The organism is methane-oxidizing endosymbiont of Gigantopelta aegis (genome assembly GCF_016097405.1).
Classification (GTDB): domain Bacteria; phylum Pseudomonadota; class Gammaproteobacteria; order Methylococcales; family Methylomonadaceae; genus Methylomarinum.
In genome coordinates, this window is record NZ_JAEHGD010000001.1 from 1,593,272 (window position 1) to 1,649,809 (window position 56,538).

Below are 56,538 nucleotides of genomic sequence, written 5' to 3' on the forward strand. Positions count from 1 at the left end.
CCTTGATCTGGTCTCTCGCCGAATTATCAATGAAATCAATGGTATTTCCCGAGTCACTTATGATATTTCAGGTAAACCTCCGGCCACCATTGAATGGGAATAACAGCCGAAGATGAAGCCTGGATGCGATATGCCATTCGACTGGCCGAACGCGCTGAACAACGTGGAGAAGTGCCGGTTGGTGCAGTTTTAGTAAATGCGGCGGGTGAGTGTGTGGCAGAAGGCTGGAACAGTCCCATTTTGCATCATGATCCCAGTTGTCATGCTGAGATAATGGCAATCCGGCAAGGAGGCAAAACGTTAGAAAATTACCGTTTAATCGACACCACGCTGTATGTTACATTAGAGCCGTGTGTGATGTGCATGGGGGCCATTATTCATGCGCGAATTCAACGGCTGGTATTTGGTGCTTTTGATCCTAAACGCGGCGCGGTATGTCATGCCTTGCAGTTGGCTGATGCTTCCTTTTTAAATCATAAGGTTGTTTGGCAGGGCGGGGTGCTGCAAGAGGCTTGCAGTGAATTGTTGACGGATTTTTTTAGATCTAAACGGCGGCAGAGAACACAATCATAAAACTGGGCTTGTCACGTCCAGTGCCTTGTTCGGGGGGAGTTCAATTTCTTTTTCTTTTTCAATCATGACGTTTTTCTGAATTTGATCGTCTTTGGTCAACCAAATCAGTAGATCATAATAACTGCGGATATTTTCGACATAACGTACCGGTTCTCTCCCGCGCGCATAACCATGTTTGGTTTTTTTGTACCACTTGGGTTTGCTGAGTAAGGGGAGTATTTTTTTGACATCAAGCCATTTGTCCGGATTCTTGCCCATTTTCTGAGCCAAAATTCTGGCGTCCTCTAAATGACCAAAACCAATATTATAGGATGCCAGCGCGAACCAGATGCGATCGGGTTCAGGAATTCGGCTGGGGATTTTTTGTAAGCGTTGTTTAAAGTAGCGGGCGCCACCGTCAATACTTTGAGCCGGGTCAAGCCGGTTTTTTATTCCCAGTTGCCTGGCTGTGGCTTGGGTAAGCATCATCAGTCCCTTGACACCGGTGGGTGAGACAGCTTTAGGATTCCAGTGCGACTCTTGGTAACTGATTGCGGCCAAAAAGCGCCAATCCAGCTGATATTTTTTTGCCGTAGCCTTAAAAAGTGCTTCGTATTTTGGCAAGCGTTCTTTTACATGTTTGCGAAAGGTGCAATTCCCAACATAATTTAGGTTGTTGATATGGCCATAATGTTTTTCCAACAAGGCTTTTAATGTACCATCCTGTTTGATTTTCTGAAAAAAACGTACGATTTCCTGGTATAAACTGTCATCATCAGACAGTGGCAAAGCCCAGGCTAAATGTTGAGGTTCGGCCAAATTAAATGCGATATTGAGTTTGGGATAATAGCTGCGGATAATCGCGGCTTGATGAGAATCGGCAATGGTGAAATCGATCAGACCGACATTGACTAAATACAATAAACCATCGCTGTCTAGTTTACTGTTTTCTTGCCATTCGAGCTTTGGATATTGTTTTTTTAACCGGTTCAATGTGGCCACATGGCTGCTGCCTTTAACTACTTCTAATATACCCTCGCTCAAATCGGCAATGGTTTTGGGGCGTTTGTAGCGGTAAACGACTTGTTCGGTAATGGTTTGATAGGGTGGGGCGAAACGCATTTTTTGTTTGCGTTCTTCGGTGACGGTCAGGCCGGCAGCGGCAATATCGGCTTTGCCTGCCGCAATATCCTGCAAGATAGCGTCAAAACTGTCAGGGAAGATAAATTCTACCTCGACCTTTAATTGTTTGGCGAATAGCTGAACTAGGTCATACTCTAGTCCGGTTAGACCTTCGGGGCCTTCATAATAGGTTGTGGGGTCCTGTCGGGTAAGGACTTTCAGTACCCCCGTAGAACGAATTTGTTCCAGTTTATTAAACCCCAAATGTTGGCTGGAATGATTTTCACAGGCAACCAGTGTCAATAAAACAAGGCCAATGATTAAAATTAGAAAGGCGTTGCGCTGAATATGTACGGCGGGCAAATGCTTACCTGAGTTTTTTGTAAGTGTTTATTAAGCCATTAGTTGAACAATCGTGACTGTTGATTTCGTCATCATTTTTCAGTTCCGGCAGAATGGCTTTTGCCAGTATCTTGCCTAATTCTACACCCATTTGGTCAAATGAATTTATGTGCCAGATCACACCCTGGACAAAAATTTTGTGTTCATAAAATGCGATTAAAGTGCCCAGTGTTTTGGGTGTTAGTTTTTTAAATAAAAAGGAATTAGAAGGTTTATTGCCAGGGAAAATTTTCGAATTGATCAGCACTTCATCTTTTCGTTCCTCTTCAGTGAGGTCGGCTAAGACTTCTTCGCGGGTTTTGCCCAGCATCAGTGCACGAGGCTGCGCTAAAAAATTTGAAATCAGAATATCGTGATGTTCGGGTAAATCATAATGACTTTGCGCTGGCGCCAGAAAATCACAGGGAATTAGCTTAGTGCCTTGGTGCATTAGTTGATAAAACGCGTGTTGACCATTAGTGCCCGGTTGTCCCCAGATGATGGGGCCAGTTTGGTAATCGACAATATGGCCTTCCATATCGACACGTTTTCCATTACTTTCCATATCGCCTTGTTGAAAATATTCGCTAAAGCGGCACAGGGATTGGTCATAAGGCAAGATAGCATGGGATTCGGCTTCAAAAAAGTTGTTATACCAAATGCCAAGCAAGGCCATGATAACGGGAATATTTTCGGCATAAGGCGTATGGCGGAAATGCTGGTCGGCTTCGAAAGCACCTTCCAGTAATTGCTCAAAGCGGTCCATGCCGATATAGACAGCAATGGATAGTCCGACTGCCGACCATAGGGAATAGCGGCCACCGACCCAGTCCCAGAACTGAAAGGTATTCACCGGGTCAATACCGAATTTTGCGACATTTTCTGGGTGGGTTGAAACAGCTACAAAATGTTTTTTGATCGCTTCGTTATCACCAATTGCCTCAAGAAACCAACGTTTGGCCGAGTTCGCGTTGGTCATAGTCTCCAAGGTATTGAACATTTTGGAAGCGACGATAAAAAGGGTTGTTTCAGGATCAAGCTGGTTCAATGTATTAACCAGGTGGGCCTGATCAACATTGGAAACAAAGTGAATGTCCAGGTCAGGCCGTGCATAGGGTTTTAAGGCAGTACAAACCATTTTAGGACCTAAATCAGAGCCGCCGATGCCGATATTGACAACCGTTGTGATTTGTTTGCCGGTGATGCCGCGCCATTCGCCCGAACGCACTTTTTCGGAAAAAATGCGCATTTTTTCCAGTTCCTGATTGATTTTTGGCATTACGTCTTCACCGTTTACATACACCGGCGTATTTGTCCGGTTGCGTAAAGCGGTGTGTAAGACAGCGCGTTTTTCGGTGATGTTGATGGTTTCACCGTTAAACATCTGTTCGGTTTTTTGTTTGAGGTCGGCCTGTTCGGTCAAGGCCAGTAACAGGCGCAGTGTTTCTTCACTAATTCGGTTTTTTGAAAAATCGAATAATATGTCATTAAAGGTGAGTGAAAATTTCTTGAAGCGGTCGGGGTCGGCCTGAAATGCCTCCTTCATGGAAAAGTTTTGTGCGAAATTATTGAAGTGTTGTTGTACCGCGTTCCATTCTGCAGAGCTGGTAAGTTTTGACATATTTTATCTTTTTTCTTGTTGAAGAGTTTCAAATTGTGCAGGCACACCCGAATTTAAAATCCAAGATATTATAAGTGACTGGCCAGTATTGCACCATAACCATAGGCTTATCATTGTTATTTCAGCCATTCGATGATGTGTTCCTCAGGATCGTTGACTTCTGATTCCTTCATCGCATAGCTACGGATTGAAACACCGGCCTCGTGTACGGAATCTGGATTGCCGGATAGCAACGGATGCCAGCCAGGCAAAGGGTCGCCATCGGCCAGCAGGCGATACGCACAGGTGGTTGGCAGCCAGGTGTATTCAGTAAAATCATGCTGTTTTAAATCCAGACATTCCGGTACCAGCGTGCAGCGTTCCGCGTAGCGGGTGCAATGGCAGTTGTCCAGATTGATCAAGTCGCAGACGATACTGGTGAAATAAATTTCGCCGCTGTCTTCATCTTCCAGTTTATGCAGGCAGCATTTACCACAATGATCACATAATGATTCCCATTCGTCAGTTGTCATTTCGGATAAGCTTTTTTGTTCCCAGAATTTCATAATGCTATTTGTTCCATTAGATAACATAGACAATCTTGCCGGATAACGCGTTCATCGAGTGTAAGCATAGACGGCATTGTCGCGCAGCGGGTAAGCAGTTCGTTTTGATTAAGCTCAAAAAAACGGCTGCTGACATCTTTACCCGATTCATCAATGGCCAAAACGGGCAATTTTTGCAGAAATTTTACCCGACCAAAACGTGTGCCAGGTTTTATTTCTGTAAAATTCAAGCGTTCCAGGTCTTTGTCCAGTATCAATTGATGGCTGTTTTCGTCAAAACCGAAAGTAATGTCATCCGCAATTTTGACCTGGGCTACGGTATGGTAAACCGCGATATCCCGGTGCGGGAGTGCGCGTTGGCTTAATTCGGATAAATGCAGACAACTGTTCAGGTAGTCGAAAGCGTGGTCAATGCCATGGTCTTGATCGGGCCGGCCACATTCAAGCGTTACCGCAGGGCATAATTCAGCGAAACTGAGTGATTGAACACCTTTAGGATGGGTGAAATAAACAATGAGTCGGCCAAATAAAGCCGCCAATTGTAAAAATGAATTGTCGAGCTTATTGATGCAGGCGTAATGTGGATTCAAGCCGGTATTATTGTGTATATCGATGCTGGCGAAGAGGTTTTTGGCTTTCATTTTGTCGAAAATGTACTGCATCAAACGTATTTCTTCGCAATCGGCCTGTTCGGTCCCTGGCCATACTCGGTTGTAATCCGGTTGATTGTCCAGCCGTCTCAGCTTAGCTTCCGCTGCCAGCGTATTGCCAAAAAAAATCGACAGTGACCGAGGCAGGGGCTTGTGTTGATAATGCTTTAAGAGCCGTTGCAAGGCATAAAAGCCGGTCGGCTCATTGCCATGCAGCAAGATGGAGATAAACAACGGCTGGGGTTTTTCGCCTTCAAGATGCAATAAAGTCGGTGCGCCTAAAATTTTGTGCAGTTGCTCGGGCTTTGCCGTCAACACAGCGGGCGGTAGTCGGTCGAGTTCCTGCAAAATGAGTGTCATGCGATTAATACTCCCATTCGCTGACGGGCAAACCGGTTTGTTGCAATTGTAAATAGTGTTGTGTCATTTGTTTGAAGTGTTTTCCATGTTTTTGTATATATTTCCGTTGCCATTGACTGCCGGTTTGTCGATTATTGACGCGTTGGCGGATAAGCTCCAGATAGTCTTCGCCGTCTTTTCTGTCAATATGTAACGCATCGAGTCCTTCTAGTGCGGCATCGATAAAATGATGCTCCAACCACCAATGGAGCCTATGCTTTTGCCCATTTTTCCAGCCGATATGGGCATCTAGGCCAAAACGGGCGGCTTGGTAAAAATTATCTTTAGCCTGTGAAAAACCGATCGGCAAACCATTGTCGATGATGTCATCGGTAAATTTTTTGCACAAGCCATAAAATAAGGCCATATTGGCAATGGCGTCAATCACTGTAGGGCCAGCTGAGGGGGTACGATGTTCGATACGAATATGTGGCATGCCGTTGTCAGAGATGCCAATCAGCGGTCGGTTCCAGCGCCAAATCGTGCCGTTATGTAATTTTAAATGGGCAAACTCTGCGATTTCGGTGTCTTTGCATTCCGGCAATAACACGGGGAAGTGTGCATGGTTTTCTGAAAAACATTCCATAATGGAATGCTTGGCAAAATCGGTGCCGAAACTGACGCGTTTCAAAGGGCCACCGGCGACACCGGCGTAGCCGCCTGTCTCGATCGCTTGTTCAAACAATGGGATGCGTGTTTCGCTCCACAAATCATGCCCAAAAAGGAAAGGCGCATTCGCGCAAGCGCCAACCATGATAGATGAGGCGATAATAGCGGCGTTATAGTAATGATGAGCCAGTTCAGCCGGCACCTGAATGTGTATTTGAAAAGATGTTGTCGCCGCCTCCATCATGACATCATGATGATCGAGTTTTAAATGTTCATGACCGATAATATCAAGATGAACCGGTTTACCACGCGAGTTTAGAATTTGTTCATTCAATGCCCGATAGCGATTGCGATCTGACATGTTGTGCAAATTGAGTTCATCAGCCTGCAAAGTTGGCAGTGTGCCTATCATCAAGAGTTGCTTATCCAGTGTGCTGGCATGTCGAAGAGCCTGATCCCAGGTTTGTTGAAACTGCTTATGCATTTGGCGTAAACCATCGCCTTGCAGGGGTTGCGGTACACTGTTCAATTCCAGGTTAAATTTTGCTAGCTCTTCACAGGCTAACGGATTATTGAATGATTGCAGGAATTGATCATTGACCGGGGCGGGTTGCATGATGTTATCGACAATCCAAGCTTCAATTTCAAAACCAGCAACTGGATGTTGGCTGGAAAAGGCATTTTTCTGCAGCATAGTGTCCAGCATGCGCGTTTCCTGCGTTAGTTTTTGTTGGAAGAGTAAAAAATCTTCCGGTTTGAAATGCGCGGCTTCAATTTCCTGCCCCATGGGCCTATGCCTTTTCGTTTATCAATTGATGCGGTTGGCGGCCTGAATCAACGTGCTCGGGTTTTCCAGCTTGTACGGTCATGATGCCGGTGGTCACGCCTTTTGCATTCAGTTGTTGTTTTAACCTATCCAGAAAACGGCTGATTTTATCTGCCGTTGCAGGACGATCACTCCAAAAACGGGTATTGACAACCTGGCCGACACAGTTCATGCGGCAATAGACAGTGCCAAGCCCCGGTGGGGATACAGTAATATTGACGGCCCATTTTTGCATATCTTCTGAGGTTTTATCCTGTTCGGCCTGTTGTTCAATTTCCAGTCTTACTTTATCAGGCTTGCCTTGATTTAAAAAGGGCAGTTCCAATAACCAGACCTGTTTATTGCCTTCTTCTTTAGGTAAGGAGTTGATTTGATCCATAACAATTCGGGCTAAAACCTGGCTGGATTTTTGTTGTAGTTGTCGAAACAAATCCCGGTCCTGTTCGGTTAAAGGTTGTGCTTTGTCGACTTCCAGGTGACGCGTGATTTGTTCGGATAGTTGCAATAATTTGAGTTTAAAATCATTCTCAATGGCAGGCTGTATCGTGGGAGAAGGGTTAAATACTTTGCTTTCCAGATAAATCCCTGAGTCGCGCAGCTGTTGTTTTAAAATGGCCGGGTTGCTAAGTTGTGTAGGTTTCGGTAACAGCAACAAGATTCGTCGGGCAATGTGTTTGAGTTGTTCGGGAACCGATTTTTGTTGTTCGATATGCTTAATTTGATGAGACAATTCCTGCAGCAAAACTGGCGCCGATTGCTGTTTGGGTAAATATTCACGAATGCTGTGTTGAATGCGTTGTGTATCGGTTTGTGTCGTTGCTTTGGGCGTTTCAAGGTATTGCAGAAGCTTAGGCCTTTTCGGATCAAATGTCAGTAGGATCTGCTGCCCACTTTTGACAGCCTGTTTCTTCAGGCCTTCAATCTGGTTGAATTCGAGGGTCACGGTATCATTATTTTTGGGTATTTCTGCGGCGTTTGCTTGCACTGGAAGCAATTTACCGGTGAGGGTTTTTGCGGTGATCTGGTCGATTTGAAAACGCAACGCTATTGACGATGAGCGTTGAGGTGTTTTTTCAGCATTTAATGCTTGAATTAAAGTTGAGATACTTTTTTCGCTGTGTACTTGCTTGAATTCGACGGTAGCTACGTTTGTATTATTTGGCGTGGGAATAGGGTGGCGTGATTTCGTGTTGTCGCGTGTTGCAGGAGGGACCTGTTTAAAGGTTAAAACCGGTTGTTGAGCGATGACTTGCAAGCGCAGCGTTTGATTCTTATCAATATGTACGGGTTTTTCCGCTATTAGAGACAGAATGCGTTCGTTAAGTTGAATCTTGATCAGCGTGACATCTTGGTTTTTCTGGGTTTCCACAACCTTGGCATCAATAATTTGACCGGTTTTCAGCAGGCTGGCGGGCGCTGTTTTATCAATCCGGTTTAGATAAGCTGTCAAAACCTGTTGAATATCCATGGTATCAATTCAGCATTTGCCGGATATGTTCAATCTCATCCTTGGCTTGATCTAAAATATTGATACTTTGATCAGCATCTAATTGACCCGCCGCCAGTTTTTTATACGCGGGCAGTTCGTCCATTTTTGGCATTTTTTTGATATCCACTTTACCGATATAACTGTGTAATTGAGAGATCATGACGATATCGGTGTAATCCGGCTCTGTCTGTTCATCGCGATACCAGTTTTCAGAATGTTTGATCACCGCATTGAAATCTTCCGGAAAATCCCATTTCTGAATAATCTTGAGTCCGATTTCAGTTTTTAATTCGCGAATGGTTTCGGCCAGGTCTTTCGGGTTGTCCAGAATATCGATATTTTTGTCGGCATAAGCCAGTATCGGCACCACACCAATATCATGTACCAGGCCTGCCAGCATGGCACGGTCAGGATCAAAGCCCGGTGTCTTGTGGGCCAATACGGCGCTAATCGCGGCGACATAGCTGCTATGGGTCCAAAGTGACTGCATTTTACGGCGAATGGAATGGGATTTTGCGCTGAACACGGCTTTTATGGCAAATGCGGTAATAATGTCTTGTGATGCTCTAAGACCAATGCGTGTCAAGGCTTCTGGGCAGCTTTCAATTTTTCGGCGACCGCGATATAAGGGACTATTGGCGATTTTGATCAAACGCGCGGTAATACTGGGGTCAATTTGAACGACTTTCGCAATCTTGCTGTTATTGGCTTTTTCATCATTGATGGCGCGGCGAATTTTAAAGGCGACATCAGGGATAGTCGGCAGTATCAATTTATCCGATTGCATAAATTTATAGCAATCTCGATATAATCGATTTTTTGCCATACCGGGTTTGTTCTGGAGTTGCTCTGTGGGCGTCATGTGTTAAGCGATACTATTATCTGAAATCTTAACTTCTTATTTTAGTTGAAGTTTGCTTAAATGGTGGTGATTAATATGCAGTAACAACCTTGTGGAGCTTGATGTTATGAAAAAATTGTATAAAGACTGGAGCATGGATAAGGCTCTACATTATATCTATATCAATGAAGTTATTTTTATCAGTTTGATTTTGCTGGTCTTTATCGGTGAATTATTGGTGGATGTATCGGAGCGTGTGGCTTTGTTTTATTGGTTATGTGTCACGCCAATTTTTTTATATTGCTCCTGGATCAGTGAAAAAGCTAAGGAAATCAGTACCGGCGTCAAAAATAAAGAATTGCTGCATTATGAAATGGTGTACTGGGGCAGCGCCATGATTTCGGTATTATTGATTTTTTTACTGTGGCATGCCGATATGATTCGTCCCTCAGGTGCCGCGATGAGTATTCATATCATCCTAGCACACACGATGGTTTTACTGGGAATTCTGTTAGGCACACATTATTATTTGGTGGGTGGATTTCTGTTTGGAACGGCTGCATTGAGTGTGGTGTTTGGCGGACAGTTTGGGCTAGACCTGGTGTTATCGATTCCAATTATCTGGTTGGGGTTTCATTTGGAAAAAACATTGATTTTCCCAACCTTGAAAAGAAAAAACGATTTTTTAAAAGCGCTTGAAGAAAATAAAAAAACTGAAAAAAATTAACAGGATGAGTCATGCAAAAATCTTTACATCTGGATGCTTATAAATGTACCGGTTGTCTGCAATGCGAAATGGCGTGCTCGTATGAAAAAGAAGGGGCGTTCAATCCCGCTAAATCGCGTATCAAGGTCTTTACCTTCCATGATTTAGGGCGTTTTTCGCCGTATACCTGCACGCAATGCAGCGATGCCTGGTGTCTTCATGCCTGTCCTGTGGAAGCGATTACGACCAATGTGACAACGGGCGCTAAGGAAGTTAACGAAACGCTGTGCGTCGGCTGTAAGGTGTGTACCATTTCCTGCCCGTTCGGTACCATCAATTACAATACCGACACCCATAAGGTTGATAAATGTGATTTATGCGGTGGCGATCCTGCCTGTGCTAAAGCTTGTCCAACCGAAGCCATAGTTTATATTGATGCAGAACAGACCGGTTACAACAAGATGCGGAAATACGCTCAATTCAATCTGACGCAAGGAGAATAATCATGGCCTGGACCGAAAAAGTTTTGCGCGTTAATTTGACTAATAGAACCATCTCTGTCGAGCCGCTCAATATGAAATGGGCAAATCAATATTTAGGACAGCGCGGATTGGGCAGCAAATATCTGAGCGAGGAAATCGATCCGAAAGTTGAGCCGTTGTCGCCTGCAAACAAACTGATCATGATTACCGGCCCTTTGACCGGCACGATGGCGGCAACCGGTGGGCGTTATTCAATCGTGACTAAAAGCCCATTGACCTCAGCCATTGCCTGCTCTAATTCCGGTGGATTTATCGGTGCTGAAATCAAAAATGCCGGCTGGGACATGATTATTTTTGAAGGCAAAGCCGATTCGCCGGTTTATTTATACATTGAAAATGACGATGTCAAGATTTTGCCCGCTGATGATTTATGGGGCAACAGCGTCTGGAAAACCGACGAAATGTTGCATCAAAAGCATCAAGATCCACTACTCAGAGTTGCCTGTATTGGCCGTTCGGCAGAACAACAATGCTTGTATGCCGGCGTTATTAACGATTTACATCGTGCCGCTGGCCGCTCTGGTGTTGGTACCGTCATGGCATCAAAAAATCTAAAGGCGGTCGCCGTTAGAGGCACAAAAGGCGTTGGCAACATCAAAGACTTTCCCCGATTTCTCGACGTCACTAATCAGGCCAAACAAGTGCTGGCCGGTAACAGCATTACCCATGATGGCCTACCAACCTACGGAACTCAGGTGTTGATGAATGTCATCAATGAAATTGGCGCTATGCCGACCCGTAATATGCGTGACGTGCAATTTGAAGGTGCCGAGCGTATTTCCGGCGAGGCCATGCATCAAATTCGCGCTTCCGACAATAAGGCTAATCTAACCACCAATGCCGCCTGTTTTGGCTGTACCATCGCCTGTGGCCGGATTTCCACCATCGACAAGGGACATTTTTCCATTCAAAACCCCCCTGTGTCAGACTAGTTGTCGCCTCTATTAAAACAGAGGAATAAAACGATGTCCCAACGTTATAGTAAAGCATTTAAAGAACAAGCCATATCAAAAGTATTGCAACGTGGTGATAAAACGATACAGTGTATCGCTGATGAATTGAATGTAAACTTGTTTACCCTTAAAAACTGGCTAAAGAAACCTCGTACAACGCCTATGACAGACACCCCGATGAATAAACGCCCAGCTGACTGGTCAATGGCAGAGCGTTTTGCTTTATTAATGGAAAGCGTCGCTTTAGAAGGTGAGGCGTTAAATGCCTTTTGCCGTCAACACGGTATATTTCCGCATCATCTTGATGTTTGGAAAGACGAGTTTATCAAGAAAACCGACAAAGCAGAACAATCAGGAAAATCCCGATCAGACAAGTCTTTACGGGATGAGATAAAACAACTGGAAAAAGAATTAAATCGCAAAGGAAAAGGCCTTGGCAGAAGCCGCCGCCTTATTGGTGCTCAAAAAAAGTGCCGAGCGTTCTGGGAGGAAAAGGCGTGATGATTTCTCTTGCAGAACGCGAACAATGGTTGGAATATTTTGATGAAGCCGTCGGCCTGGGCGCAAGAAAATCAAAAGCCGCCGAGATCATCGGCATCAGCTTACGCACTTTGCAGCGTTGGCAAAAACTGAAACGCTATCCGTCGATGGCCGGACACAGCGTCAGTTTACCCCGAGCCATAAGCTCAGTGACGAGGAACGAGCCGAGATACTTGCTATCGCTAATTCGGACGAATTTAAAGACTGTACGCCGCATCAAATCGTGCCGATATTGGCCGAGCGTGGTCAATATATTGCTTCAGAATCCAGTTTTTATCGAGTTTTAAGGGAGGCCAATCAATTATCACACCGGCATACCAGTCGGACACCTAGCTCGCGCAGCCAGCCGAAAGCCTTGACCGCAACATCGCCCAATCAGATTTACACTTGGGATATCACCTATCTGGCAACGCAAGTCAAAGGACAGTTCTTTTATCTGTACCTGTTTATGGATATCTTTAGCCGTAAAATTGTCGGCTGGCAGGTCTACCAGGAAGAAAGCAGTCAGTATGCGGCCGATGTCATCACCGATATCTGCCAACGTGAATGCATTCAACGCGAGCAGGTGGTTTTGCATTCTGACAACGGTAGCCCAATGAAAGGCGCAACCATGCTGGCAACCTTGCAAAAACTGGGGGTAGCGACTTCACTCAGTCGGCCAGCGGTGAGTAATGACAATCCTTATTCCGAATCCCTATTCAGGACGCTTAAATATACGCCTAAATATCCTTCACAGCCCTTTGAGACAATAGCGGCTGCCAGGGAATGGGTCGCAGGCTTTGTGGACTGGTACAATCACCAGCATCGGCATAGTGGTATTCAATTTGTCACACCGGCCCAACGCCATGAGGCTAAAGATCAGGCGATATTAATCCAGCGTAAAGCGGTCTATGAGGCCGCTAAAGCTCAAAACCCCAAACGATGGAGTCAACATACCCGAAACTGGGATTGGCAATCTGACGTCTGCCTAAATCCTGATAAACCGAATGATTCGCGCTCAGTCAACAAGCCCAATATCATTCATTAATTTTCAACTTTTGGCGACAGTTACTTTGACATTTACCGAAACAAGCCGGAATACTGGCACGCCTCTGGCGGTCTGGAATATGAAGCTGCCTGGGCTTTAGGGTCTGATTTAGGTATTGATGACCTCGATGCTTTGACCTATGCCAATTTTATCTGTAATGAAGATGGCTTTGATCCTATTTCATTTGGTTCGACACTGGCTGCGGCTATGGAAATGTATGAGCAAGGCCTGATCAGTAAAGAGCAGACGGGTGGTATCGAATTGAAGTTTGGCAATGTTGAAGCCCTGGTCAAAATGGTGGAATTGACGGCTAAAGGTGAAGGCTTTGGTAAGGATCTGGGGTTGGGTTCTAAGCGTCTGTGTGAAAAATATGGTAATCCAGACTTATCCATGACGGTTAAAGGTCAGGAGTTTCCGGCTTATGACCCACGCGGTATTCAAGGCATGGGTTTGACCTACGCTACCTCAAACCGGGGTGCGTGTCACCTGCGTAGTTACACCGTATCATCGGAAGTTTTGGGCGTACCGGAAAAGACCGACCCGTTAACGACAGAAGGCAAGCCGGAATTGGTTAAAGCGTTTCAGGATGCCACCGCCGCGGTTGATTCGTCCGGTTTGTGTGTATTTACCACTTTTGCCTGGACGTTAGATGACATTGCGCCTCAGCTTGATGCCGCCTGTCAAGGCGATTGGACGACTGAAAAACTGCTGGAAGTGGGTGAACGAATCTGGAATCTTGAGCGGAAATTCAATCTGGATGCCGGCCTGACAGGTAAAGACGATACGCTCCCTAAGCGGTTGCTGAAAGAAGCCGCCAAAACCGGCCCGGCTAAGGGAAAAGTCAATGAATTGGGGAAAATGTTGCCTGAATACTATCAATTAAGAGGCTGGACGGCGGAGGGTGTTCCTGAGCGGGATACATTACAGCGCTTAGGATTGGTGTAATCATGCATTATGTCATCATTGGCGCAGGCCCCGCCGGTGTGATTGCCGCCGAAACTTTGCGCAAATACGACAAAAACAGTGCGATTACCCTGATTGGCGATGAGCCGGAGCCGCCATATTCCAGAATGGCGATCCCTTATTTGTTAATGCAGAATATCGAAGAAAAAGGCACTTATTTGCGTAAAACCGGCGACCATTATCAACGATTGGCGATCGACTTATGTCATGATCACGTCATTGGCTTGGATACCGCGCAAAAGCAGATCCATTTACAGAACGATAAGACCTTAGGATATGACAAATTATTGATCGCCACAGGCTCTCATCCGATCAGACCGCCGATTACAGGGATGGATTTGCCCGGCGTCAATTACTGCTGGACATTGGCCGATGCTCGCCAGATTGCCGCAAAAATTAAGCCTGGCGCCAAAGTTGTTTTGATGGGGGCGGGATTTATCGGCTGTATTATTCTGGAAGCTCTGGTCAAACGAGGCGCCGAACTCACCGTGGTTGAACAAGGCGACCGCATGGTGCCGCGGATGATGAATGAAAAGGCAGGTAATCTAATCAAGCGCTGGTGTATCGATAAAGGGATTCGGGTGTTGACATCAACCCGGGTTGAGGCTGTTGAAGTTGGCCAGGCGTCTCCTCTATCAATCAAATTAGCCGGTCAGAGTGCAATTCCAGCCGATTTATTGGTATCGGCAACCGGTGTGCGCCCGAATATAGCTTTTCTGAAAAATACCGATATTAAAACAGAGCAGGGCATTCTCATCGACCGCCATATGCAAACCAGTGTACAGGATATTTATGCGGCGGGTGATGTGGCACAGGGGCTGGATTTTTCGACCGGGGAAAATACGGTTCAGGCAATTCAGCCTACCGCAGCCGAACATGCGCAAATTGCTGCTAAAAATATGCTGGGGTTGCCCGGCGCACGTTTTCAAGGTGCGGTTAATATGAATGTGCTGGACACGCTTGGACTGATTTCCAGTTCCTTTGGATTGTGGATGGGGGCAGATGGCGGCGATCAGTCTGAATGCTATGATCCTGAAAACTTTAAATACCTGAATTTGCAATTTGCAGACGATGTGCTGATTGGCGCAACCACGATTGGGTTTACCCAGCATGTTGGTGTTCTGCGTGGGCTGATTCAGAATAAAACTCATTTGCAAGACTGGAAGCCACGCTTGCAACAAGATCCCAGCCGGGTGATGGAAGCTTGGCTGGCAACACATCAGGTGCTGGCTTGATGCAAGTCACCTTTAAGCTCTATGCATCGTTGATGCCGTTGTTGCCGCCGGGCACAAAAGGTCATGCGGTAAGTGTCGATATTGATGATGACACCACCTTGCAGCAACTGATCGATCGATTCAATATCGACGATCAGCAGGCCTTTTTAGTTATGGTCAATGGTGTCTATGTGCCGCAGGAAATGCGGCACAGCTATGCTTTAAAGGCTCAGGATGTGGTCGCTATCTGGCCAAAAGTTGCGGGGGGCTAAATGCTGCCGTTTAAGACACTTCGCCGAAAACAGCTTCCACTAATTCATCCAGCTTGCCAGTTTGCTCTAGTGCGTACAGGTCATCAAAGCCACCAACGTGAATATCGCCGATAAAAATTTGTGGCACGGTGCGGCGTTTGGTTTTTTGCATCAATGCCTGACGTAAGCCTGGCTGTTTATCTACGTTGATTTCCTCATACTTGAGTCCTTTGCGATCCAGGAGTTTTTTAGCCATGGTGCAATAAGGACACAGGTTTGCCGTATAAACTTTAATTTTTTTCATTTGTTTTATAATATTCTAATTTAGTGATGGGTATTTTAGTTGGATGCCGTGTCAAATTCAATGCTAAAGGCCGTCGCGAGTGTATCAATCAGTATTTTGGCAGCATGAGATAGGGAATCAGCAAAAGCAATGATGCCATCTTCATGTCCCAGCATACTGATGATACCCTGCGTACCGAGTTGATGCCGGTCAAATAATTGTTCGACCGCCTGTGCCATTGCCGGTGTTCCATAAGCGACATCGGCCTGGGTGCAGGGAATATTCAAAGCCTGGGTTTGTCGCCAGATCGTTGGGCTGTGGACATGAATGACAGTCTGGATGCATTGGTTTTGTCGGTACAGCATGGCATGGGTCAGGGCTTCGGATGATGGCTTACTCAGGCCTGATGATTTGAGTGTATTGTGGTCAGGGTCAGCCTGCTCGATTAAGGCCAGGTGATGCAAGGTCAGTTTAGGGAGGTGACCGGTTTGAGTCCCACTGATATAAAAACGCTGTGATTTGCCGGCGCGGAGGCTGAGATTACCAAAGCCATAGCCTTGATAACGAGCTGGATTTTGGCCAATCAATTCCAGCTGCAACATGATCTTGCGCCAGGCATTCAATTCGGCCAGGGAAAAATCAATGGAAATCGCTTGGTGCTGGTGGCGTAAATCGTATTTAATGACGCCTTCTTGTTCAGTCATAATCAAAATGTCATGGAGTTGTGTGAAAAACAGTTCAACGCATAAAGCCGATTTCCAGCATCACAAACGGCGTCAGGCCTATTGTGCCGAGTGGCTGAAAAGCTGGGAAAAAGCACTTAAAAGACCGCTGCGCCTGTCTGTGCTGATGGGCATTTTACAGACTGTATTGATTATTATACAGGCTTGGTTTCTGGCCAGTGTGTTGCATGCGCTGGTTATCGAGCATAAAAACATAGCGGCGTTGTCTGTTGAATTGAGCGTGTTGCTGGCGGTTTTTGGATTGAGAAGTCTGTGTATCTATGTCTTTCAGGTGCATAGCTTTAAGCTGGCGGCAAGTGTGCGTCTGCGCTTGCAAAAGCAGCTGCTAGATAAACTGGACAATACACTGAAGGCGACAATGCGCCAGTCTAGTGGGGAGATGGTCAATATCATTCAAAACCATGCTCAGGCGTTGGATGATTATTTTCAACGCTATTTACCGCAAAAACGTCTGGTTATGTGGGCGCCGCTGTTGATAGTGAGCAGCGTATTTTATGTTAATTGGCTAGTTGGGGTTATTTTGCTGGTGACAGGTCCTTTGGTGCCGTTATTTATGATTTTAATCGGCATGGGGGCAGAGTCAGCCAGTCGCCGGCAATTTGTGCAGATGTCGCGCATGAGCGGTTATTTTCTGGACCGGATTCAAGGGCTTGAAACCTTGAAGTTGTTTGGTCAGGCACAAGCCGAGCTAGCGCGAATTGGCGAGATTTCCACGCAATTTACCGAAAAAACCATGGCGGTGTTGAGCATCGCCTTTTTGTCATCGGCAGTGTTGGAGTTTTTCAGTGCTGTGGCGGTGGCGCTGGTTGCCGTTTATGTTGGCTTGGGGCTTTTGGGGCTGGTTCATTTTGGCCCGGCTGCAGATATCACGCTGCAACAGGCTTTGTTTGTGTTGCTGTTAGCCCCTGAATATTTTCTGCCCTTGCGCCAGTTATCGGCCTTTTACCATGATCGGGCACAGGCGCTGGCGGCAGCCGATCATCTGCTCAAACTATTGGATGCGCCTGAATTTCCGGCAAATTCTGTATTACTGCAAAATCGGGTTCAGACATCAGTGCTTGCCTGTGACAGATTATGCAAACACTATGGTGAGAGTATTGTTCTGGATCATGTTTATCTGTCCATAAAGCCAGGTGAGAAGGTTGTTTTGACAGGCGAATCAGGCGCCGGTAAAACGACGCTGCTAAAATTACTTGTCGGCCTGGATCAGCCCGATGACGGGGAAATTTATTTGCAGGGTCAACTCAGTTCTCGATCAGAGCGTCTGGCAAAGATTGCTTGGGTGGGGCAAAAAAATGCACTATTCAGTGGTAGTATCGCCGATAACATCAGTCTGTTCGATTCTGATATTCCGCTTGAACAGATTGAACAGGCGGCCTATGCCGCCGGCGTTATGAATTTTGCGCAAGACTTGCCCGATAAGCTGAACAGTCTGCTGGGCGAAAACGGCTTTGGTTTATCCGGTGGACAGATTCAACGCATTGCGTTGGCACGGGCGTTTGTTAAAAACAGCGGCATTATTATATTAGATGAACCGACAGCCCATTTGGATCCTGTGACAAAACAGACCTTGCTCGATGTCATCGAACGATTGTTTGCCGCGAAAACCGTCTTGATTGCCAGTCATGACAGCACGGTTATACAGCGTTTTGACAGACACATAAGTTTGCATAACGGGCGCATCGCATGAAGGATTTGTGCTATTTTCTACCCCTGTTTAAACCCTGGTGGGGGCGTTTGCTGGGCGGCGGTGTGCTTGCCGTACTTACCGCGCTGGCGGCGATTACCTTGCTCGGCTTGTCGGGTTGGTTTATTTGCGCGGCTGCCGTTGCCGGCGCAATGGCGCCGGATGGTGTGGCGGTGACTTTTAATTTTATGCAGCCGGCGGCTGAGATTAGGGCGCTGGCCATCATTCGGACACTGGGGCGTTATGGCGAACGCTGGTTGACGCATGATGCAACATTCAAGGTTCTGGCTGAGATTCGATACTGGTTTTTCAGTCGCCTGATTCGGTTAACGCCGGGGCAGTTATCGGGCAAGCATTCTGGTGATGTGCTCAGCCGGATTACCGTTGATATTGATGCATTGGATGCCATTTATCTCAGAATTTTGTTGCCATTGGCGATTGTTGTGACAGCTTCGGCGTTGGTGCTGGCACTGGTTTCCGCCTATTCGGCACAATTGGCGTTGATTTTAGCGCTGGCCTTAGTTGTCGCCGTTGGTGTGCTGCCATGGCTATTTTCATACTGCAGTGAAAAATCGGCGCAGCAGGAGGTTGAGCAGAATAACCGGCTGAAAATCGCTTTACTCGATTATCTGCACGGCTTGGATGATATTCTGGCCTATCAGGCCGGTGAGCGTCTGAAAAAATCCATACTGGCAAAGACGAATGGCTTGCTTGCGTGGCAGCGTCGAAACCAGCAGTTCAATGCCTTGTCTTCGGCGCTGTTGTTTTTAGTGGCACATTTAACATTATTCGTTTTTTTGTATATAGGTGCCCGTTTTGTGCCACAGACGATGACGGGCTCACAATTGGCCCTGTTGATTTTTGTAGTATTGGCCTTGTTCGAGTGGATGCTACCGTTTAACAGTGCCATGCAAATGTTGGGTAAAACCCGCCGCTCGGCTCAGCGCATCCGGCATTTAACAGAGATGGCTCCGGCTATTTTAACGCCTAATCCTGCGCCGCTGCCGGATGATAACGCCATTCAACTGCAACACATCGCTTTTCGTTATACAGAACCCGGCCCCTGGGTGTTGAAGCAGCTTGATATTTTTATACCGTCAGCTCAGAAAATAGCTATTATCGGGCACAGTGGCGTCGGTAAAACCACTTTGCTGCATTTACTGCTACGTTATTTTGACCCCCAGCAGGGCTCAGTCAGCTTAGGCGGTGTGGATTATCGGCAGATCGAATTTGATGCGTTAATGACGCGCTGCGCATTATTATCTCAGCATAGTCGGTTGCTGTTAGGGTCTGTGCGTGATAATTTACGCCTCGCTAAACCCGATGCGAGCGATGCAGAATTAACGGCCGCATTGACTGAAGCCGGTCTTAGGGCATGGTTGCTGCAGCTGCCGGATGGACTGGACAGCTGGCTCGGCGAGCAGGGCGCGAATGTATCGGGCGGGGAAGCTCGGCGCATTGCATTGGCTCGGGTTTATCTGAAAAACGCACCGATTGTGTTGCTTGATGAACCTTGTGAAGGTCTGGATGCCAAAACCGAGCGGGATGTTTTACAACGGCTTGAAAGCATGATGCGCAAGAAAACAGTCATTATGGTTACGCACAGAACGGCCGGTCTGGACTGGATGGATGTTGTCTATGAACTTAAACAAGGTGTTTTACAAAAGGTCACCCGATGAAAGAAAAAATTTGTATTCAGGAATTGAGTCCGACGTTATTGCAACAAGGCAAAAGTAAACGCCTGGCGGCAATTCGTGACAAGGTCAGTGGACAATCAAAAGAATCCATACAACCTCAGCGCAAAGCGGCTCCGCCAACAGCGCTGGAACAGGCACAACAGCGTATTGATCAGGCTTTGATGGAGTGGCTGGCACGTTATCCACCGGCTAAAAAAAACCGCTTTTTCAAGATTCGTTTTGGAATGGATATCGAGCAGTTGAAGCAATTACCGATTCAGGAAATCTATCAACGTCTGGCGATTGCCGAACACGCGCCTGAGAAAATTGCAAAACTGGATTATAATGGCCGCCCCGTTTTTAAACGATTTCCAAAGCATAATAACCGCTATGAAAAGCTACCGCATAGAGCCTGACCAGGATTATCGCGACCAAAGCCTCCGGCAACATGAAGTGTTAAGCCCGGAAGCCTTGGCCGAAGATGCCGTTAAACATTATGATGATTGCTATCGGGATTATCTGGCGGCTTGGTGTAACCGGGACAATCTAGCCTTGCATTATGGCTATTGGGACAGCGACAAACCCTACCAGCAGCATCAGGCCTTGATAAATAAAAACCGGATATTGTATGACAAGGCTGGAATTAGCGCTGAAGACAAGGTGCTCGATGCCGGCTGTGGCATTGGCGGCAGCAGCATCTGGATGGGACGGGAAAAAGGCAACCGTGTGACCGGTATTACCATCAGTCAGCAACAGGCGCATTATGCACGTCAGCATGCCAAACGCCATGGTGTGGCTGACAAGGTTGACTTTGAGGTGGCCGACTTTTGTCAAACACCGTTTGAGGATGCATCGTTTGATGTGGTCTGGGCGCTGGAAAGCTCTTGTCATGCCCTGAGGAAAGGTGACTTTTTGAAAGAAGCCTGGCGGCTTTTGCGGCCGGGCGGTCGTTTGGTGGTTTGTGACGGTTTTTTATTGCAGCGTGAATTTACGCCCAATCAGTGGCAGGCGGTGGTGACTTGTCTGAACGGCTGGGCAGTGCCCAATCTGTGTTCTCGTGAGGAATTTACAGGCTTACTGGAAGGATTGGACTTTAATGACATCAGCATCCATGATATTACGCCACAAACCTTGCCTTCGGCAGATTATATGTACAAGGTCGCTAAACGTTTGTATCCAGTGCAGAAAATAAGCCAATGGTTAGGGTTGCGTTCCAAAGCGCAAACGGCCAATTACTATGTTGGATTGGCTCAGCATCAATTGTTTGATGAAAAACTGACCGAATACCTGATTTTTACCGCACGGAAATAAACTATGCAGCGCATTACGCAGTTATTTCCGCTTTGGGCTATTCTGCTCTCGCTTGCCGCTTGGTTTTATCCCGGTAGCTTTGTCGGTTTAAAAAGCTGGATTATTCCTCTATTGGCAACGGTTATGTTTTGCATGGGGATGACGCTGACCCTGAACGATTTTAAAAAAGTCTTGAAGTCACCTCGAATTATTGCCATTGCAATTGGTATGCAATTTATGTGCATGCCGTTTTATGCCTGGGCAATTTCTCGCCTGCTGGAGTTGCCGGCTGAAATTTTGGCCGGTATGGTTCTAGTTGGCGCCAGTGCGGGCGGAACGGCTTCGAATGTTATTTGTTATTTAGCCCGTGGCAATGTTGCATTATCGGTGTTGATGACAGCGGCATCGACTTTGTGCGCGGTGGCCTTGATGCCGCTGTTAAGCTGGCTATACCTGCATCAGATTATCGAAGTTCCACTCTTGAAAATGCTTAAAAGCATTGTCTTGTTTGTGTTATTACCGGTACTGTCAGGAACGCTTTTGAACACAGTGCTTAAATCAATGACAGGCGCTATACAGCCGTTATTTCCACTATTGTCCAGTGTGTCGATTATTTTGATTATCGCTATTATCGTGGGCTTAAATCATGCCAATTTACAGCAATTGGCCTGGCCGGTCATGCTGGCGGTTGTCTTGCACAATCTTTTAGGTCTGCTGACCGGTTATCATCTGTGTCGGTGGCTGAAGTTTGACCGACAAACCGCCCGCACGGTCAGTATCGAAGTCGGTATGCAAAATTCAGGGTTAAGCGTGGCCTTGGCGATCAAATATTATTCACCCTTGGCTGCGCTGCCCGGCGCATTGTTCAGTATCTGGCATAATTTGTCCGGTAGCCTGCTGGCCTTTTTTTGGCGACGTCAGCGTCATGCGTAAAAAAATTCTGTTCTCACTGGTATTGATTTTAGCTGTATTGAATAATGCTTGCAGTCTGGTTGAAGCTGTTACTCATCGACAAGCCCTGAGCGACTATGCAGAAGAGTTGTTCCGGCGGCAAAATGAGCTGACCACAATCATCATGATGCTGCCTGAGGAGGACGATGTGGTTTATCAGGCCGAAATGGATATGCATGCTGCCTGTAAATTGTTAAATGATTATGCTCGATTAACGATGGAAGGAAAAAATACCGGTATTTTATTTCAACGCAAGGTCAAAAATTCACTGCCAGCCTGTGATGCGGCAATTCAGAAACTAGAAGCGATTTTAGATGTTCAATGAAAATTCAAGGTAAACGGCGTGATATTCTGCAACTTGGGAACCCTTGTTTACGATGTCTTGCCCAACCCATTACCAATTTTACATCCGATCAGAGCCGTCAACTGATAGCCGATTTAAAGGCTACGTTAGCTAGCACCGAAGGCGTCGGTCTGGCAGCACCACAAATTGGCGAATCTTTTCAGGCCGTGATTGTCGCCTCCAGGCCGACCGCGCGTTATCCGAAAGCACCAGAAATGTCGCCTGTTTGTATGTTGAATCCCGACATGACCGTGTTGGATGAGCGACAACAAAAAGATTGGGAAGGCTGCTTAAGTATTCCAGGCATTCGGGCTAAGGTGCCGCGTTATCTGAAAATCAAAGTGCATTATCAGGATGAACAAGGCGAATCCCATAGCATACGACTGGAAGGTTTTGTCGCTCGGGTTTTTCAGCATGAATTTGATCACCTGCAAGGCCTGGTCTATCTTGACCGCGTCGAAACCAACTTGGATATTATTTCAGAATCTGAATTTTTGAAACAGATCGTATAAATGTTCTATTCGTCTCAATGACGATAATCCTCCGCATTCAGTTGATATTTTTTTAATTGCTGATAAACCGCCCGGGTTGATATTTCCAGGAAGTCAGCCATTTTTTTGATGTCACCTCGATAATATTTTAAGGCGTCCTGTAAAAATCTTACTTCAATCTCTGTAATTGACTGTTGCTTTAGTTTTTTTAATTCCAAAGGCAAGGGGAGGGCTGAGGTATCAATATCCAGTTTTAAATCAGTTATTTCTTCTCCATGAGCGAATAACACACTGCGTTCTAGTGTATTTTCTAGTTCCCTGACATTACCCGGCCAGTGATAAGCTTTAATTTTTTGCATGACTTCTCGGCTGACCGAGGTTACGGGTTTATTATGTTTTTGGCTCATCTGTTGCACAATATGATGGACCAATGCGGGGATGTCTTCGGGTCTTTCTCGTAACGGTGGTATTTCCAGGTTGACGACATTGATACGATAGTACAAATCTTCACGGAACAGACCTTGGCTGACTTTATCTTGAAGGCCGGTGTTAGTTGCGGAAATGATTCGTGTGTCGACTGGTATAGTCTGTTTTCCTCCGACTCTTTCCAGTTCGTTTTCTTGCAGTACTCGGAGTAACCGAGTCTGGGCGGCGGCAGAGAGTGAGTCCACTTCATCCAAAAACAGGGTACCGCCATCGGCTCTTTCAAAATATCCTCGATGCACTTCAATGGCCCCGGTAAATGCGCCTTTTTCGTGACCGAATAAAACACTTTCAATCAGGTTTTCTGGAATAGCGCCACAATTGATCGCGACAAAAGGTTTGCTGCAACGATGGCTCATTGCGTGAATAGCACGCGCTATCAGCTCTTTACCGACACCGGTTTGCCCTTGAATCAACAAGGTTGCCGAAGTAGGAGCAATGACTTCTATGGATTGCAAAACCTGTTTCATTCCCTCTGAGTTCGCAATAATCACCGGTGGCTTCTGTTTCCGGGTAGGGTTTTTGCTTTGTTTGCGCCATATTTTCAGCATGCTTTGTTCGATTTTGGAATGCAGCTTGGCAATATCCTGTTGGTTTTTATGCTCGTTGAGATTATCGCGGTATACAACACCGGCTTTATGTTTTGCGGTTTCCTGGTTGAGGTGAATATACACTTCACAGCAGCCGTCATGGTTGGCAATGCTTTTGGCAATTTCAACTTTGGCGTAACCAAAGTTACGTGCTGCAATTCCGCCGAATACACTGGATGTCATACCACATAGGCTTGGAAAATTGACCACTTTTTCACCAAAAGGACAGCGGCTGTTGCAAACCTTGATACTGTCTTGAGTGCTTGAAGATAAAGAAAACTTACCACCAATATTGTTTTTGAGCCCTAAAATCAATTCGATATAACTTTCTCGATCGAGTGTATTTTCTTTATTGCTATCGGCGCGATAAATCTCTTCAAAATAACAGCCCGCTGTGCGTGCAATATGTTCAATCAATTGTTGTGCTTGTTCTTGTCCTGATTGTTCGCTGGCGTGCATCAGCTCAAGAATAAACGTTTGTAAAAAAAATACAGGAGTTAAATCTGAAAGAGAGGTATCGGTCATGGTATTGTCTGTGAAGTTATACTTCACTTATTGAAGCACAACTTCATATTGTGCGTAAACATAAACTTCAAGTTGTTGATAATTAAGGGATGATTTTTTTAAAAAAATGGCCTGAAAAATGCTTTGTACAAGTAGCCAGGCTACGAAATTGTTTACGCTGAAGCGTCTGATGATTTTCAAAGCTACTGTGGCAATGTTTTTTTAAATATGAGGTCATAACCATGAATGATAATAAACCCCCTTTAAATCCACATCCTTTAAGTGAATATGTTGCCTGGGCAGGAAACAGAAATCGTGAGCCTATTTTAGGTGTTCTGAAAGAGAAGCTGCCAGAAGAGCCGGGGCAGGTGTTGGAAATGGCTAGTGGCAGTGGTATGCATATCAATTTTTTTGCACCGCATTTCAAACATTTACATTTTCAGCCTTCAGATAAGGAAACGGAAGTTTTTGAAAATATCAAAAATTTGACTCAGGAAAAGGGTAATGAAAATATCGCGGATCCAATTCATCTTGATTTAACCAATCCTGATACCTGGTTTAAGGACGATATGAAGAATGCTTTTTCGGCTATTTTTTGTATCAATATTTTCCAGGTTGCCCCTATTTCTATTGCCGATGGCATGATGGAATGCGCCGAACATTTATTGAATGAAGATGGTTTTTTGATGATTTACGGTCCATTTCAGGTTGAAGGCGAGTTCACTACAGAATCAAATGCAGAATTTCATAATACCTTGAGTTCGGCTGGTGTACCGGAATGGGGTTTAAAAGATGTTGCAGATTTAAAAAAAGCGGCTGCAAAACATGGGTTGGAATTGAAGGAGCAAATCAGTATGCCGGCAAATAATTTCTCACTTATTTTCGGAAAAATTTAAATATCATGCACCCTAAGGTTGTTTTTTTTAATTGTCATCAGTTATTACACTATGAATCAACAATGTTCAGCAGTTATTATGGGCGTTGGACCCGAACGTGGTCTGGGCGCTACTCTCGCAAAACTTTTGGCGGTCAAAGGCTTTCACGTTTTCATCGCCGGCCGGACTGAAAAAAAACTGCATGTGGTGGCCGAGAGTATCCGCAAAAATGGTGGCAACATAACGGCCGTAGTGGCTGATGCCATCCATGAAAATGATGTGCGTCATTTGTTTGAAAAAATTCGCTCGCAGGATGCCGCTTTGCAGATTGCTGTTTACAATGTGGATAGCAATATTCCGTCTCCCATTCTTGAAACCGATACGGACACCTTTACCCGGTTGTGGCAACAAAATTGCTTAGGGGCTTTTTTGTTTGCCCAAGCCAGTATTGAATGTATGAAGGTTAATCAGCAGGGCACTATTTTTTTTACTGGAGCGACAGCATCACTGAGAGCGAGGCCACCTTTTACTGCGTTTGCCAGTGCAAAAGCGGCCTTAAGAGCGTTGGCCCAAGGCTTGGCTAGGGAATTTTCTCCAGCTGGGATCCATGTGGTTCATACGATTATTGATGGTGTGATCGATGGTGATCGTGCAGCTCAGCAGTTTCCAGAATATTACAAGGCTAAAGGCAAAGACGGTTTGCTGCAGTTGCAAGCTATTGCTGAAACTTACTGGGCTATTCACTGCCAGCATCGTAGTGCCTGGACTCATGAGCTGGATCTTCGACCCTATAAAGAACCTTTTTAGGTGAATAACATGACAGAAAAAATAGATTGGAAATTACAGGGGAGTTATTTTGAGACCTGCAATTGTGAAACGGCTTGTCCGTGTGTGTGGTTACAACCCCCATCGCATGGTGATTGTAAGTTATTGGTGGCTTGGCATATAGAGGAAGGTTTTTTTGGCAGTCAAAGCCTGAGTGGGCTCAATGTGGCATTGGCCTGTTATGCACCAGGACATATGAAAGAAGGAAATTGGCAGGCGGCTTTATATATCGATGATCGGGCGAATGAGTCACAGACACAGGCACTGACGCAAATATTCGGTGGTCAACAAGGAGGACATTTAGCCATTCTGATGACTTTTGTCAGCGAAGTGTTGGGAATCAAAAAAGTAAAAATTGACTATCAGGAGCAAGGGAATAATCGATTTATGTCTATTCCGGGTATTGCACAAGCGGAAATCGAAAGTATTCAGGGATTTTCAGGCGCCGAGTCAAGCATCAGTAATCCACCTTTATGTGTTGTTAGCAGTCATGCTTCCACGGTGGCTAGATCAAAGCAATATCGCTACAGCGATTACGATAAACAATGGCAGTTCAGTGAGCGCAATGGTTATTATTCGCCCTTTGTCTATCAGCCCTAAGTAAATTCGATATGCCAAAAATCTTTATCCTGCTGATTAGTATAACCTTGGCAGCGTGGGGTTTTCTGATTTACCAGCAACAACAAATGCCTCAGATGTCCATGGCGAATGAAACAATGCCTTTCGATGCAGCACAATCCTGGCAGCTCAATGATTTTATCGTCGTTTATGTCATGTGGAGCGTCATGATGGCCGCGATGATGCTGCCTTCTGCGCTGCCTATGATTCAGATGTTTAATAAAATCAGCCAGCAGCGTTATGGAAAGGGATTTTTGTTCAGCTTGATTTTTAGCTTAGCCTATCTGTCGGTCTGGTTACTATTTAGTGTGGTCTTGACCGTGGTGCAATGGAAATTTCATGATTATCAATGGCTTTCGGGAAGGATGGGGCATACTAATGACGTTGTAGCCGGGGTCTTATTGTTATTTTCCGGAGGATATCAATTTACACGTTTTAAGAATACCTGTTTGAAATACTGCCGGTCACCGGCTGGTTTTTTGCTCAATTCCTGGCAAAACGGTCGAGCAGGTGCTTTTGCGATGGGCTTTAAACATGGCATTATCTGCGTGGGCTGTTGTTGGGCGCAAATGCTCATTATGTTTGTAGTCGGGGTGATGAACATCACGGCGATGGTTTGGATTACATTATTTATTCTGCTGGAAAAAAGTTTGCCAAAAAGAGAAAACATAATGCGGATTGCATCTGGTGTTTTATTGTCCTTGTGGGGGTTTAGGTTACTTCTTTTCTAAGTTATCAGCGATGAATTTGAGTTGCGTTTAATTCCAGTACAATTTATGGGTTGATGCTAAAATGCTCGAATTTCAACATCTGCTTTCGGGTTATATTGAATATGCTACATCTGATAGAAAAGATTAGTGTTGTGCTGAATCATGGCTGACAAACCCGTTACTGCCATACCTCGTACAATTTGGGCGCTCGGTTTTGTCAGCCTGTTTATGGATTTGTCCTCGGAATTGATTCATAGCTTGTTGCCGGTTTTTTTGGTATCGACGCTTGGTGCTAGTGCATTGACTGTCGGTGTGATCGAAGGGATAGCCGAAGCGACAGCGCATATTGTCAAGGTATTTTCCGGCTCCATCAGTGATTTTTTTGGCCGACGCAAGTTGTTGTTACTCATAGGCTATGGCCTTGCAGCATTAAGCAAGCCACTTTTTCCAATGGCAGACTCGGTTTTTACTGTATTTACAGCTCGTTTTCTGGACAGAATAGGCAAGGGTATCCGTGGTGCGCCACGCGATGCATTAATTGCCGATGTCGCACCGGCAAAAATTCGGGGTGCGTGTTTTGGCTTGCGGCAATCTCTCGATACCATCGGCGCTTTTCTTGGTCCATTAGCGGCCATGCTTTTATTATTTCTGTTACATGGCGATATGACAGCGGTCTTATGGTTCGCTGTGATTCCATCTGCCCTAGCGGTATTGCTTATTTTGCTGGCAGTTGATGAGCCAACTCTTCATACACCTAGACAGATATCTAACTCACCTTTGTGTTGGCACAGTCTGAAACAATTTTCAGTGCATTATTGGTGGGTGATTTTGATCGGGATTTTCTTTACCTTAGCTCGCTTCAGTGAAGCCTTTCTGGTATTGCGCGCGCAGCAGAATGGCTTGTCCATAAACTGGATTCCAGCGATTATGGTTATCATGAGCTTAGCTTATGCGCTATCGGCTTATCCCGTCGGTCGTTTATCCGACCGCATCAATAAAAAATGGCTATTAGGTATCAGTCTGCTCTGGCTAATTATCAGCGATATAGTGCTTGCTTTGGCACATGGCGAACTATCGATACCGATGCTTTTTATAGGTGTTGCCTGTTGGGGGTTGCATATGGGGTTCAGTCAGGGAACGCTGGCAACATTAATCGCCGAAACTACGCCGCTACATCTGAAAGGCACGGCATTTGGATTGTTCAATTTTATCAGTGGGATTTTTATGCTGTTAGCCAGTCTGATTGCGGGCGGGCTATGGACATATTATGGTGCCGAATTTACCTTTTATTGTGGGGCTGGGTTTGCGCTTTTAGCGATGCTTGTGCTGGTTGTTGAGAGTCGTATTAAAAACACAGGTTGAGATTGATTTCCATATATAAGGTTTAAGCCTCTATCTTTTATTGACACAGAGATCACAGAGTACACAGAGAATGAAACCGTGCAGTAAGAATGAAATTAAACTACAAACGTAACTACTCGCACGGTAATCATTTAGTGGCCGTAGGGTATTGATTTTTAAGGACGCGTAGATACGTCTATGTAGCTCTGTGCAACATCCTTGTTGCACAAGCCTGAAAAATCAATACCCTACGCCCAGTGCTTCTGAAGGGGGAGGAGTAGTTACCTACAAACTATAACTCTGTGTGCTCTGTGATCTCTGTGTCTATTCATTAGACCTATCCGAGTCCGATCATCAGCGCTTACCGAAATTTCTTGGGAATCGTCATTCCGGGGTAACGCAGTGGAAATTAAGGAATCCATAAAGTCACTGCGTAACATCAGTAAATAATCTATTGATTTATAGACTGTTTTGATGGTTTCTGGAGGCGGTAGCCGAAACCTATCCTTTAACCTATCTCAGGAAACTGTGCAGGCTTTTTTCGGCCCCATGCGTTAAAAAAGTCCTGCAGGGTTTATTCCTAATTGATTGAAATGCCCGCGTTTCAGGTGTAATCCCAGTATTTTCCCCATTGCATTGTATATAGGATGACAGTCATAGCGAGAGATAAGTTACTTCCAAAAATATAAATAAGAATGATTTGCATTTATGAATGTAAACGCATTATAATCATCTTTTATTTTTTGGAGGTGTTGAAATGAAGTTAAAGCAATCAGTGTTGCGGGTCGCTGCAGCGCTATCTTTAATTGGGGTAAATGTGGCATTTGCTGAAGTGGATAAGGAAGGGGCACCACAGTCAATGGCTGAAATGTGGAAAGTGATTCAAGCGCAACAAGCTCAAATTAATCAATTGACCCAACAATTGGAGGAAAAGAAAGCTGCGGCTAAAACAGTAGATGTTTCTGATTTGGATAGAAAGACCAATGTATTGGCGAAAGAAGTTGAAAAAATTCGGACACAGTTATTTATTCCTGATGAGGTGGAATATAAAAGTGAATATGGCCTAGGGCCTGCGGCATCTAAAATTTATAAGGTGAGCAAGGGGTTGTCGATTGGAGGATATGGCGAAGCAAGTTATCAAGCAAAAGTCGATGATAAGGCGGGTACGCAAGATCAGGCAGATTTTGGGCGTTTGGTGATGTATTTAGGCTATAAATTTACGGATAATATTCTATTTAATAGTGAAATCGAATTTGAGCATGGTACAACCGGTAAAAGCGGCGGGACGGTTTCTGTAGAATTTGCGGCAGTTGATTTTTTGCTTGATCCACGCGCCAATGTCAGGGCCGGAATGGTATTGATGCCAATGGGCTTTATCAACCTGATCCATGAACCGACGTTCTTTTTCGGTAATAACCGACCTGAGGTGGAAAGACGGATTATTCCAAGTACATGGCGTGAAATTGGTGTGGGTTTGTTTGGTGAATTAGCACCGGGTTTAAGCTATACCATGTATGCTGTGAATGGTATGGATGCGAAAGGCTTTAGTGCATCCGGCATTCGTGGGGGGCGTCAGTCGGGAAGTCAGGCTAGAGCTGAAGATTTGGCATTTGTTGGGCGTGTTGATTATACACCGCAGAGTCTGCCAGGCGTATCCTTTGGCGGTTCAGCCTATTTGGGCAATTCAGGACAAAATCAGACGTTTAACGGTCAGCAGGTTGATGCGTTTACACAATTGTATGAAGGCCATGTTCAGGTTAAATATCGAGGCCTGGAGTTCAGGGCATTGGGTTCTTGGGGGCATGTCGGTGATGCGGCAGTACTGAGCGCAGCGAATGGCTCAACCGTTGGCTCAGAAAACTATGGTTGGTATACAGAAGTTGGGTACGATGTGATGCCGTATTTGTTTGCCAATAGCACTCAATACCTGGCACCATTTTTTCGTTATGAACGATTGGATACGATCGCCAGTGCGCCGACAGGGTTTGCAGATGATTTAAGCAAAGACAGGGAAATTTTTCAGGTGGGTGTCAATTACAAGCCTATTCCGAATGTCGTGATCAAGGCGGATTATCGTAATTGGGATTCAAAAGGTGGGGATTTACCGGATGATTTTAATCTGGGTATTGGATTTATTTTCTGATAGCATCTATCACGGTGATGAATCAATAAAAAAGCTTCCGATTGTTTCGGAGGCTTTTTGTCTTTTTAGATGAAGGTCATATGCAAAACAAACACACGCCTTTCAAGGGCATTATTTTAGGGTTGATATTTTTATTGGTCGCTGTTCCTGCGGCGAGTAAAATTTTCTATAGTAAAAATGAAGCGCTGGTATTGGCTTTTGGTAAGGATGCGACGGTGGAAATGCTGTCATTATTTCCAAGCGAACAGCAGCTTAAAAAAATTGAACAATTGGCGCGGGTTAAAATGGAAAGTTCATTTTTTACTTTTTATGTCGGGAAAAAAGCCGGGAAGGTTTTGGGGTATGCGGCTATTGAGAGTCATGTTGTCAGAACCAAGCCTGAAACCTTGATGGTTGTCTTGGATTCCCAGGGTAAAGTGACGGCTATTCATACGCTAGCCTTTCATGAGCCGCCAGAATATCAGCCACCGCAGCGTTGGTATGAATTACTCTACCAGCGTGACTTGGCTCAATTACGCTTGAGCGGGGATATTCAAGGTATTGCGGGTGCCACCTTGAGTACTCGGTCGGCAGTTGATGTAACACGTAAAGTGATGGCTGTTTTTCAAGTGATGTTAAAGGGAACTTAAACGATGCGATTTTTTGTGACAGGTGAGCAAAACCGGCAATTATTATTGAATACGTTGATTCTGATGTTTCTGGGCTATATTGTATTGCTGTGGATATCCAATGCTTTGCTGTATTTTCATAAAATGGACTTGACGGCAGCGTCGGTCGTTAATTATTACCTCGGTTCAGAGGAAGAATTTACGCATCCTAAAAGCTATCAGAGCATGTTGGAAGTGAGTCATTTTCATTTTTTTGCCATGGGTATGCTGATTTTGACATTAACCCATTTAATGATCATGACGACGATGCCGGTATCGGTAAAGGTCTGGTTGAGTACGGTAGTTTATATTGCGGCTGTAGCCGATGAAATTGGCGGTTGGTTAGTGCGTTTTGTACACCCCTCGTTTGCCTATTTCAAAATCGGGGCCTTTGTGTTGCTGGAGCTATCACTTGCAGCCTTAGTGATTGCTGTCTTGGTGTCTTTATATAAAATGCGGCAACAGATGGCTGGCAGGAAATAAAGTAGCCCTGAAAAAGTTAGATGGTTTAATAAATACGTTCTAACTTTTTCAAGGTTAGCATCAGGCGGCTTGGCGCTGAAGTGCGTCGTTTTGTTCAAGTTCTGAATAGAGTCTATAGCCATTGTTGAAGTTTTCGGACCAGATATCGTTATTCATGATTTCCCGCATTTCAACCTTAAAAGGGTAACGCATGCCGCGATGATCACAGCCTTCGCCAATTTGTTGCATTTTAAAGCCTTCTCGGCTGATAACACGCGCTAAGGCCTTGGTGCCAAGAAAATACCAATTATCGATATTATTGGCTTGACTATAGAGGCTGGCGGCTCGGAACAATCCCCAAATTAAACTCTTGTTGATGTGTCGACGGCTGTAAAGCTGAGTGACATCTTTACTTATCTGGCTGTCAGCCTGGGCGTTCAGGCCTAAGGGCGGCTCTTCATCTGTTTTACGTTTGCGGATATCTTGAATCAAGCAAAGCCTTGAGATTTCGATAGATTGGCTGTGTTGCGCATTGTTGTCTTGATCGATAGCACAAAGATCCTGCAATGGGAGTGATTCATCCCGTGGGAATACCATACGCATCGCGCCAATCCATTGACCGGTTTGTTTGTATCGAATGATGAAGTGAACGGAGTCATCATCCCATTGATCCACTTCCAATGCTTCAGGAAAACGGGCTTTATCTTCATAACCCATTTCTTCGCAGTAAACCTGTGTTAATGGCCATCTAAACTGACCCACTAGCGGACAACAAAAATGACCCCTTTTTTAACCTAAGGGGCAATTGTCCCGTATGCTTTCATCTTTTCTTGAGCTTTAGAAAAGGAGAAGGCTTTGAAGGAGTGGTGTATGATTCATAAAATAAAATCGTTATATGATGATGGCAACGGCTTGGGTAAAAGGCCATAGCTCGGCAACTGGGTATTTCAGTCAACACGGTGCGCAAGTATCTGGCGATGGATGAAGTGGCGATGAGTGCTTATCTGTCCAATCGGCCACGGCACAAACAGCTGGATGATTACCGGGACTACATTATCCATCTGCTGAAAACCTTTCCCCAGCTGAGTGCCGTCAAGGTACAACGTAAATTGAAAGAAAAGTATCCAGAACTGGAGGTTTCGTCCCGTTCAATCCGTCGTTATGTCAATACGCTCCGGGAAACGGTTGCCTGCAAATCAAAACGGTATTATCAGCCCGTGCTGGACATGGTGCCGGGGAGCAGTGTCAGGTGGACCCTGGGGAGCTTCGGGGCGTGTTGATTAATGGCGTGGAAACCACGGTTTACTTTGTGGTGTTTGTGTTGTCCTTTTCCCGGTTGATGCATGTCAGTGTGTCGGACAAACCGATTGATACGGAGCGCTTTATCCAGATGCATGATGCGGCGTTTCGTTATTTCGGCGGTGTAACAGCCGAATGTGTCTATGATCAGACCAAGTTAGTGGTGATTGAAGAGCTGTACCGGGAATTGACGGTGAATGCGCGCTTTAATGAATATGCCACGCACGCGGGGTTCAGAATACACGCTTGTGAAGGCTATGACCCGGAAAGCAAAGGTAAGGTCGAGGCGGGCGTGAAATATGTCAAAAACAATGCCCTGTACGGCGAGGTATTTGCAGACTGGGCAGAGCTTGAATCCTATCTGGCCGACTGGCTGGACAACACAGCCAATCAGCGGGTGCATGCGACGACCGGCAACGTGCCACAAGTGTATTATGATCAGCACGAACGTGCACAGATGAAACCCTATCTGTCTCCGGCAATGGTGCAGGCCGATGAGGCATTGATGACCCGCAAGGTGGACAAGACCGGGCTGATTTCCTATCAGTCCAACAAATACTCCGTCCCCATGGCCTATCAGCAAGCCACCGTGGGCATCCGTGTTGAGGGGAATACCTGATTATCATGGACCTGGAAAGGACAAAGAAATCGCCCGGCATCCTTTGACCACAGGCCACGGCAACATCAGCAAAAACAACCATCATTACCGCGACCCAGCGCAGCGGATTGAACAGTTAGAGCAAGCACTGCGGGCGCTTGTCGGGCAAGCTCAGGCCGATACCTTGGCCGCGCTTCTCAAGCAAAGCGAACCCAAAATCTATAAAGACCAACTGGCCGGCGTCATTCAGGAAATCAAAAACATCAACCGGTGACAGCGGCACTGCTGGACAAACTCTGCCAAAGACCCAGGCTCAGCGCCACCCAGGTTCGAGACTTCCTGGACGCCTATCAGGCGCATCCGGAACGCCTGACCCCGGCCGATGCGGTGCCAGTTCATGCCCCAGAAGGTCAACTGGATGCCTACCGTGCCCTGATCACCCAGGAGGTCAGCCATGTGTCTCATTGAACAGGTTAACCGGCAGTGTCAGCATTTAAAGCTCAGTAGCCTGACCACCGCCTTGCCGGAACTGCTGCAACAGGCCGAAACCAATGAACTGTCCTATCTCCAGTATACCGACCTACTGTTAGGGCATGAAGTCAAAACCCGCAATGACAAGCGCCTGAGTGCCAATCGAAGAAAGGCCGGCTTCCCGATCGAAAAACACCTGGAAAGCTTTGATTACCGGCATCAGACCACCATCACCAAACGCCAGGTCAATCAACTGCTGGACTTTGACTTTATCGACAATCGCCACAACCTGATCTTTATCGGGCCGCCGGGTGTCGGTAAAACCCACCTGTCTATCGGTATTGGCCTCAAAGCCATTGATGCCGGCTACAAGGTCTTGTTTGTCAATGCCTTATCACTGGTCGAAACCCTGGAAGTGGCCGAACTTAAAGGCGAGCTGAAAAGAAAATCAGCAGCCTTTGTAAATTTGATCTGCTCATTATTGATGAACTGGGCTACCTGCCCATGAACAAACAGGGTAACTACAACCTGTTCCAGCTGATCAATGCCCTCTACGAATACCGCTCAATCATCCTGACCACCAATAAGGATTTCACTGCCTGGGGTGAGTTCTTCGTGGATGAAAATGTGGCTGTACCCATTATTGACCGGCTGATTCATCATTCAAAAATATTCATGTTAGGAGGGGAAAGCTATCGTTTAAAACAGAAAACCAACACATAATAATTTTTTTTTGATCCAAGGGGGTCAAAATTATTGTCCGAAAGGGGGTCAATTATTTTGGCCATTGACTCATCAAACATTTTAGTTCCTCAAATTTTCTAACGTGTAAGTATATAATGACACCAGAAAAAAATAAATCTATCTCGTGTGTGGGCATTACATCAAAATAATATTAAAGAAACCTTAAATTTTAAGCGCTAAATCGTTATCTTTTATGACAATTCTGAGACAATGCCCAAAAGGGCTTCTGAATTTAAGGTTTAGCCAGGCTGTTAATGTCGGTCAGCAAAGGCCGGCTTTTATCAGATTATTTTTCAAACTGAATAGGGGCTGTTGCCGTTTTGAAAATCCCCTTGAAATTCAATAACTCCGCCACATAGATTGTTTATTTTGACTCAAAAACAAGCAAACTATGCCGCGACAACTGCTTACGGATGAACTTTGGGAGAAACTGAAGATATACTCTTCGCAAATGAGAATTTAGCATAAAAAGATGACGTAATGGAGTGAAATATATAAAATAAGGCCATGTCGAATTACACCCTTCCAGAGACTGAATTAGCCGATTTGCGCAAGCCATGGTGAGCTTCGAGAAAAACGTGATGCAGACCGAGTTAAAGCCATCATTCTTTTAGGTTCAGGCTGGTCAGCAACAAACGTTGCCGAAGCACTTCTCATTGACCGCAATACAATCCGTACCTACTATCGAAAATATAAGAAAGGTGGTCTTGCTAAACTCCTACAAACTCAGCATGTTGGAAGTGCCAGTTTCTTATCGGTTTCAGAAGCGACCGAGTTGGATGAATATCTGCAGAAAAATCTTCACTTAACCGCTAAATCGGTTGCAGCTTACATTAAAGAGCGTTGGCAGGTTCGCTATAGTGAACGCGGTGTGACAGCCTTGCTGCATCGCTTGGGTTATGTCTATAAAAAGCCCAAGCTGATACCCGGCAAAGCTAATGCAAAAGCCCAACTGGAGTTCTTGAGAAATATCAACAACTAAAGGAAGACAAGCAGCCCGAAGACTTGATATTGTTCATGGATGGTGTTCATCCACAACATAATCCTGTAATGGCTTGTGGTTGGATTAAGCGTGGTGTGGAATTCACGATTCAGAGTAATACCGGGCGTCAACGTCTCAATGTCAACGGTGCAGTCAATATCGATTCTCTGGATACTGTCTGCCGCTTCTATGACACCATCAATGGCGAGGCAACGATTGATCTTTGTAAGGCGATTGAAGAACGTTACCCGAAGGCTGGGACTATTTACATCATTTGCGATAATGCACGCTACTACCGATCAAAGGCTGTCAGACAATTTCTTGAAATGTCGCGAATTGAATTAGGGGCTGTTGCCGTTTTGAAAATCCCCTTGAAATTCAATAACTCCGCCACATAGATTGTTTATTTTGACTCAAAAACAAGCAAACTATGCCGCGACAACTGCTTACGGATGAACTTTGGGAGAAACTGAAGATAATTATGTTGAAAATGGGAATTTATGACAAACCTTGTCTTCGAAAAACAGTCGAAGGTATTTTTTATCGCTTGCGAGTAGGTTGTCCCTGGAGAGATTTACCCACGGCTTTTGGTAATTGGAATGCGGTATATAAACGATTCAATGACTGGTCTCGTAAAGAAAAACTGATGGGTATTTTTAACGCCCTGGTTGTTGACCCAGACCTGGAATGGGAATTTATTGATGGGAGTATTGTGAAAGCACATCAGCATAGTAGTGGTGCGGCCTGTGAACAAGAAACAGCGATAGGGAAATCTGTCGCCGGGAACACCAGTAAAATTCATATGGCCGTTGATGCCTGTGGTCTTCCTATTCATTTCTCAGTGACAGGCGGCGAAGTTCATGACTGTAAAGAAGCACCGAAATTAGTTGCAGAGCTCCCAAAAGGTGACTATATAGTTGCTGACAGAGGCTATGACAGTGAAGCATTACGTCTTCAAATTAAAGACAAAGGGGCTGTTCCTGTTATCCCAAGAAAAAAGAATTCAACTCGGGGAAATGATGAAATGGATTGGTGTCTCTACAAATATCGCCATCTCGTTGAAAATGTGTTTGCAAGACTTAAGCATTTCAGAGCGATCGCCACGCGATATGACAAACTCAAACGAAATTTTGAAGGCTCTATCGCTCTGGCTTGCGCCTTTTTATGGTTACCTATGTGAAATGGCAACAGCCCCTAGTGTTTTTACCGCCGTATGCGCCGAATCTTAATTTGATTGAACGGTACTGGCGATATTTCAAGAAAGAAATCTTATATGACCAGTATTATGAAACATTCAAAGAATTCAAAATAGCCTGCGAGACATTCTTTTCTGAGCCAGAAAAGCATGTCGACAATTTGCGCTCACTTTTAACTGAGAATTTTCAAATTATCGGTGCATGATGGTTTGCTCTATTTTCATGTGCGGAGAGTATACTTTGTAATGATAAGACAGGTGCTTATCCTATAACATCTTCCGTACGTCATGGAATAAAAAGGGTATCGAGGGATTGGGATAACTCATAGGGATAATAATATAAGTAGTTTGAAGGATTTAAAAGGTAGAAGTGTTGCTTTTGGAGACCCTCTATCTGCATCTTCAAATTTATATCCTAAGTGGAAGTTAAAAAGAATATAATATTGATAGTAAAATAGATATAAAAAGTATTTATCTAAGCAGTGCGGCATCTATTACATTATCCGTATTAAATAAAAAAGTTGATGTAGGATTTATTTATAATGACGCTCGTACATCCGGTAATATTATGAAAAAGTTCCCAAAGGTTTTAAAAGATACAAAAATCATTTTTACAACTGATATTATTCCTGCAGACCCACAGATTGTACGTAAAAATTTAGAAAAATATAAAGTTGTTGCCCTCCAAAGAGCATTAGTTAAAATGTCAAATGATATTGAGGGTAAGAAATGGTTACATGATCTATTTGGAATTGATAGATTAGAAATTACAGATGAAACAGAATATTTTTTATTAAAGGAAATAGTAATGAAATTGAAACCAGAGTTATTAGAAAGGTAAGATTAAATGGGTATAGAAATACATAGTTTAAAAAGAGTTACTCAAGTAGTGTAGTACTTGATGTAAAAGATTTGAAAATAGATAATGGTGAATTTGTTTCCATCATTGGTCCATCTGGTGCAGGTAAATCCACTTTCTTGAGAGCATTAATTGGCTTAGTGGAAAGTGATACAAAAGACATAGTTATTACAGGGGAAAATCAAAATCAAATATGGAAAAGAAAAGGCAAAACAAATCTTTCTATGATTTTCCAAGATAGCAACTTAATATTAACATTTTCAGTTTATTACAATGTTTTACTAGGAAGGTTGGGATATTTAAAAGGATGGAAAAAGATATTCTTTAGATTTTCAGATGAGGATAAAAAAATAGCTTTAAAATCTTTAGAACAAGTTGGGTTAGAAGAATATACATTTAAGTCTACGATTAATTTATCTGGCGGACAAAAACAAAGAGTAGCTATTGCCAAAGCATTGGCGCAAGAAGCAAATATTATTTTAGCAGATGAACCAATTTCGAGTTTAGATCCAGAAAAAGAAAGGGTATTGAACTTATTGATAGAAATTAATAAAATGAATAATACAACTGTATTAATAAACTTACATCAACTTGATTTGGCAAAGAAATATTCTAATAGAATTATTGGCTTACGTGAGGGCAAGGTAGTATTTAATGGCAGCCCTTTAGATTTTAACGATAGAGATTATAAATATTTATATGGATTAACTTATGACAAATAGCAGTATTAAAGTATTAAGTAATGGGGTTACTTGGAGTATACCAGGGATGAATGACATAAAAGAAAATAATATTGGAATGGGACTCATGACATTGTTTGCAACAATTTATACTTTGATTCTGGTATATGTTAATTACTCAATTTCATACAGCTTATTATTATTATTATTTACTTATATAATTCATTCAATTTATAGAAGTATGTATATTAAATACTTATATGGTAGAACCAATTTTCTAAATAATATAGTATATACAAAAGAGATGACAAATAAAATTTTATTTAATAATCCTTGGTGGTGGAATAAAATTATAGGTAGTAATTTACCACTTTATTTTGCGATTATTTTGTTTGTAATACAAACTTTTAATAGAGTAGAATTTTCATTAATAGAACTGATAGATGGATTAGAACCTGCTGGAATATTAGTTAAAGATTTATTATCACCCAAGTGGGAGTTATTACCAGAGGCTATTTTTATATATGGAATGCAAACAATGGATATAGCACTGGTTGGAACCTTTATTGGTATTATTATTGCTATACCTTTTAGTATATTGAGTGCAAGGAATATAGTAACAAGATTAGTATTTGGAGATTTTATCTATACTTTTTTTAGAAGTATAGCTGCTATTATAAGAGCAACACCGGTTTTTTTAATTGGTTTATTTTTTGTTGCATGTGTTGGATTAGGTCCTTTCCCCATAAGCGCCAACTTAAGCCATTAAATCATTGATTACGTGTTGAAAAATAAAGGTGTGGCCACCACATAGAGTCTTTTGCCGACAAAAGTGAAAACCCTATGAAAAAGCAGCCACCTCACATAGATACTCGTTTTGAACAATTTGTGCAAGAACTTCCAGAAGATTATCAACAACAAGCCTATGAATTTAAAGCCTTCACGCGTGCGCGCAAGATCCGTTCGCCCTTACAACTGTTACAGTTGGTGATGCTCTACTGTGGTCTGGATTTCTCCTTGCGGAGTTGCGCCGGCGAGGTGGCTCACTTACAGGGCTCACTTAAGTGATACGGCGGTAAAAAAGACTGGCGGCCTGCGTTCCTTGGGTAAAATCCTTGCTATCGGGCGTATTTGGGTTGCATCAGGTGGTTGACAGTGGTTCATTAAGCTTCGTTATTATTGATGGCTCGACCGTGCAGGAACCCGGTGCGACAGAAACCACGTATCGGCTACATATCGCGATAGATTTGATTTCACTGACATTGCGCCAGGTTGAAGTCAGTACGGACAAGATTGGCGAAAGCCTTGACCATTATGTGCTGGAATCGGGCGATGTCGTGTTGATTGATCGTGGCTACAATCAACCGAAGTCGTTGGTGCCTTTTATTGACCGAGGTGGCGATATTGTGCTGCGCTATAACGCACACAGCATGAATTTATACGAGCTTGACGAGCACGGCAAAATGATAAAAATTGACTGGGAAACGAAATTACAACGTCTCGGGAAACAAGCGGGGGCTATTCCGGTTTATTTGTGCCATGATACTAAACGAATCGCCTGCACGGTACATGCGGTTCCGTTACCTGCCGAAAAAGCGGCGCAAGCTGGCGTAAAGCGAAACTCAGAGCGCAGAACAAAGGACGTACAGCCCAGGAAAAAACGCTCTATCTCAGTGAATGGGTCTTAATTTTAACGTCCGTGCCGGTCGAGTTGCTCAGCACCGAAACGGCTGCCGCGCTCTATCGTGTACGCTGGCAGGTGGAATTGGTGATCAAACGGCTGAAAAGCCTGTTGGCGATCAATCAATTACGTGCCCGTAAAGACAGTCAATTGGCCGAATTGTATTTACAGGGCAAACTTCTGTATGCGGTGGTTACGGAAAAGATCGCGCAGCGGTGTTTTACCAAGGCCTTGACGAAAATGGATGGGCCGCGTGCATTGACACCCTGGCGTTTGTATAAAACGATTGCTGAGGACATTAAATCAGGATTGAACGCCTGTTTTCCGAAGCAAGAACGCTTTCAGCGTGATTATTTGAAAAGCGTTAGCGAACGCCCGAGAAAACGTTCGTTGCAGAGTCTACCTGAACCGATTTTGGGAATGATTCGACAATGCAGAGAGCTGGGCGTAAGTCGTGTTTAATCAAGTGGTTGGGGGCTTAAGTTGGCGCTTATGGGAATTTAGGGATACCTTTAGGTTTAGTAATTTTTGGTGAATCGAGTTTATCAATAACAACTATGATTAGTGTTACAACAGCAATTTTTGCATATACATTTGGTACATTTTATTATTCGAATGGTAAAAGTTCAGTTAAAGAATCATTAAAAAAAATTGTCAAACTCCCAATAATATGGGCAATTATTATTTCAATAATAATAAACTTAAACTTTTTGAATATATGATTAATTTTCGAATGCTTTTAGACTATGCGGGACATACATCTATGGTAATACAATTAATGTTATTTGGAATGTTTTTAAATAACATTACACTTAAGTCAATCAATATGAAATTGTTGAGTAATGTAATCTTAATAAAATTTATTTTACTTCCAATACTTGTTTATTATATGTTAACCTTTATTGATTTGCCATCACAAATGAAATATATAATGTTAATGCAAATATTGATGCCTATAGCTATTGTAAATATAAGTTTAGCAGCTCTATTTAATTGTGGAACAGGGACTGTTACTGCTGCAGTGTTTATTACATCATTCCTCTTCTTGTTTATTAATATAATAACTCCGACATTATTAAATGTTTTTGGGGATAATACTCTAATCCTTGAGTTCTTACCTTTGCTACAATACGTGGGTGAGTAAGCATATATACAAGAAGCACAAGAAGTGTCACACACGGTGCTAAAATAGGCAGTATAAAAAAAGAAGGGCTGAGTAAAAAGTGCAATAGCACGTAAACTTGGATTAAGTAGAGATTGGAATGACCCCTATAACCTAGACACTGGGAGTATAACAAATTCTGTGTCAATTAGATAAAATATTGAACACAGAAGGATTACTATAATGAACCCCATAAATCAAACCACTAAAAACAACTTTCTTATTTCAAAATGATAAAATAAAGCATAGAAAGTAAGGAAAGATAAAATGAGTGTAAAAAGAAAGATAGTGTAAAATAAAGTTCGCAATTTTTACTATTGGAAGATTAGCATATTTAAAAATTGCGAACTTTATTTTACACTATCCTATGGACACTTTTTACCCTCTTGTTTGGTAGGGTTATTATAGCTAAAAAGTACCGTGTACAGGGCTTTTGATGGGGATGAATTTCATAGATATTATGTGTTGTCAAGGGTTATGAAGCAATAAGAATCTGTGCTTGTGCCTAAGGGGGTTTGGGGCTATATTTGTGTATTATTTAGGTGCGAAAGTTAAGTAATAATGTTACAAAATACCATCACGTTTCATCTTCTCTCTGATTGCCAATCTAATATATGCTGTAAGAGTACCATCTTGGTATTCATTAATTGCATCTTCCCACTCTGGAGCTATATGAATAAGTTTTGCCTTTGCTTTTCTTTTTTGTGCCTGTACTCTTAGCCTTGGTTTGCTCTTTAAGGCTTGCACCCTGTGTTACTTTATCCAAATCATCTAATACGTTTTTCTAGCCATTTTAATACCTTTATATATAAAAATTATATACTATTTATATATTTAATATATGAATAGTCTCTTTGATTAAATTTTTAATTTCTTTACTTGCCTTACTCTTTTTGTCATATTCAATAACATTCTTTCCTTCTCCTACTGAACGGTCAAAGTCTACTCTTGTTCGTAAAATACTATCCATCAATTCAAAGTGTGATGATTTATTTAGGAATATTACAAGGTCATCTATCTTGCTCTTTCTTGGATTGAGATTATTAAGAAGTACTTTAACAACTACTGTATCATTTATTACGGTACTTATTGCCTTAAGAGTCTTTTCAAAGGTCTTAACTCCCAAAAGTTCAAAGTTCTTATCACTTACTGGAGTAATGACAAGATCAGCAGATGCAATAGCAACTCTTGCCATATCACTATCAAATCCACCTACATCAATTACAGATATTCTATTCTCACTATCTCCCTGAATATACATCTTGAAATCATTAACTGTTCCAAATTGTTTAACTATTAAAGGATTTAGTTTCGTATTTTGTTTTCGTATTTCATTGGTGTAAAAGAGTGTTTGCTGAACATCAAGATCTACGAGTTCTATAGCATATTTTTTGTTTTGTAGTCCTGTAGCTAAATTCCAAGCTATGGTACTCTTGCCAACTCCACCTTTTTGGTGTGAGAGTACTATTAACATGGCTCCCCCCTTTTTTTAAATTATATATTATAATTATATACTTTATATATATATTATATTAAATGGTGATATAATTAAATTTAATCCAATGCTTTTAATGAAAAATATATAAATATTTTTTCTATAATACTCCTGTAAGCCTCCCTAAATTCGAACCACCTAAAACAGAATAATTCTGATAAAATAAATCAGGAGAGTTCATGCGAAGAAGTAAGTTTACAGAGAGACAGATTGTTGGTATTTTAAAAGAGATAGAAGACGGTGCACCCGTTGTTGAGACACTGAGAGAAAAAGGTATCAGTAAAGATACATATTACAAATGGAAACGTAAATATAGTGGCTTAGAAAGTGGCTGTCAACGGCCAAAATAATTGAGCCAGTTTCGGCCATTAATATTGAGCCACTTTTCCAGAGAAATAGTTATTTGTTAAGTTTAGATTTCAGTCGATAACTTTCGCCTCCCAGCATAAAAATGTGTGAATGATGGATGAGCCTATCTACAATCGGCACGGCCACATTGTTGTCGAAAAAGAACTCACCCCAATTCGTAAATTCTTTGTTGGTTGTCAGGATGATTGAGCGGTATTCATAGAGCGCATTGATCAATTGAAACAAGTTGTGCATACCTTGTTTATTCATCGGTAGATAACCGAGCTCATCAATGATCAACACATCAAATTTGAGTAGCTGATTGATTTTCTTTTTCAACTCGCCTTTGAGTTCAGCTAATTCCAATATTTCCATAAGAGCCAAAGCCGTGTTGAAGCTGACTTTATAGCCTGCATCAATCGCTTTAAGCCCCAGACCAATAGCCAGATGCGTTTTACCCACACCTGGCGGCCCGATAAAGACGACGTTATCTCGATTATCAATAAAGTTAAAGTCACACAGGCTATTCATTTCACGCTTGCTGATCGTGGTCTGAAAGCGATAGTCAAACTCTTCCAGGCTTTTATGCAAGGGAAAACCTGATCGCCGTCTGTTTTGTTCAATACGTTTACTGTTGCGTTGATTTTCTTCATACTCAACCAGACTTTGTGCAAACTGTAGATAAGAACTTTCATTTGCCTCAGCTTGGCTTAATAACGGCTCAAGATGTTCTGCAATGGCTGACATGCGTAGGCTTCGGAATTTCTGGGTGACCTGATCAATGGATGACATGGCTCTCTCCTTGACCGCCAGGGTGGCCATTTAGCGCAGCATAATGCGCTAATGCACTATTACCCTGATTAACTTGATCCTGTGTGACTTGCTGACTCTGTGAGTCGTTATTTTTCTCTGGGTTTTGTTGGAAAGCCAGCAGACGTTCTCTTAACCCTGTTGCTGTTAAGCGCGGTGTATTGATCAATCGTGATAAATGTTCTGCTTCAATAGCACCATATTGTTTGCAATACGCGCTGACTATTTGTTTAGCGCCCAAAAGCTGGTCTTTATATATTTTGGGTGAGGTCGTTTTAAGTAAGGCGCATAAAGCCTGAGTCTGCTCTGTGTCACCTAAAATGTGTAAAAGCTCAGCTTCTAAGTCTTTTATCCTCTGGGCTTTATCACGGTAATGATCGGTGTTCTTGATGACTTGACCTTTCTCGATGCTGATCAGGTGTTCAGCAATTTTGTTACCTGTTTCTAAATCACTGATGATTAACTGACCTGTTTCGGTTTTGACACCGACACGGGCACTTTGATAGGCCATCGGCACGGGTATTTATTGGATTGCCAAGCGATAAGTCCTGTTTTATCGGCTTTACGTGTAGCGACAGTACTTGCTGAATAAGACGCTATACAGGAAGGTGTCAAATAAGGCTGCATATGAGCCTGTTCTGACTGATCATAATATTCTCTGGGTTTTTTACCTGTGCTGCCATGAACACGTTGATTAGCGGTATTATCCAACCAGTCAGAAAAATACTGTTCTAATTCATGCCAGCTGGCAAAGCTTTCACCATAGAGCCCATTGTTTTTGGCATACTTTACACCTGCTTCAACCTTGCCCTTGCTTTCTGGGTCATAGCCTTCACAGGCATGAATACGAAATCCAGCGGCGGTTGCATACTGAGAAAAAAGCTGATTAAGGTTTAATTCCCTGAAGGTTTCACTGATAACCACCAGTTTAGTTTGATCATAAACACATTCCTCAGGCATGCCGCCAAAATAACGGAAGGCGACATCATGCTGTTTGATCAACATCTCGGTATTAATCGGCTTATTTGATAAAGATACATGCATTAAACGAGAATAAGACAATACGAAGACCATTAAATAAACGGTGGTTTCAACACCATTAATCATCACGCCACGCAGTTCACCGCCATCAACCTGACATTGTTCGCCAGGCACCATATCTATGACAGGCTCATAGTAACGGGCTTGCTTAAAACTGATTTCTTGCTTCAGTGCTTGAATATAGCGTCTGACAGAACGATCTGACACGCTCAGTGTTTCAACCTTGGCCTTCAGTTTACGTAACACTTTAACCGCTGATAAATCGGGATAGGTTTGCAGCAGTTGAATAATGTAGTCCCGATATTCATCTAGTTTCTTAGTTCTATCGGTATCGGACAATATCTCAGTAATTTCTGTTTCTGGCATGTTGAGATATTTACTGACGGTATTGCGAGAAACACCCAATTGTTTGGCAATCTTACGCTTCGATAAACCATGCCTTGATTGTGTAATGCTTTGATCTGATGAATCACGATCCACTCCTTCATAACGTTCCCTAGATAAATAGAGGGACTGTTACAGCTTTAATATAAAAAGAAAGTCTGGAAAAGTGGCTCAATATTAATGGCCAGTTTTGGCTCAGTTTAAATGGCCATTAACAGTGGCGATATAAAGAAGTTACGTACTTTAGAAAAAGAGAATATTAAACTCAAAAGATGTATGCAGAGATGGCATTAATGAATGAAGCTCTCAAGGATGTGATAGAAAAAAGCTCTAACGCCTGATGAAAAGCGAGATACAGTAAAGCATATAGTGATGCATTTTTCACTAAGCGTTAATCAGGCTTGCACGATGTTAAAGATAAGTAAGTCAACATATTATTACGTAAGAAAGCCCAAAGATGATAGTCAAGTCATAGAAGCTCTCAATATACTCTTCGCAAATGAGAATTTAGCATAAAAAGATGACGTAATGGAGTGAAATATATAAAATAAGGCCATGTCGAATTACACCCTTCCAGAGACTGAATTAGCCGATTTGCGCGAAGCCCATGGTGAGCTTCGAGAAAAACGTGATGCAGACCGAGTTAAAGCCATCATTCTTTTAGGTTCAGGCTGGTCAGCAACAAACGTTGCCGAAGCACTTCTCATTGACCGCAATACAATCCGTACCTACTATCGAAAATATAAGAAAGGTGGTCTTGCTAAACTCCTACAAACTCAGCATGTTGGAAGTGCCAGTTTCTTATCGGTTTCAGAAGCGACCGAGTTGGATGAATATCTGCAGAAAAATCTTCACTTAACCGCTAAATCGGTTGCAGCTTACATTAAAGAGCGTTGGCAGGTTCGCTATAGTGAACGCGGTGTGACAGCCTTGCTGCATCGCTTGGGTTATGTCTATAAAAGCCCAAGCTGATACCCGGCAAAGCTAATGCAAAAGCCCAACTGGAGTTCCTTGAGAAATATCAACAACTAAAGGAAGACAAGCAGCCCGAAGACTTGATATTGTTCATGGATGGTGTTCATCCACAACATAATCCTGTAATGGCTTGTGGTTGGATTAAGCGTGGTGTGGAATTCACGATTCAGAGTAATACCGGGCGTCAACGTCTCAATGTCAACGGTGCAGTCAATATCGATTCTCTGGATACTGTCTGCCGCTTCTATGACACCATCAATGGCGAGGCAACGATTGATCTTTGTAAGGCGATTGAAGAACGTTACCCGAAGGCTGGGACTATTTACATCATTTGCGATAATGCACGCTACTACCGATCAAAGGCTGTCAGACAATTTCTTGAAATGTCGCGAATTGAATTAGTGTTTTTACCGCCGTATGCGCCGAATCTTAATTTGATTGAACGGTACTGGCGATATTTCAAGAAAGAAATCTTATATGACCAGTATTATGAAACATTCAAAGAATTCAAAATAGCCTGCGAGACATTCTTTTCTGAGCCAGAAAAGCATGTCGACAATTTGCGCTCACTTTTAACTGAGAATTTTCAAATTATCGGTGCATGATGGTTTGCTCTATTTTCATGTGCGGAGAGTATAATTATGTTGAAAATGGGAATTTATGACAAACCTTGTCTTCGAAAAACAGTCGAAGGTATTTTTTATCGCTTGCGAGTAGGTTGTCCGGAGAGATTTACCCACGGCTTTTGGTAATTGGAATGCGGTATATAAACGATTCAATGACTGGTCTCGTAAAGAAAAACTGATGGGTATTTTTAACGCCCTGGTTGTTGACCCAGACCTGGAATGGGAATTTATTGATGGGAGTATTGTGAAAGCACATCAGCATAGTAGTGGTGCGGCCTGTGAACAAGAAACAGCGATAGGGAAATCTGTCGCCGGGAACACCAGTAAAATTCATATGGCCGTTGATGCCTGTGGTCTTCCTATTCATTTCTCAGTGACAGGCGGCGAAGTTCATGACTGTAAAGAAGCACCGAAATTAGTTGCAGAGCTCCCAAAAGGTGACTATATAGTTGCTGACAGAGGCTATGACAGTGAAGCATTACGTCTTCAAATTAAAGACAAAGGGGCTGTTCCTGTTATCCCAAGAAAAAGAATTCAACTCGGGGAAATGATGAAATGGATTGGTGTCTCTACAAATATCGCCATCTCGTTGAAAATGTGTTTGCAAGACTTAAGCATTTCAGAGCGATCGCCACGCGATATGACAAACTCAAACGAAATTTTGAAGGCTCTATCGCTCTGGCTTGCGCCTTTTTATGGTTACCTATGTGAAATGGCAACAGCCCCTAGTGCGTTGTGAATTAAGGAGCCAGTGTATTTCTAAACAGATATGGTTCCCATTCTAAATAAATTCAATTAAAAAGAAATACGTAAGATTGCCTAGAGTTTAGAGTTTCGGAGGTATAAAACCAGCAAATATTTTTCCAAAAAACCATTGACATGGCACAGCAGATAGCGTTGCCGCGCCTTGCATGCCCTCATTTGAAAATCTAAAGAAAGGCATGCAAGGCGCGGCCTTCAGAAGAGAAATCAAACCAACTTCTGGAGGCCGCTGTGAACACGAAAGGATATTCGGGTATCCCCCGTGAACTGGGTTATTGGATAACATTTTTGAGTAAAGCGCTACCCCTACGTTCCGTGGGTACATTTATCGAGCTGCTGTTTGGCGCCATGCTCACGCCGATGGGCTTTGTCACGGAAGCGTACCTCGCCCTCCCCATGCGCAACCACTGGAGCAGTTACTACAAGTGGTTGCAGAAAGGAAAATGGTCCTGGCTGGGACTGGCGCGGCAGTTCGTTCGGCTGATGCTGAAGGTGGTGAAACCGGATGTTATTCATTTGGCCATTGACGATACACTGACCCTGCGGGCTTCAAAGAAGGCGCCGGGCAGCCAGATGCATCATCAGCATGGCAACAAGCCGAATCTGGCGGCGTATGTGCGTGGTCAATGCTGGGTAAGCCTGGCCTGGGTGGTGCGTTCCGGGCAACAGGCCGTGGCCTTGCCGCTGTTGTCCCGATTGGTGCCTGCGGCGGGCAATACGGGCAAACGGGTTGCAGCTCAGGTACTGATTCGCGGCATTTACCGGCTGTTGGAGGGCCATCGGGTTCGGGTGTTGGTCGATAGCTGGTATATGAAGGGCGTCTTTATCGAATCGATGCTGCGCCGGGGCTTTGCTGTAATCGGTCAGGTTCGGATCGATACCCGGTTGTATAATGAACCGCCCCGACGGAGAAAAGGGCAGCGTGGCCGTCCGCGGAAATACGGCCGGAAATACACGCCCGAACGGATTGCGCATTTGAAGCGCACCGTGGTGACCTTGCCCTTGTATGGAAAAGAACAGACGGTGCGTTACCGCAGCAAGGTACTGTTGGCCCGGTTTCTAAACGGACACAAGGTGCGTGTGGTCTGGTGTGAATTTCAGCGGGATGAAGGCCAATGGACAAAAGCCCGGCTGCTGTTGAGTACCGATGTCAGCTTGACTCCGGAGCAAATGATCGAGAGCTACGCGGAACGCTGGTCGATTGAACCGATGTTCCATCAACTGAAGCAGGCCTGGGGACTGAAAGAAGCCTGGCAGCAAAGCCGTCAGACCCTGCATCGTTGGGTTCATTTGACCCAGGTGGGTTATGGTCTGTTGCAGTTATTGCGCCTGCTGGACAGCGAACAGGTTGCCCAACTGTGCCGATATTCGCCCTGGCGGAAAGACAATCCGGTCACGGCGGGACAAATCCGCAGGGGGGTGGTGATGATTTTTCGCCATGTTCCGGTACGACAATGGTGGAACCGTAAATGCAAAAAATTCGAACCGCCGGATGGGTGGGAGACGGAAGAAAATGACGGGAATTACGCAAATAGCGGATTCTGAACGACGATCAACAAACGGAAGCTTGCACACATCACGCCAAATGAATGGGGTGATTGAGTGAGTTCGCTCTAAACTCTAGTTAGGTAACATTTCATAAATTCTAGATACTAAGATAGCGCTGTTTGCCTATGATGTCATATTTTTTTACACCAATTTTTGGAGTCTTATCAATAAGAAATATAAAACCTTTTAAAACAATAGCCTAAAAAAATGGCACTGCTTTTGCTTTCAATCTAATTGAGCTTAACATTTTAACTATCGGAGAAAAAAATGATAAAAGTTTTCACTATATTAATTGGTATTTTATTTTCAACTGTTGCAAACTCAGCACTTGTGTCTTTTGATGTTTATGCCAAAGCAAATAGCAGTTCAGGTGGCATAGGACTAAATACTGGCCTAAGTTTTAATACTGGTGATTTAATTACTGGATCTGTTGACAGTAACGATTTATGGCATAAGCGCCAACTTAAGCCATTAAATCATTGATTACGTGTTGAAAAATAAAGGTGTGGCCACCACATAGAGTCTTTTGCCGACAAAAGTGAAAACCCTATGAAAAAGCAGCCACCTCACATAGATACTCGTTTTGAACAATTTGTGCAAGAACTTCCAGAAGATTATCAACAACAAGCCTATGAATTTAAAGCCTTCACGCGTGCGCGCAAGATCCGTTCGCCCTTACAACTGTTACAGTTGGTGATGCTCTACTGTGGTCTGGATTTCTCCTTGCGGAGTTGCGCCGGCGAGGTGGCTCACTTACAGGGCTCACTTAAGTGATACGGCGGTAAAAAAGACTGGCGGCCTGCGTTCCTTGGGTAAAATCCTTGCTATCGGGCGTATTTGGGTTGCATCAGGTGGTTGACAGTGGTTCATTAAGCTTCGTTATTATTGATGGCTCGACCGTGCAGGAACCCGGTGCGACAGAAACCACGTATCGGCTACATATCGCGATAGATTTGATTTCACTGACATTGCGCCAGGTTGAAGTCAGTACGGACAAGATTGGCGAAAGCCTGACCATTATGTGCTGGAATCGGGCGATGTCGTGTTGATTGATCGTGGCTACAATCAACCGAAGTCGTTGGTGCCTTTTATTGACCGAGGTGGCGATATTGTGCTGCGCTATAACGCACACAGCATGAATTTATACGAGCTTGACGAGCACGGCAAAATGATAAAAATTGACTGGGAAACGAAATTACAACGTCTCGGGAAACAAGCGGGGGCTATTCCGGTTTATTTGTGCCATGATACTAAACGAATCGCCTGCACGGTACATGCGGTTCCGTTACCTGCCGAAAAAGCGGCGCAAGCCCGGCGTAAAGCGAAACTCAGAGCGCAGAACAAAGGACGTACAGCCCAGGAAAAAACGCTCTATCTCAGTGAATGGGTCTTAATTTTAACGTCCGTGCCGGTCGAGTTGCTCAGCACCGAAACGGCTGCCGCGCTCTATCGTGTACGCTGGCAGGTGGAATTGGTGATCAAACGGCTGAAAAGCCTGTTGGCGATCAATCAATTACGTGTATTTACAGGGCCCTGTATGCGGTCAATTGGCCGAATTGTATTTACAGGGCAAACTTCTGTATGCGGTGGTTACGGAAAAGATCGCGCAGCGGTGTTTTACCAAGGCCTTGACGAAAATGGATGGGCCGCGTGCATTGACACCCTGGCGTTTGTATAAAACGATTGCTGAGGACATTAAATCAGGATTGAACGCCTGTTTTCCGAAGCAAGAACGCTTTCAGCGTGATTATTTGAAAAGCGTTAGCGAACGCCCGAGAAAACGTTCGTTGCAGAGTCTACCTGAACCGATTTTGGGAATGATTCGACAATGCAGAGAGCTGGGCGTAAGTCGTGTTTAATCAAGTGGTTGGGGGCTTAAGTTGGCGCTTATGACGATTTATGGAGTGCTGGCCCTTTACCACGGTGGTCAAATGCTAATGGTCTTGTGACTAATTTAGTTGCAACAGGAACAGATGAATCGGGGCAAGCCAGTGGTACTTTAATTGGAACCTATTTTCCCAGCTGGACACAAAATGGTTTAACAGCTCCTTATGGATCTCTTGTTGGTGAGATTAATAATGTATTCTTCTATTTGGGTACAAATTTCAATTTAAATGCTCCTGCTACAGGAACTCTATCGCTTTATTATTGGGATAGCGATTCTTATAATAATAGTCAATTTGTCACTGTTTCAATTGAAAACAGTGTGTCGACAGTTCCTACTCCTACGACATTTTGGTTATTCGGTTCCGGGTTAATGGGATTGATTGGATTGCAAAAAGCCAATAAGTGGGCAGCATAAAGTCACGTTGCATTAAATTCATTCACAATTTCTGTCTGCCTTAATGACATGGATTATGAAATTTGACTAACACAGCATAATTTTTTTCCAGCCACTTAAATGTGAACTAGAGTTTAGAGTTTCGGAGGTATAAAACCAGCAAATATTTTTCCAAAAAACCATTGACATGGCACAGCAGATAGCGTTGCCGCGCCTTGCATGCCCTCATTTGAAAATCTAAAGAAAGGCATGCAAGGCGCGGCCTTCAGAAGAGAAATCAAACCAACTTCTGGAGGCCGCTGTGAACACGAAAGGATATTCGGGTATCCCCCGTGAACTGGGTTATTGGATAACATTTTTGAGTAAAGCGCTACCCCTACGTTCCGTGGGTACATTTATCGAGCTGCTGTTTGGCGCCATGCTCACGCCGATGGGCTTTGTCACGGAAGCGTACCTCGCCCTCCCCATGCGCAACCACTGGAGCAGTTACTACAAGTGGTTGCAGAAAGGAAAATGGTCCTGGCTGGGACTGGCGCGGCAGTTCGTTCGGCTGATGCTGAAGGTGGTGAAACCGGATGTTATTCATTTGGCCATTGACGATACACTGACCCTGCGGGCTTCAAAGAAGGCGCCGGGCAGCCAGATGCATCATCAGCATGGCAACAAGCCGAATCTGGCGGCGTATGTGCGTGGTCAATGCTGGGTAAGCCTGGCCTGGGTGGTGCGTTCCGGGCAACAGGCCATGGCCTTGCCGTTGTTGTCCCGACTGGTGCCCGCGGCGGGCAATACGGGTAAACTGGTTGCCGCCCAGGTATTGATTCGCAGCATTTACCGGCTTCTGGAAGGTCAGCGGGTGCGGGTGTTGGTCGATAGCGGGTATATGAAGGGCGTCTTTATCGAGTCGATGCTGCGCCGGGGCTTTGCTGTAATCGGTCAGGTTCGGATCGATACCCGGTTGTATGATGAACCGCCCCGACGGAGAAAAGGGCAGCGTGGCCGTCCGCGGAAATACGGCCGGAAATACACGCCCGAACGGATTGCGCATTTGAAGCGCACCGTGGTGACCTTGCCCTTGTATGGAAAAGAACAGACGGTGCGTTACCGCAGCAAGGTGCTGTTGGCCCGGTTTCTAAACGGGCGCAAGGTGCGTGTGGTCTGGTGTGAATTTCAGCGGGATGAAGGCCAATGGACAAAAGCCCGGTTGCTGTTGAGTACCGATGTTAGCTTGACCCCGGAGCAAATAATCGAGAGCTACGCGGAACGCTGGTCGATTGAACCGATGTTCCATCAACTGAAGCAGGCCTGGAGACTGAAAGAAGCCTGGCAGCAAAGCCGTCAGACCCTGCATCGTTGGGTTCACCTGACCCAGGTGGGTTAGGGTCTGTTGCCGTTATTGCGCCTGCTGGACAGCGAACAGGTTGCCCAACTGTGCCGATATTCGCCCTGGCGGAAAGACAATCCGGTCACGGCGGGACAAATCCGCAGGGGGTTGGTGATGATTTTTCGCCATGTTCCGGTACGACAATGGTGGCACCGTAAATGCAAAAAATTCGAACCGCCGGATGGGTGGGGGACAGAAGAAAATGACGGGAATTACGCAAATAGCGGATTCTGAACGACGATCAACAAACAGAAGCTTGCACACATCACGCCAAATGAATGGGGTGATTGAGTGAGTTCGCTCTAAACTCTAGTAAGATTGCGTATGTATGAAAAATCTATTGTCTTGGATAGCAAATATAAAAAAGCCCCGACAGTAGGACTGTCGAGGCTTTGATTACAGTTTAAAAAAGGGTTGGCTTACATCATGCCGCCCATACCACCCATGCCGCCCATATCAGGCATTGCAGGTGCAGCTTTTTCGTCAGCAGGTTCATCAGCAACCATAACTTCAGTTGTAATCATCAGGCCAGCTACCGATGCAGCATTTTGTAATGCTGAACGAGTAACTTTTGCTGGGTCCAGAATACCCATTTCGATCATGTCGCCATATTCGCCAGTCGCTGCGTTGTAGCCAAAGTTACCTTCGCCTTTTGCGACTTCGTTCAGAACAACAGAAGGTTCATCGCCTGCATTGCTAACGATTTGACGCAGAGGCTCTTCCATCGCACGACGCAGAATATTGATACCGACAGTTTGATCATGGTTTGCACCTTCCAGGTCTTTGATTGCGGCTAACGCGCGAACCAGAGCGGTACCACCACCGGCAACAACGCCTTCTTCAACCGCAGCACGGGTAGAATGCAACGCATCTTCAACACGCGCTTTTTTCTCTTTCATTTCAACTTCAGTCGCTGCGCCAACTTTGATTACGGCAACGCCGCCAGCTAATTTAGCCAGACGTTCTTGCAGTTTTTCTTTGTCGTAATCTGATGTAGCTTCATCAATTTGTGCGCGAATTTGATTAACGCGACCTTTGATTTGCTCTTCAGAACCAGCACCATCAATGATTGTGGTGTTTTCTTTAGTGATTTGTACGCGTTTAGCAGTACCGAGTTGATCGATTTCGGTTTTTTCCAGAGACAGACCAACTTCTTCGGAAATGACGGTACCGCCTGTCAATATCGCAATATCTTCCAGCATCGCTTTACGACGATCACCAAAGCCAGGTGCTTTAACGGCTGCAACTTTGACGATACCGCGCATGTTGTTGACAACCAGAGTCGCCAGTGCTTCGCCTTCGACATCTTCAGCGATGATCAACAATGGGCGGCTCGCTTTTGCAACGCCTTCCAATACTGGAAGCAAGTCACGGATGTTGGAGATTTTTTTGTCGAATAACAGGATGTATGGATTTTCCAGTTCGACACTCATGCTTTCCTGGTTATTGATGAAGTAAGGCGATAGATAGCCACGGTCAAACTGCATACCTTCGACAACATCCAGTTCGTTGTTCAGGCCTGAACCTTCTTCAACAGTAATGACGCCTTCTTTACCGACTTTTTCCATCGCTTCGGCAATGATTTGGCCGACAGCTTCGTCAGAATTGGCTGAAATAGTACCAACTTGAGCGATAGCTTTACTGTCTGCACAAGGAATGGCTGTCGATTCGATGGCTTTAACCGCTTCAACGACAGCTTTGTCGATACCGCGTTTCAAGTCCATTGGATTCATGCCGGCGGCGACAGATTTTAAGCCTTCATTGACGATAGCCTGCGCCAAAACAGTTGCTGTTGTGGTGCCGTCACCCGCAATGTCAGAAGTTTGTGACGCCACTTCTTTAACCATTTGCGCGCCCATATTTTCGAATTTGTCTTTTAATTCGATTTCTTTAGCGACAGATACACCGTCTTTGGTAATCGTAGGCGCGCCGAAGCTTTTTTCCAGTACGGCATTACGACCTTTAGGGCCTAAAGTTACTTTTACGGCATTTGCCAGAATGTTAACGCCAGCTACCATTAAGGTGCGGGCATCTAATCCAAATTTTACGTCTTTTGCTGCCATTTTTTTTCCTTCTTAGAATAAATGGTGAGTTAGAAAATATTGATGTTTGTTGATTAGTCTAAAACGGCCATGATGTCATCTTCACGCATGACGATCACTTCTTCGCCATCTACGGTGACTTCATTGCCGGAATATTTACCGAACAATACACGGTCGCCAACTTTGACATCCAGCGGGCGGATCTCGCCATTTTCCAGTAGTTTGCCATTTCCTACAGCAAGAACGGTTCCTTCACTGGGTTTTTCAGCGGCAGAACCGGGTAAAACAATACCGCCTGCTGTTGTAGTTTCTTCTTCTACACGTTTAATGATGACTCTGTCGTGTAATGGACGTATTTTCATCAATGTCTCCTGAACAGTTAGTTTAATAAAATGGTTTTTTTGTTATTAGCACTCGGTGCTGATGAGTGCTAATAATAGTCAGCTTTTGCATTCTGTCAAGTACTTTGGCATTATTTGTCGCTCCTTTGCCTTTCCAATAGTGCTATGAACGACAAACAATTACTCCGTTACAGCCGCCAGATTATGCTGCCACAAGTCGATATCGAAGGTCAGCAAAAGCTGCTCAACGCCAAGGTATTAATCATTGGCGCCGGTGGGCTCGGCTGTCCGGCATCTATTTATCTGGCGGCGGCTGGTATTGGGCAAATCACGCTGTTTGATGATGACAACGTCGATTTAACCAATTTACAACGACAGATTGCCCATACCACTGAAGATATAGGGATGGAAAAAGTTTTTTCAACCCGGGATACGTTAAAAAAAATCAATCCGGAAACGATTGTTTTAGCGCATCCTGTCCGTCTGGAGGGGGCGAGGTTGCAGAAGGAAGTGGCTAAAGCTGATGTGGTGCTAGATTGCAGTGATAATTTCACGACCCGTTTTGCTATTAACAGTGCCTGCGTTCAGCAGAAAACCGACTTGGTGTCCGGTGCGGCAATACGGTTTGAAGGCCAGGTTTCTGTGTTCAGGCCGTGTCTGGATGAAAGTCCGTGTTATAACTGTCTTTATCAAAACCTAGGTGAAACAGCGCAAAACTGCGCAACGCATGGTGTTATTTCGCCCATCACTGGCATTATCGGCAGTATCCAGGCTTTGGAAGCGATTAAAGTATTACTCGATATAGGCGAGCCTCTGGTGGGGCGCTTGCTGTTATTCGATGGGCTCAGTATGGAATGGAACAGTATGCGATTTAAAAAAAATCCATCCTGTCCAACCTGTGGCGCACGCTAACAGAAAAGGCTGTTACATTAGAAAGCCG

Annotated in this window: 59 protein-coding genes and 9 pseudogenes (1 of these 68 running past the window's edge); 51 read left to right on the forward strand and 17 right to left on the reverse strand. The window is 44.3% G+C overall.

Features of this window, described 5'->3' with window-relative positions; translation table 11 throughout:
• Together guaA and tadA are read left to right on the forward strand one after the other, a co-directional pair.
• Nucleotides 1-103: the 3' portion of a glutamine-hydrolyzing GMP synthase gene (guaA, locus tag JEU20_RS07975; protein WP_198244824.1), read on the forward strand. The gene continues 1,481 nt to the left of window position 1, outside the view; 103 of the gene's 1,584 nt are visible here — the last part of the coding sequence; its start codon lies beyond the left edge, outside the window; the stop codon is at nucleotides 101-103.
• Entirely contained in the window at nucleotides 94-573 is a 480-nt protein-coding gene (gene tadA, locus JEU20_RS07980; RefSeq protein WP_198244826.1) for a tRNA adenosine(34) deaminase TadA, read from the forward strand. Before guaA ends, tadA begins: the two co-directional genes overlap by 10 nt.
• On the opposite strand, the gene mltF is transcribed toward tadA, so the two are convergent.
• From mltF to JEU20_RS08015, 7 genes are all read right to left on the reverse strand, one after another.
• Nucleotides 568-2,037: a membrane-bound lytic murein transglycosylase MltF gene (gene mltF, locus JEU20_RS07985; RefSeq protein ID WP_245395151.1), complete on the reverse strand. Its 1,470-nt coding sequence runs from the start codon at nucleotides 2,035-2,037 to the stop codon at nucleotides 568-570. The genes tadA and mltF overlap by 6 nt on opposite strands.
• Before the next feature lie 4 nt (nucleotides 2,038-2,041).
• A complete protein-coding gene (gene pgi / locus JEU20_RS07990; RefSeq protein ID WP_198244828.1) occupies nucleotides 2,042-3,676 on the reverse strand; it encodes a glucose-6-phosphate isomerase in 1,635 nt (544 codons plus the stop codon).
• A gap of 116 nt (nucleotides 3,677-3,792) precedes the next feature.
• Entirely contained in the window at nucleotides 3,793-4,221 is a 429-nt protein-coding gene (locus JEU20_RS07995) for a YcgN family cysteine cluster protein (RefSeq protein ID WP_198244830.1), read from the reverse strand.
• Complete coding sequence (locus JEU20_RS08000; RefSeq protein ID WP_198244832.1) at nucleotides 4,218-5,231, reverse strand: M14 family metallopeptidase; 1,014 nt, start codon at nucleotides 5,229-5,231, stop codon at nucleotides 4,218-4,220. The genes JEU20_RS07995 and JEU20_RS08000 overlap by 4 nt, the downstream gene beginning before the upstream one ends.
• A 4-nt stretch (nucleotides 5,232-5,235) precedes the next feature.
• Entirely contained in the window at nucleotides 5,236-6,666 is a 1,431-nt protein-coding gene (locus tag JEU20_RS08005; protein ID WP_198244834.1) for a glutamate-cysteine ligase family protein, read from the reverse strand.
• A gap of 4 nt (nucleotides 6,667-6,670) precedes the next feature.
• On the reverse strand, nucleotides 6,671-8,173 hold the full coding sequence (gene fliK / locus JEU20_RS08010; RefSeq protein WP_198244836.1) for a flagellar hook-length control protein FliK: 1,503 nt from the start codon (nucleotides 8,171-8,173) through the stop codon (nucleotides 6,671-6,673).
• Nucleotides 8,174-8,177: 4 nt separating this feature from the next.
• Nucleotides 8,178-8,981 (reverse strand): HDOD domain-containing protein, encoded by an 804-nt coding sequence (locus tag JEU20_RS08015; RefSeq protein ID WP_245395152.1) that lies wholly within the window; start codon nucleotides 8,979-8,981, stop codon nucleotides 8,178-8,180.
• 181 nt (nucleotides 8,982-9,162) lie between these two features.
• Here JEU20_RS08015 and JEU20_RS08020 point away from each other — a divergent pair, with 181 nt between their 5' ends.
• From JEU20_RS08020 to JEU20_RS08050, 7 genes and pseudogenes are all read left to right on the forward strand, one after another.
• The gene (locus JEU20_RS08020) at nucleotides 9,163-9,762 is read left to right on the forward strand and encodes a hypothetical protein (RefSeq protein WP_198244840.1); all 600 of its coding nucleotides are present in this window, start codon (nucleotides 9,163-9,165) and stop codon (nucleotides 9,760-9,762) included.
• An 11-nt stretch (nucleotides 9,763-9,773) separates the two neighbouring features.
• Nucleotides 9,774-10,244 carry a 4Fe-4S dicluster domain-containing protein gene (locus JEU20_RS08025; RefSeq protein WP_198244842.1) on the forward strand — a complete coding sequence of 157 codons (471 nt, stop codon included), beginning with the start codon at nucleotides 9,774-9,776 and terminating at the stop codon, nucleotides 10,242-10,244.
• 2 nt (nucleotides 10,245-10,246) lie between these two features.
• Nucleotides 10,247-11,203 (forward strand): annotated as a pseudogene (locus JEU20_RS08030) (aldehyde ferredoxin oxidoreductase N-terminal domain-containing protein); the annotation flags it as partial.
• A 45-nt stretch (nucleotides 11,204-11,248) separates the two neighbouring features.
• Nucleotides 11,249-12,803 (forward strand): annotated as a pseudogene (locus tag JEU20_RS08035) (IS3 family transposase).
• A 36-nt stretch (nucleotides 12,804-12,839) separates the two neighbouring features.
• Nucleotides 12,840-13,748: pseudogene (locus tag JEU20_RS08040) on the forward strand (aldehyde ferredoxin oxidoreductase family protein); the annotation flags it as partial.
• A gap of 2 nt (nucleotides 13,749-13,750) precedes the next feature.
• Nucleotides 13,751-15,001, forward strand: a complete 1,251-nt coding sequence (locus tag JEU20_RS08045; RefSeq protein WP_198244846.1) for an NAD(P)/FAD-dependent oxidoreductase — start codon at nucleotides 13,751-13,753, stop codon at nucleotides 14,999-15,001.
• A complete protein-coding gene (locus tag JEU20_RS08050; protein ID WP_214657294.1) occupies nucleotides 14,971-15,252 on the forward strand; it encodes a MoaD/ThiS family protein in 282 nt (93 codons plus the stop codon). Before JEU20_RS08045 ends, JEU20_RS08050 begins: the two co-directional genes overlap by 31 nt.
• A 10-nt stretch (nucleotides 15,253-15,262) precedes the next feature.
• Here JEU20_RS08050 and grxC read toward each other — a convergent pair whose 3' ends face one another.
• A complete protein-coding gene (gene grxC / locus JEU20_RS08055; RefSeq protein WP_198244850.1) occupies nucleotides 15,263-15,535 on the reverse strand; it encodes a glutaredoxin 3 in 273 nt (90 codons plus the stop codon).
• A 35-nt stretch (nucleotides 15,536-15,570) separates the two neighbouring features.
• Nucleotides 15,571-16,218 (reverse strand): class II aldolase/adducin family protein, encoded by a 648-nt coding sequence (locus JEU20_RS08060; RefSeq protein ID WP_198244853.1) that lies wholly within the window; start codon nucleotides 16,216-16,218, stop codon nucleotides 15,571-15,573.
• A 22-nt stretch (nucleotides 16,219-16,240) separates the two neighbouring features.
• Here JEU20_RS08060 and cydD point away from each other — a divergent pair, with 22 nt between their 5' ends.
• The 7 genes from cydD to def are packed head-to-tail and all read left to right on the forward strand — an operon-like array spanning nucleotide 16,241 to nucleotide 22,716.
• Nucleotides 16,241-17,947, forward strand: coding sequence for a thiol reductant ABC exporter subunit CydD (gene cydD / locus JEU20_RS08065; RefSeq protein ID WP_198244855.1), 1,707 nt, complete (start codon nucleotides 16,241-16,243; stop codon nucleotides 17,945-17,947).
• Entirely contained in the window at nucleotides 17,944-19,623 is a 1,680-nt protein-coding gene (gene cydC / locus JEU20_RS08070; RefSeq protein WP_198244857.1) for a thiol reductant ABC exporter subunit CydC, read from the forward strand. Before cydD ends, cydC begins: the two co-directional genes overlap by 4 nt.
• Nucleotides 19,620-20,036 (forward strand): hypothetical protein, encoded by a 417-nt coding sequence (locus JEU20_RS08075; protein WP_198244859.1) that lies wholly within the window; start codon nucleotides 19,620-19,622, stop codon nucleotides 20,034-20,036. The genes cydC and JEU20_RS08075 overlap by 4 nt, the downstream gene beginning before the upstream one ends.
• Nucleotides 20,011-20,931: a class I SAM-dependent methyltransferase gene (locus tag JEU20_RS08080; protein ID WP_198244861.1), complete on the forward strand. Its 921-nt coding sequence runs from the start codon at nucleotides 20,011-20,013 to the stop codon at nucleotides 20,929-20,931. Before JEU20_RS08075 ends, JEU20_RS08080 begins: the two co-directional genes overlap by 26 nt.
• 3 nt (nucleotides 20,932-20,934) lie before the next feature.
• Entirely contained in the window at nucleotides 20,935-21,843 is a 909-nt protein-coding gene (locus tag JEU20_RS08085) for a bile acid:sodium symporter family protein (protein WP_198244862.1), read from the forward strand.
• Complete coding sequence (locus JEU20_RS08090) at nucleotides 21,836-22,186, forward strand: hypothetical protein (RefSeq protein ID WP_198244864.1); 351 nt, start codon at nucleotides 21,836-21,838, stop codon at nucleotides 22,184-22,186. The genes JEU20_RS08085 and JEU20_RS08090 overlap by 8 nt, the downstream gene beginning before the upstream one ends.
• Nucleotides 22,183-22,716, forward strand: coding sequence for a peptide deformylase (def, locus tag JEU20_RS08095; RefSeq protein ID WP_198244866.1), 534 nt, complete (start codon nucleotides 22,183-22,185; stop codon nucleotides 22,714-22,716). The genes JEU20_RS08090 and def overlap by 4 nt, the downstream gene beginning before the upstream one ends.
• Before the next feature lie 14 nt (nucleotides 22,717-22,730).
• On the opposite strand, the gene JEU20_RS08100 is transcribed toward def, so the two are convergent.
• Nucleotides 22,731-24,293, reverse strand: coding sequence for a sigma 54-interacting transcriptional regulator (locus JEU20_RS08100; RefSeq protein ID WP_198244868.1), 1,563 nt, complete (start codon nucleotides 24,291-24,293; stop codon nucleotides 22,731-22,733).
• A gap of 221 nt (nucleotides 24,294-24,514) precedes the next feature.
• Here JEU20_RS08100 and JEU20_RS08105 point away from each other — a divergent pair, with 221 nt between their 5' ends.
• From JEU20_RS08105 to JEU20_RS08140, 8 genes are all read left to right on the forward strand, one after another.
• Nucleotides 24,515-25,168, forward strand: coding sequence for a DUF938 domain-containing protein (locus JEU20_RS08105; protein ID WP_198244870.1), 654 nt, complete (start codon nucleotides 24,515-24,517; stop codon nucleotides 25,166-25,168).
• A gap of 51 nt (nucleotides 25,169-25,219) precedes the next feature.
• Entirely contained in the window at nucleotides 25,220-25,954 is a 735-nt protein-coding gene (locus JEU20_RS08110; RefSeq protein WP_198244872.1) for an SDR family NAD(P)-dependent oxidoreductase, read from the forward strand.
• A 9-nt stretch (nucleotides 25,955-25,963) separates the two neighbouring features.
• Entirely contained in the window at nucleotides 25,964-26,572 is a 609-nt protein-coding gene (locus JEU20_RS08115) for a DUF1326 domain-containing protein (protein WP_198244874.1), read from the forward strand.
• Nucleotides 26,573-26,583: 11 nt separating this feature from the next.
• Nucleotides 26,584-27,321: a DUF2182 domain-containing protein gene (locus JEU20_RS08120; RefSeq protein ID WP_198244876.1), complete on the forward strand. Its 738-nt coding sequence runs from the start codon at nucleotides 26,584-26,586 to the stop codon at nucleotides 27,319-27,321.
• A gap of 141 nt (nucleotides 27,322-27,462) precedes the next feature.
• A complete protein-coding gene (locus JEU20_RS08125; protein WP_198244878.1) occupies nucleotides 27,463-28,662 on the forward strand; it encodes an MFS transporter in 1,200 nt (399 codons plus the stop codon).
• Nucleotides 28,663-29,398: 736 nt separating this feature from the next.
• On the forward strand, nucleotides 29,399-30,784 hold the full coding sequence (locus JEU20_RS08130) for a hypothetical protein (RefSeq protein ID WP_198244880.1): 1,386 nt from the start codon (nucleotides 29,399-29,401) through the stop codon (nucleotides 30,782-30,784).
• A gap of 80 nt (nucleotides 30,785-30,864) precedes the next feature.
• Entirely contained in the window at nucleotides 30,865-31,413 is a 549-nt protein-coding gene (locus JEU20_RS08135; RefSeq protein ID WP_198244882.1) for an FMN-binding protein, read from the forward strand.
• 3 nt (nucleotides 31,414-31,416) lie between these two features.
• Nucleotides 31,417-31,914, forward strand: a complete 498-nt coding sequence (locus JEU20_RS08140) for a hypothetical protein (RefSeq protein WP_198244884.1) — start codon at nucleotides 31,417-31,419, stop codon at nucleotides 31,912-31,914.
• A 60-nt stretch (nucleotides 31,915-31,974) separates the two neighbouring features.
• On the opposite strand, the gene JEU20_RS08145 is transcribed toward JEU20_RS08140, so the two are convergent.
• Nucleotides 31,975-32,655 (reverse strand): PEP-CTERM/exosortase system-associated acyltransferase, encoded by a 681-nt coding sequence (locus JEU20_RS08145; RefSeq protein ID WP_281066803.1) that lies wholly within the window; start codon nucleotides 32,653-32,655, stop codon nucleotides 31,975-31,977.
• Nucleotides 32,656-32,763: 108 nt separating this feature from the next.
• On the opposite strand from JEU20_RS08145, the pseudogene istA (JEU20_RS15870) reads away from it, so the two are divergent.
• The 14 genes and pseudogenes from istA (JEU20_RS15870) to JEU20_RS15880 all read left to right on the forward strand — a co-directional run bounded on the left by istA (JEU20_RS15870) (nucleotide 32,764) and on the right by JEU20_RS15880 (nucleotide 41,546).
• A pseudogene (gene istA, locus JEU20_RS15870) lies at nucleotides 32,764-34,258 on the forward strand (IS21 family transposase).
• A pseudogene (gene istB, locus JEU20_RS08170) lies at nucleotides 34,245-34,984 on the forward strand (IS21-like element helper ATPase IstB). The pseudogenes istA (JEU20_RS15870) and istB (JEU20_RS08170) overlap by 14 nt, the downstream one beginning before the upstream one ends.
• 622 nt (nucleotides 34,985-35,606) lie before the next feature.
• A pseudogene (locus JEU20_RS15875) lies at nucleotides 35,607-35,726 on the forward strand (terminase gpP N-terminus-related DNA-binding protein); the annotation flags it as partial.
• A 54-nt stretch (nucleotides 35,727-35,780) separates the two neighbouring features.
• Entirely contained in the window at nucleotides 35,781-35,987 is a 207-nt protein-coding gene (locus JEU20_RS08180; RefSeq protein WP_198244894.1) for a helix-turn-helix domain-containing protein, read from the forward strand.
• 35 nt (nucleotides 35,988-36,022) lie between these two features.
• Complete coding sequence (locus JEU20_RS08185; protein ID WP_198244896.1) at nucleotides 36,023-36,385, forward strand: transposase; 363 nt, start codon at nucleotides 36,023-36,025, stop codon at nucleotides 36,383-36,385.
• Nucleotides 36,386-36,417: 32 nt separating this feature from the next.
• Nucleotides 36,418-37,167, forward strand: coding sequence for an IS5 family transposase (locus JEU20_RS08190; protein ID WP_198244898.1), 750 nt, complete (start codon nucleotides 36,418-36,420; stop codon nucleotides 37,165-37,167).
• The gene (locus JEU20_RS08195; RefSeq protein ID WP_198244899.1) at nucleotides 37,152-37,388 is read left to right on the forward strand and encodes a transposase; all 237 of its coding nucleotides are present in this window, start codon (nucleotides 37,152-37,154) and stop codon (nucleotides 37,386-37,388) included. The genes JEU20_RS08190 and JEU20_RS08195 overlap by 16 nt, the downstream gene beginning before the upstream one ends.
• 106 nt (nucleotides 37,389-37,494) lie before the next feature.
• Nucleotides 37,495-37,623, forward strand: a complete 129-nt coding sequence (locus JEU20_RS15500; RefSeq protein WP_198245954.1) for a PhnD/SsuA/transferrin family substrate-binding protein — start codon at nucleotides 37,495-37,497, stop codon at nucleotides 37,621-37,623.
• A gap of 1 nt (nucleotide 37,624) precedes the next feature.
• Entirely contained in the window at nucleotides 37,625-38,023 is a 399-nt protein-coding gene (locus JEU20_RS08205; protein WP_198245956.1) for a PhnD/SsuA/transferrin family substrate-binding protein, read from the forward strand.
• A gap of 71 nt (nucleotides 38,024-38,094) precedes the next feature.
• Nucleotides 38,095-38,763, forward strand: coding sequence for a phosphonate ABC transporter ATP-binding protein (locus tag JEU20_RS08210; RefSeq protein ID WP_198244901.1), 669 nt, complete (start codon nucleotides 38,095-38,097; stop codon nucleotides 38,761-38,763).
• Nucleotides 38,753-39,490 (forward strand): PhnE/PtxC family ABC transporter permease, encoded by a 738-nt coding sequence (locus JEU20_RS08215; protein ID WP_198244903.1) that lies wholly within the window; start codon nucleotides 38,753-38,755, stop codon nucleotides 39,488-39,490. The genes JEU20_RS08210 and JEU20_RS08215 overlap by 11 nt, the downstream gene beginning before the upstream one ends.
• A 74-nt stretch (nucleotides 39,491-39,564) precedes the next feature.
• Nucleotides 39,565-39,789 (forward strand): hypothetical protein, encoded by a 225-nt coding sequence (locus JEU20_RS15165; protein WP_198245627.1) that lies wholly within the window; start codon nucleotides 39,565-39,567, stop codon nucleotides 39,787-39,789.
• Nucleotides 39,790-40,279: 490 nt separating this feature from the next.
• Nucleotides 40,280-40,864, forward strand: coding sequence for a transposase (locus JEU20_RS15170; protein WP_245395221.1), 585 nt, complete (start codon nucleotides 40,280-40,282; stop codon nucleotides 40,862-40,864).
• 271 nt (nucleotides 40,865-41,135) lie between these two features.
• Nucleotides 41,136-41,546, forward strand: coding sequence for an AEC family transporter (locus JEU20_RS15880; protein WP_425356705.1), 411 nt, complete (start codon nucleotides 41,136-41,138; stop codon nucleotides 41,544-41,546).
• Between the two features lie 582 nt (nucleotides 41,547-42,128).
• Here JEU20_RS15880 and JEU20_RS08230 read toward each other — a convergent pair.
• The gene (locus tag JEU20_RS08230; protein WP_198244907.1) at nucleotides 42,129-42,311 is read right to left on the reverse strand and encodes a hypothetical protein; all 183 of its coding nucleotides are present in this window, start codon (nucleotides 42,309-42,311) and stop codon (nucleotides 42,129-42,131) included.
• A gap of 79 nt (nucleotides 42,312-42,390) precedes the next feature.
• Nucleotides 42,391-43,038: a ParA family protein gene (locus tag JEU20_RS08235; RefSeq protein WP_198244909.1), complete on the reverse strand. Its 648-nt coding sequence runs from the start codon at nucleotides 43,036-43,038 to the stop codon at nucleotides 42,391-42,393.
• Between the two features lie 200 nt (nucleotides 43,039-43,238).
• Here JEU20_RS08235 and JEU20_RS08240 point away from each other — a divergent pair, with 200 nt between their 5' ends.
• A complete protein-coding gene (locus JEU20_RS08240) occupies nucleotides 43,239-43,409 on the forward strand; it encodes a transposase (protein ID WP_198244911.1) in 171 nt (56 codons plus the stop codon).
• 49 nt (nucleotides 43,410-43,458) lie between these two features.
• On the opposite strand, the gene istB (JEU20_RS08245) is transcribed toward JEU20_RS08240, so the two are convergent.
• Together istB (JEU20_RS08245) and istA (JEU20_RS08250) are read right to left on the reverse strand one after the other, a co-directional pair.
• Nucleotides 43,459-44,199 carry an IS21-like element helper ATPase IstB gene (istB, locus tag JEU20_RS08245; RefSeq protein ID WP_198244246.1) on the reverse strand — a complete coding sequence of 247 codons (741 nt, stop codon included), beginning with the start codon at nucleotides 44,197-44,199 and terminating at the stop codon, nucleotides 43,459-43,461.
• A pseudogene (istA, locus tag JEU20_RS08250) lies at nucleotides 44,186-45,731 on the reverse strand (IS21 family transposase). Before istA (JEU20_RS08250) ends, istB (JEU20_RS08245) begins: the two are co-directional and overlap by 14 nt.
• Nucleotides 45,732-46,197: 466 nt before the next feature.
• Between istA (JEU20_RS08250) and JEU20_RS15175 the strand changes: the two are divergent.
• The 11 genes and pseudogenes from JEU20_RS15175 (at nucleotide 46,198) to JEU20_RS08285 (ending at nucleotide 53,449) form a co-directional block, all read left to right on the forward strand.
• On the forward strand, nucleotides 46,198-46,614 hold the full coding sequence (locus tag JEU20_RS15175) for a helix-turn-helix domain-containing protein (protein WP_198245250.1): 417 nt from the start codon (nucleotides 46,198-46,200) through the stop codon (nucleotides 46,612-46,614).
• 29 nt (nucleotides 46,615-46,643) lie between these two features.
• A complete protein-coding gene (locus JEU20_RS15180) occupies nucleotides 46,644-47,222 on the forward strand; it encodes an IS630 family transposase (protein ID WP_245395192.1) in 579 nt (192 codons plus the stop codon).
• A 36-nt stretch (nucleotides 47,223-47,258) separates the two neighbouring features.
• Nucleotides 47,259-47,954: pseudogene (locus tag JEU20_RS08260) on the forward strand (IS5 family transposase).
• A 282-nt stretch (nucleotides 47,955-48,236) separates the two neighbouring features.
• On the forward strand, nucleotides 48,237-49,550 hold the full coding sequence (locus JEU20_RS08265) for an IS701 family transposase (RefSeq protein WP_425356687.1): 1,314 nt from the start codon (nucleotides 48,237-48,239) through the stop codon (nucleotides 49,548-49,550).
• Between the two features lie 270 nt (nucleotides 49,551-49,820).
• Nucleotides 49,821-50,036: a hypothetical protein gene (locus tag JEU20_RS08270; RefSeq protein WP_198244916.1), complete on the forward strand. Its 216-nt coding sequence runs from the start codon at nucleotides 49,821-49,823 to the stop codon at nucleotides 50,034-50,036.
• Between the two features lie 66 nt (nucleotides 50,037-50,102).
• Nucleotides 50,103-50,327, forward strand: coding sequence for a hypothetical protein (locus tag JEU20_RS15185; RefSeq protein WP_198245627.1), 225 nt, complete (start codon nucleotides 50,103-50,105; stop codon nucleotides 50,325-50,327).
• A 47-nt stretch (nucleotides 50,328-50,374) separates the two neighbouring features.
• On the forward strand, nucleotides 50,375-50,602 hold the full coding sequence (locus tag JEU20_RS15190; protein ID WP_245395154.1) for a hypothetical protein: 228 nt from the start codon (nucleotides 50,375-50,377) through the stop codon (nucleotides 50,600-50,602).
• A complete protein-coding gene (locus JEU20_RS15195; protein ID WP_245395155.1) occupies nucleotides 50,575-51,231 on the forward strand; it encodes a transposase in 657 nt (218 codons plus the stop codon). The genes JEU20_RS15190 and JEU20_RS15195 overlap by 28 nt, the downstream gene beginning before the upstream one ends.
• Complete coding sequence (locus tag JEU20_RS15200) at nucleotides 51,191-51,412, forward strand: hypothetical protein (RefSeq protein WP_245395088.1); 222 nt, start codon at nucleotides 51,191-51,193, stop codon at nucleotides 51,410-51,412. The genes JEU20_RS15195 and JEU20_RS15200 overlap by 41 nt, the downstream gene beginning before the upstream one ends.
• Before the next feature lie 86 nt (nucleotides 51,413-51,498).
• On the forward strand, nucleotides 51,499-51,855 hold the full coding sequence (locus tag JEU20_RS08280; RefSeq protein WP_198244918.1) for a hypothetical protein: 357 nt from the start codon (nucleotides 51,499-51,501) through the stop codon (nucleotides 51,853-51,855).
• A 280-nt stretch (nucleotides 51,856-52,135) separates the two neighbouring features.
• A pseudogene (locus JEU20_RS08285) lies at nucleotides 52,136-53,449 on the forward strand (IS701 family transposase).
• A gap of 185 nt (nucleotides 53,450-53,634) precedes the next feature.
• Here the strand turns inward: JEU20_RS08285 and groL are convergent.
• Nucleotides 53,635-55,278, reverse strand: coding sequence for a chaperonin GroEL (gene groL / locus JEU20_RS08295; RefSeq protein ID WP_198244923.1), 1,644 nt, complete (start codon nucleotides 55,276-55,278; stop codon nucleotides 53,635-53,637).
• Between the two features lie 53 nt (nucleotides 55,279-55,331).
• Nucleotides 55,332-55,619 (reverse strand): co-chaperone GroES, encoded by a 288-nt coding sequence (gene groES / locus JEU20_RS08300; RefSeq protein WP_198244925.1) that lies wholly within the window; start codon nucleotides 55,617-55,619, stop codon nucleotides 55,332-55,334.
• A 144-nt stretch (nucleotides 55,620-55,763) separates the two neighbouring features.
• Here groES and JEU20_RS08305 point away from each other — a divergent pair, with 144 nt between their 5' ends.
• A complete protein-coding gene (locus JEU20_RS08305) occupies nucleotides 55,764-56,510 on the forward strand; it encodes a HesA/MoeB/ThiF family protein (protein ID WP_198244927.1) in 747 nt (248 codons plus the stop codon).
• Nucleotides 56,511-56,538 lie beyond the last annotated feature (28 nt).

What these genes read in the sequence shown, in the direction of transcription:
- JEU20_RS08005 (WP_198244834.1), bottom strand. Translation starts at nt 6,666, where the DNA reads ATGGGGCAGGAAATTGAAGCCGCGCATTTCAAACCGGAAGATTTTTTA.
- JEU20_RS08235 (WP_198244909.1), bottom strand. Translation starts at nt 43,038, where the DNA reads ATGTTAATAGTACTCTCACACCAAAAAGGTGGAGTTGGCAAGAGTACC.
- JEU20_RS08190 (WP_198244898.1), top strand. Translation starts at nt 36,418, where the DNA reads ATGCCGCGACAACTGCTTACGGATGAACTTTGGGAGAAACTGAAGATA.
- JEU20_RS07995 (WP_198244830.1), bottom strand. Translation starts at nt 4,221, where the DNA reads ATGAAATTCTGGGAACAAAAAAGCTTATCCGAAATGACAACTGACGAA.
- cydC (WP_198244857.1), top strand. Translation starts at nt 17,944, where the DNA reads ATGAAGGATTTGTGCTATTTTCTACCCCTGTTTAAACCCTGGTGGGGG.
- JEU20_RS08270 (WP_198244916.1), top strand. Translation starts at nt 49,821, where the DNA reads ATGATAAAAGTTTTCACTATATTAATTGGTATTTTATTTTCAACTGTT.
- JEU20_RS08240 (WP_198244911.1), top strand. Translation starts at nt 43,239, where the DNA reads ATGCGAAGAAGTAAGTTTACAGAGAGACAGATTGTTGGTATTTTAAAA.
- JEU20_RS08110 (WP_198244872.1), top strand. Translation starts at nt 25,220, where the DNA reads ATGAATCAACAATGTTCAGCAGTTATTATGGGCGTTGGACCCGAACGT.
- JEU20_RS08000 (WP_198244832.1), bottom strand. Translation starts at nt 5,231, where the DNA reads ATGACACTCATTTTGCAGGAACTCGACCGACTACCGCCCGCTGTGTTG.
- JEU20_RS08015 (WP_245395152.1), bottom strand. Translation starts at nt 8,981, where the DNA reads ATGCAATCGGATAAATTGATACTGCCGACTATCCCTGATGTCGCCTTT.
- groES (WP_198244925.1), bottom strand. Translation starts at nt 55,619, where the DNA reads ATGAAAATACGTCCATTACACGACAGAGTCATCATTAAACGTGTAGAA.
- JEU20_RS15200 (WP_245395088.1), top strand. Translation starts at nt 51,191, where the DNA reads ATGGATGGGCCGCGTGCATTGACACCCTGGCGTTTGTATAAAACGATT.
- JEU20_RS15880 (WP_425356705.1), top strand. Translation starts at nt 41,136, where the DNA reads ATGCTTTTAGACTATGCGGGACATACATCTATGGTAATACAATTAATG.
- grxC (WP_198244850.1), bottom strand. Translation starts at nt 15,535, where the DNA reads ATGAAAAAAATTAAAGTTTATACGGCAAACCTGTGTCCTTATTGCACC.
- groL (WP_198244923.1), bottom strand. Translation starts at nt 55,278, where the DNA reads ATGGCAGCAAAAGACGTAAAATTTGGATTAGATGCCCGCACCTTAATG.
- JEU20_RS08100 (WP_198244868.1), bottom strand. Translation starts at nt 24,293, where the DNA reads ATGACCGATACCTCTCTTTCAGATTTAACTCCTGTATTTTTTTTACAA.
- JEU20_RS08085 (WP_198244862.1), top strand. Translation starts at nt 20,935, where the DNA reads ATGCAGCGCATTACGCAGTTATTTCCGCTTTGGGCTATTCTGCTCTCG.
- JEU20_RS08130 (WP_198244880.1), top strand. Translation starts at nt 29,399, where the DNA reads ATGAAGTTAAAGCAATCAGTGTTGCGGGTCGCTGCAGCGCTATCTTTA.
- def (WP_198244866.1), top strand. Translation starts at nt 22,183, where the DNA reads ATGAAAATTCAAGGTAAACGGCGTGATATTCTGCAACTTGGGAACCCT.
- JEU20_RS08305 (WP_198244927.1), top strand. Translation starts at nt 55,764, where the DNA reads ATGAACGACAAACAATTACTCCGTTACAGCCGCCAGATTATGCTGCCA.
- JEU20_RS08020 (WP_198244840.1), top strand. Translation starts at nt 9,163, where the DNA reads ATGAAAAAATTGTATAAAGACTGGAGCATGGATAAGGCTCTACATTAT.
- istB (WP_198244246.1), bottom strand. Translation starts at nt 44,199, where the DNA reads ATGTCATCCATTGATCAGGTCACCCAGAAATTCCGAAGCCTACGCATG.
- JEU20_RS08140 (WP_198244884.1), top strand. Translation starts at nt 31,417, where the DNA reads ATGCGATTTTTTGTGACAGGTGAGCAAAACCGGCAATTATTATTGAAT.
- JEU20_RS15175 (WP_198245250.1), top strand. Translation starts at nt 46,198, where the DNA reads ATGTCGAATTACACCCTTCCAGAGACTGAATTAGCCGATTTGCGCGAA.
- JEU20_RS08135 (WP_198244882.1), top strand. Translation starts at nt 30,865, where the DNA reads ATGCAAAACAAACACACGCCTTTCAAGGGCATTATTTTAGGGTTGATA.
- JEU20_RS08045 (WP_198244846.1), top strand. Translation starts at nt 13,751, where the DNA reads ATGCATTATGTCATCATTGGCGCAGGCCCCGCCGGTGTGATTGCCGCC.
- JEU20_RS08125 (WP_198244878.1), top strand. Translation starts at nt 27,463, where the DNA reads ATGGCTGACAAACCCGTTACTGCCATACCTCGTACAATTTGGGCGCTC.
- JEU20_RS15165 (WP_198245627.1), top strand. Translation starts at nt 39,565, where the DNA reads ATGAAAAAGCAGCCACCTCACATAGATACTCGTTTTGAACAATTTGTG.
- JEU20_RS08195 (WP_198244899.1), top strand. Translation starts at nt 37,152, where the DNA reads ATGGTTACCTATGTGAAATGGCAACAGCCCCTAGTGTTTTTACCGCCG.
- JEU20_RS08080 (WP_198244861.1), top strand. Translation starts at nt 20,011, where the DNA reads ATGAAAAGCTACCGCATAGAGCCTGACCAGGATTATCGCGACCAAAGC.
- JEU20_RS08105 (WP_198244870.1), top strand. Translation starts at nt 24,515, where the DNA reads ATGAATGATAATAAACCCCCTTTAAATCCACATCCTTTAAGTGAATAT.
- JEU20_RS08025 (WP_198244842.1), top strand. Translation starts at nt 9,774, where the DNA reads ATGCAAAAATCTTTACATCTGGATGCTTATAAATGTACCGGTTGTCTG.
- JEU20_RS08115 (WP_198244874.1), top strand. Translation starts at nt 25,964, where the DNA reads ATGACAGAAAAAATAGATTGGAAATTACAGGGGAGTTATTTTGAGACC.
- tadA (WP_198244826.1), top strand. Translation starts at nt 94, where the DNA reads ATGGGAATAACAGCCGAAGATGAAGCCTGGATGCGATATGCCATTCGA.
- fliK (WP_198244836.1), bottom strand. Translation starts at nt 8,173, where the DNA reads ATGGATATTCAACAGGTTTTGACAGCTTATCTAAACCGGATTGATAAA.
- JEU20_RS15185 (WP_198245627.1), top strand. Translation starts at nt 50,103, where the DNA reads ATGAAAAAGCAGCCACCTCACATAGATACTCGTTTTGAACAATTTGTG.
- JEU20_RS08185 (WP_198244896.1), top strand. Translation starts at nt 36,023, where the DNA reads ATGGATGGTGTTCATCCACAACATAATCCTGTAATGGCTTGTGGTTGG.
- JEU20_RS08120 (WP_198244876.1), top strand. Translation starts at nt 26,584, where the DNA reads ATGCCAAAAATCTTTATCCTGCTGATTAGTATAACCTTGGCAGCGTGG.
- JEU20_RS08090 (WP_198244864.1), top strand. Translation starts at nt 21,836, where the DNA reads ATGCGTAAAAAAATTCTGTTCTCACTGGTATTGATTTTAGCTGTATTG.
- pgi (WP_198244828.1), bottom strand. Translation starts at nt 3,676, where the DNA reads ATGTCAAAACTTACCAGCTCTGCAGAATGGAACGCGGTACAACAACAC.
- JEU20_RS08215 (WP_198244903.1), top strand. Translation starts at nt 38,753, where the DNA reads ATGACAAATAGCAGTATTAAAGTATTAAGTAATGGGGTTACTTGGAGT.
- JEU20_RS08075 (WP_198244859.1), top strand. Translation starts at nt 19,620, where the DNA reads ATGAAAGAAAAAATTTGTATTCAGGAATTGAGTCCGACGTTATTGCAA.
- JEU20_RS08060 (WP_198244853.1), bottom strand. Translation starts at nt 16,218, where the DNA reads ATGACTGAACAAGAAGGCGTCATTAAATACGATTTACGCCACCAGCAC.